42 protein-coding genes are annotated in these 57,671 nt (G+C 56.6%); 19 read left to right on the top strand and 23 right to left on the bottom strand.

The genetic code is table 11. From position 1 onward, the window contains the following. Positions 1-560 precede the first annotated feature (560 nt). Complete coding sequence (locus HY788_16175; GenBank protein ID MBI4775680.1) at positions 561-2,006, top strand: CoA-binding protein; 1,446 nt, start codon at positions 561-563, stop codon at positions 2,004-2,006. Between the two features lie 256 nt (positions 2,007-2,262). After that, positions 2,263-2,478, top strand: a complete 216-nt coding sequence (locus tag HY788_16180) for a DUF4405 domain-containing protein (GenBank protein ID MBI4775681.1) — start codon at positions 2,263-2,265, stop codon at positions 2,476-2,478. A gap of 295 nt (positions 2,479-2,773) precedes the next feature. Here HY788_16180 and HY788_16185 read toward each other — a convergent pair whose 3' ends face one another. From HY788_16185 to HY788_16215, 7 genes are read right to left on the bottom strand one after another with little or no spacing between them, the layout of a single operon-like run. After that, positions 2,774-3,538, bottom strand: coding sequence for a 4Fe-4S dicluster domain-containing protein (locus HY788_16185; protein ID MBI4775682.1), 765 nt, complete (start codon positions 3,536-3,538; stop codon positions 2,774-2,776). Positions 3,539-3,562: 24 nt separating this feature from the next. Continuing rightward, a complete protein-coding gene (locus HY788_16190) occupies positions 3,563-5,053 on the bottom strand; it encodes an NADH-quinone oxidoreductase subunit C (GenBank protein MBI4775683.1) in 1,491 nt (496 codons plus the stop codon). A gap of 23 nt (positions 5,054-5,076) precedes the next feature. After that, a complete protein-coding gene (locus HY788_16195) occupies positions 5,077-6,552 on the bottom strand; it encodes an NADH dehydrogenase FAD-containing subunit (GenBank protein MBI4775684.1) in 1,476 nt (491 codons plus the stop codon). Positions 6,553-6,556: 4 nt separating this feature from the next. Continuing rightward, entirely contained in the window at positions 6,557-7,201 is a 645-nt protein-coding gene (locus HY788_16200; GenBank protein MBI4775685.1) for a hydrogenase, read from the bottom strand. A 2-nt stretch (positions 7,202-7,203) separates the two neighbouring features. Beyond that, positions 7,204-8,112, bottom strand: coding sequence for an NADH-quinone oxidoreductase subunit H (locus HY788_16205; GenBank protein MBI4775686.1), 909 nt, complete (start codon positions 8,110-8,112; stop codon positions 7,204-7,206). A gap of 12 nt (positions 8,113-8,124) precedes the next feature. Further along, positions 8,125-10,113: a hydrogenase gene (locus HY788_16210; GenBank protein MBI4775687.1), complete on the bottom strand. Its 1,989-nt coding sequence runs from the start codon at positions 10,111-10,113 to the stop codon at positions 8,125-8,127. Continuing rightward, positions 10,110-10,811 (bottom strand): PTS sugar transporter subunit IIA, encoded by a 702-nt coding sequence (locus tag HY788_16215; GenBank protein MBI4775688.1) that lies wholly within the window; start codon positions 10,809-10,811, stop codon positions 10,110-10,112. Before HY788_16215 ends, HY788_16210 begins: the two co-directional genes overlap by 4 nt. A gap of 484 nt (positions 10,812-11,295) precedes the next feature. On the opposite strand from HY788_16215, the gene HY788_16220 reads away from it, so the two are divergent. The 4 genes from HY788_16220 to HY788_16235 all read left to right on the top strand — a co-directional run bounded on the left by HY788_16220 (position 11,296) and on the right by HY788_16235 (position 18,378). Then, positions 11,296-12,531, top strand: coding sequence for a thiolase family protein (locus HY788_16220; protein ID MBI4775689.1), 1,236 nt, complete (start codon positions 11,296-11,298; stop codon positions 12,529-12,531). A 269-nt stretch (positions 12,532-12,800) separates the two neighbouring features. Next, entirely contained in the window at positions 12,801-15,155 is a 2,355-nt protein-coding gene (locus HY788_16225; GenBank protein MBI4775690.1) for a TonB family protein, read from the top strand. Between the two features lie 558 nt (positions 15,156-15,713). Further along, positions 15,714-17,009 (top strand): hypothetical protein, encoded by a 1,296-nt coding sequence (locus HY788_16230; GenBank protein MBI4775691.1) that lies wholly within the window; start codon positions 15,714-15,716, stop codon positions 17,007-17,009. Between the two features lie 82 nt (positions 17,010-17,091). After that, the gene (locus HY788_16235) at positions 17,092-18,378 is read left to right on the top strand and encodes a hypothetical protein (GenBank protein ID MBI4775692.1); all 1,287 of its coding nucleotides are present in this window, start codon (positions 17,092-17,094) and stop codon (positions 18,376-18,378) included. A gap of 79 nt (positions 18,379-18,457) precedes the next feature. Here the strand turns inward: HY788_16235 and HY788_16240 are convergent, their stop codons facing one another. The 13 genes from HY788_16240 to HY788_16300 all read right to left on the bottom strand — a co-directional run bounded on the left by HY788_16240 (position 18,458) and on the right by HY788_16300 (position 33,152). Next, positions 18,458-18,940 carry a hypothetical protein gene (locus tag HY788_16240; protein ID MBI4775693.1) on the bottom strand — a complete coding sequence of 161 codons (483 nt, stop codon included), beginning with the start codon at positions 18,938-18,940 and terminating at the stop codon, positions 18,458-18,460. Positions 18,941-19,233: 293 nt separating this feature from the next. Beyond that, positions 19,234-21,291, bottom strand: coding sequence for an acetate--CoA ligase family protein (locus tag HY788_16245; GenBank protein ID MBI4775694.1), 2,058 nt, complete (start codon positions 21,289-21,291; stop codon positions 19,234-19,236). Between the two features lie 70 nt (positions 21,292-21,361). After that, on the bottom strand, positions 21,362-22,834 hold the full coding sequence (locus HY788_16250; protein MBI4775695.1) for an L-lactate permease: 1,473 nt from the start codon (positions 22,832-22,834) through the stop codon (positions 21,362-21,364). 333 nt (positions 22,835-23,167) lie between these two features. Beyond that, complete coding sequence (gene lgt, locus HY788_16255; protein ID MBI4775696.1) at positions 23,168-23,947, bottom strand: prolipoprotein diacylglyceryl transferase; 780 nt, start codon at positions 23,945-23,947, stop codon at positions 23,168-23,170. 195 nt (positions 23,948-24,142) lie between these two features. Then, positions 24,143-25,612, bottom strand: coding sequence for a menaquinone biosynthesis decarboxylase (locus tag HY788_16260; protein MBI4775697.1), 1,470 nt, complete (start codon positions 25,610-25,612; stop codon positions 24,143-24,145). 163 nt (positions 25,613-25,775) lie between these two features. Next, positions 25,776-26,423 (bottom strand): threonylcarbamoyl-AMP synthase, encoded by a 648-nt coding sequence (locus HY788_16265; protein MBI4775698.1) that lies wholly within the window; start codon positions 26,421-26,423, stop codon positions 25,776-25,778. Then, positions 26,420-26,908: a 5-(carboxyamino)imidazole ribonucleotide mutase gene (gene purE, locus HY788_16270; GenBank protein MBI4775699.1), complete on the bottom strand. Its 489-nt coding sequence runs from the start codon at positions 26,906-26,908 to the stop codon at positions 26,420-26,422. The genes HY788_16265 and purE overlap by 4 nt, the downstream gene beginning before the upstream one ends. Positions 26,909-26,916: 8 nt before the next feature. Then, positions 26,917-28,191: a phosphoribosylamine--glycine ligase gene (purD, locus tag HY788_16275; GenBank protein ID MBI4775700.1), complete on the bottom strand. Its 1,275-nt coding sequence runs from the start codon at positions 28,189-28,191 to the stop codon at positions 26,917-26,919. Further along, positions 28,188-28,799, bottom strand: coding sequence for an IMP cyclohydrolase (locus HY788_16280; protein MBI4775701.1), 612 nt, complete (start codon positions 28,797-28,799; stop codon positions 28,188-28,190). Before HY788_16280 ends, purD begins: the two co-directional genes overlap by 4 nt. Before the next feature lie 57 nt (positions 28,800-28,856). Next, entirely contained in the window at positions 28,857-29,276 is a 420-nt protein-coding gene (ybeY, locus tag HY788_16285) for an rRNA maturation RNase YbeY (protein ID MBI4775702.1), read from the bottom strand. Then, positions 29,218-31,614: an HDIG domain-containing protein gene (locus HY788_16290; GenBank protein ID MBI4775703.1), complete on the bottom strand. Its 2,397-nt coding sequence runs from the start codon at positions 31,612-31,614 to the stop codon at positions 29,218-29,220. The genes ybeY and HY788_16290 overlap by 59 nt, the downstream gene beginning before the upstream one ends. After that, positions 31,577-32,578, bottom strand: a complete 1,002-nt coding sequence (locus HY788_16295) for a PhoH family protein (GenBank protein MBI4775704.1) — start codon at positions 32,576-32,578, stop codon at positions 31,577-31,579. The genes HY788_16290 and HY788_16295 overlap by 38 nt, the downstream gene beginning before the upstream one ends. Before the next feature lie 127 nt (positions 32,579-32,705). Beyond that, positions 32,706-33,152 (bottom strand): YjbQ family protein, encoded by a 447-nt coding sequence (locus HY788_16300; GenBank protein MBI4775705.1) that lies wholly within the window; start codon positions 33,150-33,152, stop codon positions 32,706-32,708. Between the two features lie 157 nt (positions 33,153-33,309). Between HY788_16300 and HY788_16305 the strand changes: the two genes are divergently transcribed. The 4 genes from HY788_16305 (at position 33,310) to era (ending at position 37,504) form a co-directional block, all read left to right on the top strand. After that, positions 33,310-33,870 carry a CvpA family protein gene (locus tag HY788_16305; protein ID MBI4775706.1) on the top strand — a complete coding sequence of 187 codons (561 nt, stop codon included), beginning with the start codon at positions 33,310-33,312 and terminating at the stop codon, positions 33,868-33,870. 226 nt (positions 33,871-34,096) lie between these two features. Next, a complete protein-coding gene (gene mazG, locus HY788_16310) occupies positions 34,097-35,611 on the top strand; it encodes a nucleoside triphosphate pyrophosphohydrolase (protein ID MBI4775707.1) in 1,515 nt (504 codons plus the stop codon). Continuing rightward, complete coding sequence (locus HY788_16315; GenBank protein ID MBI4775708.1) at positions 35,599-36,618, top strand: radical SAM protein; 1,020 nt, start codon at positions 35,599-35,601, stop codon at positions 36,616-36,618. The genes mazG and HY788_16315 overlap by 13 nt, the downstream gene beginning before the upstream one ends. Beyond that, positions 36,605-37,504 (top strand): GTPase Era, encoded by a 900-nt coding sequence (gene era / locus HY788_16320; GenBank protein MBI4775709.1) that lies wholly within the window; start codon positions 36,605-36,607, stop codon positions 37,502-37,504. The genes HY788_16315 and era overlap by 14 nt, the downstream gene beginning before the upstream one ends. A gap of 34 nt (positions 37,505-37,538) precedes the next feature. On the opposite strand, the gene HY788_16325 is transcribed toward era, so the two are convergent. After that, entirely contained in the window at positions 37,539-38,255 is a 717-nt protein-coding gene (locus tag HY788_16325; protein ID MBI4775710.1) for an alpha/beta fold hydrolase, read from the bottom strand. Positions 38,256-39,231: 976 nt separating this feature from the next. Here HY788_16325 and HY788_16330 point away from each other — a divergent pair. From HY788_16330 to HY788_16340, 3 genes are read left to right on the top strand one after another with little or no spacing between them, the layout of a single operon-like run. Beyond that, positions 39,232-40,509 carry a 4Fe-4S dicluster domain-containing protein gene (locus HY788_16330; GenBank protein MBI4775711.1) on the top strand — a complete coding sequence of 426 codons (1,278 nt, stop codon included), beginning with the start codon at positions 39,232-39,234 and terminating at the stop codon, positions 40,507-40,509. A gap of 56 nt (positions 40,510-40,565) precedes the next feature. Further along, a complete protein-coding gene (locus HY788_16335; GenBank protein MBI4775712.1) occupies positions 40,566-41,471 on the top strand; it encodes a CoB--CoM heterodisulfide reductase iron-sulfur subunit B family protein in 906 nt (301 codons plus the stop codon). Between the two features lie 56 nt (positions 41,472-41,527). After that, positions 41,528-45,979, top strand: coding sequence for an FAD-dependent oxidoreductase (locus HY788_16340; GenBank protein ID MBI4775713.1), 4,452 nt, complete (start codon positions 41,528-41,530; stop codon positions 45,977-45,979). 112 nt (positions 45,980-46,091) lie between these two features. Here the strand turns inward: HY788_16340 and HY788_16345 are convergent, their stop codons facing one another. Further along, positions 46,092-47,876, bottom strand: a complete 1,785-nt coding sequence (locus HY788_16345) for a M3 family oligoendopeptidase (GenBank protein MBI4775714.1) — start codon at positions 47,874-47,876, stop codon at positions 46,092-46,094. A 311-nt stretch (positions 47,877-48,187) separates the two neighbouring features. On the opposite strand from HY788_16345, the gene HY788_16350 reads away from it, so the two are divergent. After that, positions 48,188-48,745, top strand: a complete 558-nt coding sequence (locus HY788_16350) for a cob(I)yrinic acid a,c-diamide adenosyltransferase (GenBank protein ID MBI4775715.1) — start codon at positions 48,188-48,190, stop codon at positions 48,743-48,745. Between the two features lie 73 nt (positions 48,746-48,818). Here the strand turns inward: HY788_16350 and HY788_16355 are convergent, their stop codons facing one another. Continuing rightward, positions 48,819-51,200, bottom strand: a complete 2,382-nt coding sequence (locus HY788_16355; GenBank protein MBI4775716.1) for a hypothetical protein — start codon at positions 51,198-51,200, stop codon at positions 48,819-48,821. A gap of 463 nt (positions 51,201-51,663) precedes the next feature. On the opposite strand from HY788_16355, the gene HY788_16360 reads away from it, so the two are divergent. The 5 genes from HY788_16360 (at position 51,664) to HY788_16380 (ending at position 57,489) form a co-directional block, all read left to right on the top strand. Next, entirely contained in the window at positions 51,664-52,038 is a 375-nt protein-coding gene (locus tag HY788_16360) for a VPLPA-CTERM sorting domain-containing protein (GenBank protein MBI4775717.1), read from the top strand. Between the two features lie 365 nt (positions 52,039-52,403). Beyond that, a complete protein-coding gene (locus HY788_16365; GenBank protein ID MBI4775718.1) occupies positions 52,404-54,500 on the top strand; it encodes an MCP four helix bundle domain-containing protein in 2,097 nt (698 codons plus the stop codon). A gap of 9 nt (positions 54,501-54,509) precedes the next feature. After that, entirely contained in the window at positions 54,510-56,057 is a 1,548-nt protein-coding gene (locus HY788_16370; protein MBI4775719.1) for a response regulator, read from the top strand. A 189-nt stretch (positions 56,058-56,246) separates the two neighbouring features. Beyond that, entirely contained in the window at positions 56,247-57,071 is an 825-nt protein-coding gene (locus HY788_16375) for a protein-glutamate O-methyltransferase CheR (GenBank protein ID MBI4775720.1), read from the top strand. After that, entirely contained in the window at positions 57,037-57,489 is a 453-nt protein-coding gene (locus HY788_16380) for a hypothetical protein (protein ID MBI4775721.1), read from the top strand. Before HY788_16375 ends, HY788_16380 begins: the two co-directional genes overlap by 35 nt. Positions 57,490-57,671: the final 182 nt, after the last annotated feature.

The raw sequence follows: 57,671 nt of genomic DNA on the forward strand, positions 1-57,671 counted from the left end.
TTGATGATTCAAGGGGAAGGCTCCCTCAGGAGTTTCTCCGGGCCGACGGCAACCGCCAATCGGGGCCGTGAAGCGCCCGAACGGGGCCTCCTCCGATCATTTCTTTTTTAGACCGCACCCCCCCGGCACGAGGTTGGGCAAGAAATTCACGACCCGGCCCCCATCCAAGGCAAGAGCAGATCCTATTCACGGAGAGATACCAGGGATGCGAACGTATTTTTGATGTTTCCCCGATCTCGCATCATAACCATACGTACGTTCCTCTATACCGGGCTTTCCAGGTTTCGACGTAATGAGCGATTGTTTACTTGTGTACCTACACGCCCATGGTGTACAAACTTTGCGTCGTGACCCACCTTGCGAGAATTCCAAATCGCATCAACAGGCCGACTTGGCCGGCATGGCAGCGGAGGTTTCGCACGGGCGCTTCCTATGATTTCCGATGCTCCTGGCGGCATCCCCGGCCGGAATGGTGGGAACGCTCGGAACACTTCCGAAATGCTGTGGAAGAGCCGAAACATGAGTTCGAATTCAGTCAGCAACCTGAAAAGAGGAACCGTATGAATTGGGAAAAGCTTTTCAAGCCCCGCTCCATTGCTGTGGTAGGAGCTTCCACGAAAACGGGGCTGAACATCAATATGTTCTTTTCTTCTCTGGTAACAGCCAAGTTTCCAGGCCGGCTCTACCCGGTAAATCGTAATGCCACGGAGGTCCTCGGCTATACGGCTTACCGCTCGGTACGGGATATTCCCGACGCGGTGGATTATGTGATCATCGCCGTGCCCCGAGCCGGCATTATCCAGGTGATCGAGGACTGCATCGCCAAACAGGTTCCCGTGGCCCACATATTCACCGCGGGGTTCGGGGAAACCACCACCCCCGAGGGAGAAAAGCTGAACAGGGAACTGAAAGATCTGATTTCAGGCCGTATCCGGCTGATCGGGCCGAATTGCGTGGGTATTTATTGTCCGGCATCGCACATGGCGTACCTGCCGAATCAGCCTATCGTTCCAGGAGATATCGGCTTCGTTTCCCAGTCCGGAGGACATAATTCCCTATTCGTGGCCACGGCTACGTCCCAGGGGCTTTACTTCTCGAAGGCCGTCAGTGTGGGCAACGCCATGGACTTGGGAGTCAACGACTTCCTCGAGTACCTCGAGGGGGACCCGGACTCCCGCATCATCGGAGTGTACGTGGAAGGCATGCGAAACGACCAGGGCCGTCGGTTTCTCGAGCTGGTGCGCAGGATCTCCCCGAAAAAACCGGTCATGATCATGAAGGCGGGCCGGGGTGAAGCGGGAGCCCGCGCCGCCGCCAGCCACACGGGTTCCATGGCGGGGACCTACTCGATATGGGAGGATATGGCGGCTCAGGCCAATGCCGTGCTCGTGGACGATTACACGGAGATGGCGGATTTCGTCTGGGCCTACAAGTGCATCGAGCGCCTTTCCGGCCTCAGGGCAGGCGTGGTGGCCGGAGGTGGAGGAAACTCGGTCTGGACCGGAGACACACTTTCCACTCTGGGACTCACATTGCCCCCCCTGAGCACGGATACGCAAAAGAAGATCTTGTCGCTCACCGACGCAGTGGGAACGATCGCCCGAAACCCCGTGGACCCCAACTTCTCCATGTTCGATCCGGAAGCGCAGTACGGGGTTTTCACCACATTGGACGCTCAACCGGATATCGATTTCCTGGTCAACGTGGGCGTATTCGACTTCCTGTACCATCAAACCGTGGCTTCCGGCCTCGTTACCGCCGGAGAGCTCATACAGGACTATGTGCTGCGCCTCGACACCATTCGCGCGCGGGTGGAAAAACCTTTTGTGAGTGTGGCCTTTCATGTGTCCGAGAACGCGGACATGACCGCCATTCTGAACCGGGTCAAGCACGAAGCCCGCGCCAAAGGGATCCCCTGCTATTCCAGTCTCGAGCGCATGGCCGCGGCCATGTGGCGGCTCCATGGGTATCTGGTGCGCCGCAACGGCGCCGGTGGGAACGCCTGATTATTCTTGACGAAGAACACGCCGGCGGAGAGTTTAGAGAAGAAGGGAATCTCAAGGGCCCGCAACTTCGGAGCCGGTGTGCTTGTTGGCAAGGGTTTATTCCTTTTCGCATGTTCAGCCCCCAACGTGGCCGACCCACGATCCGGCAAGGGGCGCGCGATTTCGGACATTAGGGATGTATTATCCACCCGGCAGGCTTATCGGAAGGGCGTAAATCCGCAGCAGCGACTTCAAAAACCATTGGGGGAGAGGCGTCATGGACAAACAGAGCATCTTGAGAAAAGTCAATGCGATTATGGCCGTTGTTTTGTTGCTCCAACCCCTTTCCGGATTCCTCCTTGCCGGCACGGATTGGGAGTTCTTCGAGGGCATGCACGTCATTGGAGGAATCACGTTGCTGGCGTTTGCGGCGATCCACCTTTGGTTGAACTGGGGCTGGGTCCGTATGAATTTTCTGAAGAAGGCAAAGTAGGTGAAGCCCTGAACCGCTGGGCATGGAGGCATAAGCTTATAGGATTCATTGCAGAACGAGGAACAGATTCGCAACTCCACCGGATCTTTCTCCTCCAGACTGCTCTGTTCACTCCTGGTTTGGTCGGCTTCCGGCGATTTCACCGTCCGATTGAAAACTATGATTCTATGTCTCCCATGCCCGCACTGAGTTCAGAAACGGCGACTATCGCAGTGTATATCCAGTAACCTTAAATCACTACGAACAGTTGCCGACCCGCCGTTGAAGTTCGTTTTGATGCAAAGAATTTCATCGATCAAATCCTCTCCAACAATTTCAAGATCCCATCAAGAATGGACAGTGGATGCGGCGGGCAGCCGGGAATAAAGAGGTCCACCGGGACGACGGACACAGCACCGTTGTGCTGTTCGGCATGACCAATGAAGGGCCCACCGGACACGGCGCAGGCTCCCACAGCAATGACGATCTTGGGATCAGGGACGGCCGCGTACGTTTTTTCCAGAGCAAGACGCATGTTGACGGTCACCGGACCGGTGATCAGCAGTCCGTCGGCGTGCCGTGGCGAGGCGACGAATTGAATCCCAAAACGGCCCATATCCCAGGCCGGCGTACCGAGCACGTTGCAATCGGCCTCGCAGGCGTTGCAGCCGCCGGCTGAGACTTGCCGAAGTTTGAGGGAGCGGACAAAGAATTTGGCGGCCGGTTCGTTGCGAGCTTGTATCGTATGATCGACCCCGCCTCCGATGACCAATCCCTCTCGTGTGGGGGATGCCGAAGAGTAATCCCGGGTGAACCGGATCAAGCCCTGGGGGCAGGCCTTTTCACAGGCCCGGCAGAAAAGGCACCGGCCGGTATCCAGTGTCACGGAGCTTCTTTCGCGCGCAAGGGCTATGGCGTTCGTAGGACACACGGTCATGCATGCGCCGCAATCGGCGTTGCAGGCATCGTCTCGAAGCACGGGTCTTCCCGCGAACCGGGCAGGCAGCTCCGGAGCCGGGCCGCCCGGATAGGTCATGGTGCGATATTTCTGTTGAAATCGTGTTTTGAGTGTTCTCAGCATGAGATCTTCTCGGTACAGTGACGGCTATAGATCGTGACCACAATAAGACAGGTTGAAGCTTTTGTTACACAATGGAAAATCGGAAATCTGCTGCCGGCGCAAGGCCAGGGCCAGACCAAACCAATTGTGAAACGACGGGTCGACCACTTTGTAAAAAGCAAAACGGCCTTCCTTGTCCGTACCGGCCACGTGGCAGATCTCACCTCGCCATCCTTCCACCAGACTGACCGCTAGGGCATCGGATTTCAATGCCGGTAAGTCCCGGCTAAGGGGCCCCTTCGGAAGCTCCTGCAAGCGTTGGCGGATGAAGTCGATCGATGCTTGAACCTCCAACCAGCGAACCTGGGCGCGGCCGAAGCAATCACCGCTGTGCCAGGTATTCACCGGCAGATGCGCCAGCCGGTATAATCCGTACGGAAATTCGAAGCGTACGTCCCGAGCCAGTCCACACGCCCGGGCGGCTACTCCTACCAGCCCGATTCGCCGGGCGGTATCGACGGATACAACACCGGTCGACTCGAAACGCGCCATCACCGAAGGAGTATCGAGCATGAGCGTCACCGCTGCAATCACATCCTTTTGAACGGCTTCCAGGCGTGCCGACAGATCATCGATCAGCTCGGAATCCAGATCCCATTCCACACCAGCCGGCCGGATCAGTCCGCGGCCAAAGCGGTTTCCGCACAAGGCGGCTGTCATATTCAGCACATCGCCGCGAATTCGACCGCAATAATTCATGGTCGGCAAGAACCCCACATCACCGGCCATCGCGCCCAAGTCACCGATGTGGTTGGCCATTCGCTCCAACTCGGCGGCAATCACCCGGATTACCTCGGCTCGGGGCGGAACCTGAATGCCCGCCAGCGCTTCCACGGCGTGACTATAGGCCATGACATGTCCGATGGTGGTGTCCCCGGCGAGGGTCTCCATGTAATGAACCGTGCGGGGGCCCGGACCTCCGATCATGGCCCGCTCGATGCCCCGATGCTGGTAGCCCAGAGAAATCTCAAGGTGATACACGGTTTCGCCGTGGCACAGGAAACGGAAATGGCCGGGCTCGATGACACCGGCGTGCACCGGACCGACCGCCACTTCGTGGCTTTCCTCGCCTTCCATCGAAAAGAAGTCTGTCACTCCCACGGGAGCGGTTTCCGGACAACCGGCCGCATGACCGCGCGGAGGTTCGAAACGGATTGGCTTGAGCCAGGGATGGCCTTCAGGAGTTATTCCCCATTGCTCGGCGATTTCCCGTTCGAACCAATGCGCCGCCGCGCAATCAGGCGTCAGCGAGGGCCATCGATCGAAGAGGGCGCCGGTCAGGAGCCCAATCTCGGAATTTTCCGGAAAGCTCAATACGGCGATTATTGTCAATTCGCCGTTGTCGGCGGAGGGCCGGACCGGCATGGCCGAAAGACGCGCGCCGTATGCAACAGCCGCGATAACCGCCTGACGGAACCGTTCGAAGGGGACCGCGGGGATGGCCTCCAGACTTATGGTTTCGTTGTTTCCGATCATGCAGAAATCGTTGATGATCGACATCAGCGCCCTCCTGCCAATTGGGCGGCCCGAGACAGAAAGTCCCAGATGGCCGGGGGCATGTACAGACCCAAGAAAACGACTCCGATGCCCAGACTCGCCGCCGGGATAACGAACCAGCGAGGTTCGCGGGCATAAGATGCGTCGCCGGTCGTTGCCGCCGGCTCCCGGGTCGAACCGAAGACCATCGGCAAAACGACCCGCGCCATGGCAATGAAAATGATTCCCAGGGCCGCCAGGTATCCGGCCGCAACGGCCCAGCGCCCGCTTTCCAATGCCCCTTTGAGAATGGTCAGTTCGCTGATGAACAGACCGAACGGCGGCGAACCCGTGATTGCGAGAAACCCGGCCATCCACAGGAAAGCGGTTATAGGGAGGGAATGCAGTGCATGGCGAACGTCGGCCGCGGTTTTGGCGCCATAGACGTGCAGCAGCTGTCCGGCGCACAGGAACAGCATCCCTTTCGTCAACGAATGGCAGGCCGCGTGGAGCATGGCGCCGACGCCGGACAGACCTCCAAGGCCCACGCCGAGGGAGAGGATTCCCATGTGCTCGATACTCGAGTAAGCCAACATCCGCTTGTAGTCGACCTGCCCGACAATAAACACGGCGGCGATCGACATGGAAAGCAGCCCGAAAAAGACCAGCAGCTCGCCGCTGAACGTCCCCAATCCAGCGGCATTCAGCACGCTGTTTCCTCGCAAGATGCCCAGAAAGGCGCAGTTGAGCAAGGTCCCCGAGAGCAGCGTCGAGACCATGGACGGGGCCTCGCTATGGGCATCGGGCAACCAGGTATGCATGGGGGCAAGCCCCATCTTTGTGCCGTAGCCGACGAGCAACATGAGGAATGCGGCTTTAAGCCACAAGGGGTCCAGGCCGGCGGCTTTGGACAAAAGATCGTCCAGGTTGAGATGCACCTGACCATGGCCGGCGTATGCCAGGAAGAAATTGCCCAAAAGGGCCATGGCTATTCCCACCGAGCAGATCATCAGGTACTTCCAGGTCGCTTCCAGACTGCGGTGATGCCGGTGAAAGCCGATGAGCGGCGCACTGACCAACGTGGTCGCTTCGACCGCCACCCACAGCAAGCCCAGATCCCGACTGATGCAGACCAGGCTCATGGTGGCGAGAAATAGCAGCAGGCAGCCGATGAATTTCGCTTCCGGCCAATTGTAAAAAGCGAAACCTTCTTCCGCGTCATTGACAATACGACCCGATTCGCGTCCGAGATAGCCGGCGGTATAAACGGCAACAGCGGCGAATAGGATGCTGGTGACCGCCAAGAACAGCAGGCCCGTGGCGTCGAGGCCGACCCACGCTCCGGGTTCGACGGCCGCTGGGCGCACGGCGTTTACGGCGACCGCAGCGACGTGCCCGCCGCTGCCGAGCAGCAGCATGGCCCGGCGCAGACGCCGGGAGGAAATGAAGAAAGCCGCGGCTCCGAGAACCGCGGGAATCGCAACAATACTCAACAGCATGATCTCAATCCTTCAGTTCTGACAAGCGGTCGGTATCGATATGGTCGAATTCTCGGTTGATCTGGTAGATGGTAATCCCCATAACGAAGACCGCCACGAACACGTCAAGCAGTACGCCCATTTCCACCAGCAAAGGTTCCTTGACCGCGAGCGCCGCGCCGAAGGCATAGATCCCGTTTTCCATGACCAGGTACCCAACCACCTGGGTCAGCGCTTTGCGGCGCGAGACGATGATCAACAGACCGGTCAGAATGCTGAACAGGGCACCGGGGAGCAATGATGCCAGACCAGGCCCCGTGGCTGCTTTCAACGGCTGGGCAATCAGAAACGCCAGACCGAGCAAGGCGATGCCGGTGAGAATGGACACGGTATAGCCAATAAAGGGTTCAATCTCCCGTTGTACGTCCGCTGCACGCATGCTTCGGCGCAGGAGCCAGGGCAACAGCACCCCCTTGACCGTCAGGGTTACCAGCGAAAGCGTCATAAGCCGAAGAGGCCAAGGGTGGTCGGCCAAGGTCAGGGGAATCACGGTCAGGGCAATTGCCTGCAGCACCATGGTCTCAATCATGGCTGCCAGTCGGCTCGAGGACAGCAGCCGGAAATTGGTCAACACCAAGCCCAAAACAAACACATCGGTCCAGATCGCCATGCTCACCTCAGTATCCAGAAGAATGCCGCCAGTGTAAGGGCCAGGGCCACCACCAGCATCTGCGGCACACGCAAGAGGCGGAGGCGGGCCATGGTCGATTCGATAATTCCGACGATCACCGCCGCAATAAAAACCCCACCAATATGGACGGCCAGATCCAACATCGGTCGTCCCGTGCGTAGAGGTATTGCCAGGCCCGCCAGCAGTGCGGCGAACAGCCACAATTTCAGGGCGGCGCCGTATTGAATGAACGCCAGATCCACTCCGCCGTGGTCCAGCACCATGAGTTCATGAATCATGGTCAACTCCAGATGGGTCGTGGGGTCGTCCACCGGGATGCGGGCATTTTCGGCCAGCAGCACCATCAACAACGCCATGGCCACCAGCAGGACCGAAGCACTGGCGGGGAGCGTGCCTTCAGACCAGAGGCGGCCGTAAATGCCGGAGAGGTTGAACTGGCCGGTGCCGGCAGCCAACACCGCCAGCCCGGAAAAGAGAACCGGCTCGGCCAGAAGCGCAAACTGCATCTCCCGGGCGGCCCCCATTCCTTCGAAGGCCGATCCCGTATCCAGAGCGGCCAGGACCGTGAAGAAACGCATCAGACCCAAGGAATAGGCCAGAAAAACAAAGTCCCCCTGAAAGGCAAATGTCGCCCTGAGTCCTCCTGCCGGGACAGTGGCCATGACCGCCAGAAGAACGGCCAGCCCGATCAGCGGCCCTGCTCGGAATATCCAGGTGGCGGTCCGGCTGTAGACCGCGCCTTTTCTCATCAATTTGAATAGATCATAGTAGGCCTGCAGAAGCGGCTGGCCTTTGCGTCCGCCGAAAAAAGCTTTGGTCCGGTTGATGACGCCCAGCAGCAGCGGCGCCAGCACTACCGCCAAAACCCAGTAGAGAATGGATGCCGTCAATGTCATGATTGATCACCTCAGCTTCAGCACCAATAGAACGAGAGCGGTAACCGCAATGTAAAGCACATAGAGCTGGTTGCGGCCCTGCTGCAGCCAGCGCAGGCTGCGGGACAGGCTTGCGACGGCTCGGAACAGCGGCGCGAAAAGATGCTGTCGGAAAGGGTCGGCGGTGTGCGAGGCCAGGTACGCCTGCTGCGGAAAATCACCGACATCCATGCGCTCCACCATTCGGGGTCGAACTATCCAGCGGAACATGTTGATGATCGGCCAGGCAAAAGAGGATGCGGTATATTGCATGCGGGCCGTCGGGGCGGCGTAGCCGCAGTCCCAAGTCGGCCCTTCGGAGATCGATCGGCCGTTAAACAGTCGGCGTCGGAAACCCGCCAAAACGATCGTTATCGTGACAATGATGCCACCCCCCAAACTGACGGAGACTAGCCAAGGTCGAACGGAGACGGACGCGGCCGCTGCGGCTGATTCCCCCAGCAGCTGCGCGGCCGCCGGGTAAACCAGCCCCACGCCCAGTGGAGCCCCCAGACCAAGAAGGACGCACAACCCGGCCAGCACCACCATGGGGCGCCGCATGGTATAGGGGCGCTCTTGGGCATGCAGAGCGCCCTCGGATCGCGGGGATCCCAAAAAGGCAACACCGTACACCTTCGCGAAACAAGCCGCCGCCAAGCCGCCGATCATGCTGAGGGCGAGCAGTGTAGTCATGCCTGCGACCACGAGACCACGATCGACGGCTGCCGACGTAACGGCGTTGAAGGCCCCCATGTAGATGAGCAGCTCGCTGACAAATCCATTTAACGGAGGAAGCCCGCAGATGGCCACCGCGCCGATCAGGAAGGACACAGCGGTGTTCGGCATGAGTTTCTGCAACCCGCCGAGACGATCGATTTCGAGCGTATGGGCACCTTGTTTCACTGCGCCTGCCCCGAGAAAAAGCAGGCTTTTGAAGATGGCATGATTACAGACGTGCAGCAACCCGCCCAATATCCCCAAAGCGGCCAACTCCGGACTTCGGAAGGCGCTGCCCAGCAGCCACAATCCGAGCCCCAGGCAGATGATGCCGATATTCTCGACGCTGTGGTAAGCCAGCAGGCGCTTGAGGTCATGCTGGGCCAGAGCGTACAGCACGCCAAGAACGCCCGAGATCGCGCCGATGATCAGCAGGGTCCAGCCCCACCAGCTCGGCGGCGGCCCCATCAGCGACAGAATGCGAACCAGACCGTAAATGCCGGTCTTGATCATCACTCCGCTCATCACTGCCGAGACATGCGACGGCGCCGCCGGGTGGGCTTCCGGCAGCCAGATATGCAGTGGGAAGAAACCAGCCTTGGCGCCAAAACCCAAGACCGCCAGCACAAACAGCACACCCGCCATGAGCGCGCCGGAAGGAGCGGCGAGCCGGTCGAAGTCAAGATTCGCATGTGCTCCGCCAAGCAGCACAAACAACGCCAGCAGGCAGGCTGCTCCCAGATGCGCGGCGGTCAGATAAATCCAGCCCGCTTCGCGCACTGAAGCTTTTTCGTGTTCGAACATCACCAGGAAGAACGACGACAGGGACATGCCTTCCCAGGCCATGATAAATAAGATGCCGTTCCGCGCCATCACCACCAGCAACATTCCTGCAATCAGCAGGTTGAAAAATGTCCACGCCGTCCCAATATCTCTGCGTTCCTCGTAGGCTTTGAGATAACCCACTCCGTAGATCGCCGCCAGGGCGCTGACAACGGAAATCAGAACGATAAAAAGGGCTGTAAGGGGGTCGACGGCGACATAGAAGCTTCCAAAGGGCGCCTGCCATGCTAGCCGCAGGGTCAACGTTCGACCGGTGAACAACACCTCGGCCGCCGGCCATAGAGACAGAACCGCCCCGGTCACACTGACGGCAGCGCCCAAGCGGGATGCAGCTCTCGATGAACCCCGGAGAAAAGAACAGGCGATACCGCCTGCGGTCAGCACCAGCAGCGAGAGTAGACTTAATCCCATGCTCATGACGGTTGTTTCACCTCGAACTTGATCTTCTCCGCTAGATGAGCATCCAACAGGCTCGCGGCCTGCAGGATGGTGTCCCGTGAGTCGATTCGCGCAACGGCATCGGCAAATTCCGAAGCGCGCAGTCCAAAGGAAAGCTTGGAAAGCAGATTGAGGTGAGCTTTGATGGTCGGACTGACAATAGTGAAAAGCGTATGCACCGGACGTCCGTCGATGGCCTGGAAGTCAATGGCGTGCTCCAAGAAACACAGAGCCACCAACGGCCGGGGTACGTGCAAGGCGATGGGATTTCTCACATGAGGGATGGCGATTCCGCCGCCGATGGCCGTGGAACCCAGTGATTCACGAGCCAGCAGAACCTGATACAGAAATTCGCGATCCACCTCCTGGGGTAGCGCCAGGATGTTCACCACACTGTTCAGTACCGCCGCTTTATCGCGGCCCTCCACACGGTAATGAATACCGCCGGTTTGCAGGGCTTCGGCCAACGAAGGGACCACGGCGCCCTCCGGCTCCTCCAGGATTCGGGGCGAGATCGGCACTCGGTTGGATGTCGCCCACTCCAGTAATTCCGCTCGATTGAAGCGGTATTGATTGCTGATTCGATGAAACGGCAGCTTGGCCTGCGCGACCCAACGATAGATGGTCTTCTCCGACACGTGAAGTAAGGCGGCCGCGTCTTTGATTCGAAGCTTCATACGTCTCAAACTCTCCTTCCGTTCTCAAAACCACTACCTCTTAGACAAAGGTGGACACATTTATTCCTTTGCATGGCGCCTGTCAATCGCTATTTGGACTTTATGCGATTTCACCGGCGGCGAAGCCGGTATGGAATATCCCTGATCGAAAGGGCATCCATGGGAAGGATTGCGGCGCGACGGAGATTATCGAACTCTCCCTCAGCGGACAAAAGAGCAAAGGGTTTCAAATCTGCCGTACGCACCCCGCAGCGTTCGAATCGACGTGCGGTGGCCCTCCTGCGACGAGCGACCGGACGATGCATGATGTCGATGACACGGATGGTTTGGCAACGCGAAAAGGTTCATGTATACTAAATAACTTTTAGCGTTCCAGCTTACCGGGAAGTGGGCTCCGGGCGTTTGTCCGCTTAAGCCGCTTAACCCCAACTCGTGTTTCACGGGTTTCAATTATGCATAAGGAGCAACTATGGGTCAGAAGAAGATGAACAAATCGGCAACGGATGTGGTGCTGGTCAGTGGAGTTCGAACCCCCTACGGGAAATTCGGGGGCGTGCTGCGCGACGTGGAAAGCGTCGAACTGGGCGGGCATGCCATCCGTGAGGTGCTTAACCGTGTAAACGTTCCCGGCAGCGAGGTGGACGAACTGTTCTACGGATTATCCATCATTTCGGAACCGGTACAGGACGGAAAGGGAGACGTGCCGGATCGGCGGGCGTTGCTGAAAGCGGGCCTTCCACCGGAAACCGTGTCAATGGCCATCAACAAAGCCTGCTGTTCTTCGCTGGTGGCGGCCCACATGGGGGCCAGAGCCCTGAAGACAGGGGAAGCGGAAGTGGTCATCGCAGCGGGCGCAGACAATATGGGCCGCTCGCCGCTCATCATTTCAGCGGGAGTCCGCTCAGGCACTCGCATCGGGCACGTTGTGGCGCATGATACCTTGTTCGAACTGGGGTATAAGGATTTCAACCCCGTGTCCGTGGACGCGGGCCAAGTGGCCCTCGAATACGGCGTTTCCCGGGAAGAACAGGACCAATGGGCCCTTCGAAGCCAGATGCGGTACGCCGCGGCGGCAGCCGCCGGCAAAATCAAAGCCGAACTCATGTCCATCGAGATCCCGCAGGCGAAGGGTCCGGCCCTGATCTTCGACAAGGATGAATGCCCCAGGCCGGACACCACCTTGGAAAAACTGGCCAAGCTTCGTACCGTGTACGGCAGCCCAACGATCACACCGGGTAACGCTCCGGGCCTGGACGCCGGCGCAACGGCGCTTCTTCTCATGACCCGCAAGAAAGCGGAATCCATGGGCCTGCCTGTTATGGCCACCATCCGCTCCGCGGCCATGTTGACCATGAAGCCCAATTATATCGCCGTGGTTCCGGCGCCGACTATCGAAAAGGCCCTGAAGCTGACCGGCCTGACCCTGGACGACATCGACCTCATCGAGATCAACGAGGCGTTCGCCGCCATGCCGCTGGTTTCCAGCAAAGTGCTGGCTCAGACCTACTACAACGGCGATCCGAAAAAGCTCGAAGAGATCAGGGAAAAGATCAACATAAACGGCGGATGCATCGCGTGCGGTCATCCCGTGGGCGCCAGCGGTGCGCGCATCCTCATGACCTTGGCTAATGAGCTGAAACGACGCGGAGGCGGACTGGGCGTCTGCGCGATCTGCGGAGGCCTGGCCCAAGGCGCCGCTGCCGTGATCGAGGTGGAGTAGAGATTATTCTTTAGGAATTGAGGGAAACTTTAGAAAGTTTCCCTCAAACTCCCTTCAAATACCTTGAGCAGTCTTGAATGGTTAGCAAGCTCCTTCGGTCTCGGGGTATTACGGACCCGAAATTCGTCTTTCCTCCAGCCTCTCCGCCTAATTATAGGCGGTGAGGCCTGCGTAAAGAGCTTTGAAAGAGGGCGCGGGGGAAAACTTTCTCGAAAGTTTCCCCCCGTGCATGATTACTTTCCTTTTCCCTGACAGCAAAGGGGCGCAGAATGAAACAGGCTTTGAAAGGCATGCAGGTGGTCCTTCTTCCGTTGCTGATTCTATCATGGTGCGCCGCGAGTGCGGCCGAACCGTACGAGGATGCCGACAAGACGCTTTCACCCTATTTTTTCGTTAAAAGCGAGGATCCCACCCTGGATCAGCTTCCACTGAAATCAACGTCCGTCAAAGTCGAGGTTGCGGGCGTCATTGCGGACGTTCGGGTTACCCAGGTCTACAAGAACGAAGGGAAGCGCCCCCTCGAGGCGATCTATACCTTTCCGGCCTCTACAAGAGCGGCCGTTTACGGCATGCAGATGACCATCGGCGAACGTACGATCGTGGCCCGGATCCAGGAACGGGAGGACGCGAGGCAAGCCTACGAAAAAGCGAAAAGTGAGGGGAAGAGCGCTTCCCTGCTCGAGCAGCAGCGTCCCAACGTATTCCAGATGAATGTGGCCAACATCCTTCCGGAGGACGTGATCAAGGTAGAACTGAGTTACACGGAACTCCTGGCGCCCACCGACGGCCTGTACGAGTTCGTCTACCCCACGGTGGTGGGTCCCCGCTATTCCAATCTCCCGGCTTCGGCGGCCCCTCCGTCCGAGAAATGGGTGGAAAATCCCTATCTTCGAGAGGGTGAACCCCCTACGTATACGTTCGATATTCAGGTGGATGTGGCTGCGGGCATACCAATCCGAGACATCGGTTGCAACTCCCATGAGATCCTCACCAAGTTTCATGGTCCGAGCCGGGCCACGGTTCGACTCATGGAAAACGAAGGGCATGGCGGAAATCGCGATTATATTCTCAAATACCGTCTCGCCGGTGACCAGATCGAATCCGGGCTGCTGTTGTATCGGGGGGAAAAGGAAAACTTCTTCCTGCTCATGGCGCAGCCTCCCAACCGAGTCACCGAACAAGAGATCCCGGCCCGGGAGTATATTTTCGTCGTGGACGTTTCGGGCTCCATGCGCGGGTTTCCTCTGGATACCTCCAAGGCCCTGCTGATGGATCTCATCGGACGCCTCCGGACCGTGGATCATTTCAACGTGCTGTTGTTTGCGGGCGAATCCAGCCTGATGGCCGAAAAGTCCGTTCCGGCCACAGCCGAGAACATTCAACGAGCCATGCATCTCATCGATACGCAACGGGGTGGAGGCGGGACCGAACTGCTTTCGGCCCTTCGGCGGGCCCTGGCCCTTCCGAGAGAAGATAAGTGCTCCCGAAGTGTTATCATCGCAACGGACGGGTATGTACACGTGGAGAAAGAGGCCTTCGATCTGATCCGGAACGAGCTGGGAGGCGCCAACTTTTTTTCCTTCGGGATCGGGACGAGCGTCAACCGCTTCCTCATCGAGGGCATGTCCCGGGCGGGGATGGGCGAATCGTTCATAGTGACCAAGCCCGGGGAGGCGGAAGCCAAGGCGAAACAGTTCGTCCAGTACATCCAGGCTCCGGTCCTTACCGACATTTCCATAGATTACGACGGATTTGAAGTAGGGGACGTGGAACCTCCCGCCATTCCGGACGTTCTGGCCAAGCGACCAGTCATCGTTTTCGGAAAATGGAAGGGAGAACCTTCGGGCGTTATCCGCCTGAGAGGAATGGCGGCCGGCGGACCCTTCGAGGCCGCGTTTGACGTCGCCGAGATCGAGCCTTTGGACATCAATGCTCCCCTGCGTTACTTGTGGGCCAGACACCGGATCGCCGTGCTCGGAGACTACAACATTGTGGCGCCCGATGACGAGCGTGCAAAGGAAATCACCCGATTGGGCCTCGAGTACAACCTGCTCACGGCCTACACCTCCTTTGTTGCCATCGACACCCTGGCTCGCCGGGAAGACGGCCAGGTGACCACGGTAAAACAGCCGCTTCCCTTGCCTCAGGGAGTCTCCGATTACGCAATCGGTAGCGGGGCTTTCGGAGCGGCCCAGATGAGGATGACGAGTCCTTCTCCCGCGGCCCCAACGGCGTCTCCGACCGGGTATCCCTCCTATCAGAACGCGAAAGCCGAGGAATCTGCGCCCGCTGTGCGCGTTCAGGAGGCGCCGACCGGGATCGAGGTGAAGGGGGATCTGACCGTGGAAGCGGTGCGACGGGTAGTGCAAGACCGGTTCACGGACATGGAGCGATGTTACCTGGAAGGGTCAAAAAGGCGTTCCGGCCTCAGAGGAACGGTGAAGGTCGCCTTCATCATAGGTCCCGACGGCCGCATCGAAAAGGCGTGGATTGCTTCGGGTCTCGAGGATGCGGATTTCGACAAGTGTATCAAGGATCTCGTTTCCCGGCTGCTGTTTCCCAAACCCAAGGATGGAAAGAACGTATCCGTGGTCTATCCGGTGACCTTCGAAACGCTCCGTTAACAGCGGACCTCGATTTTCGCCGAACATCCGGTCATTATTGACGGGGGGAGGCCGTTTGATACCCGCCTTTGGCGGCTTCCCCCGATACTTCCTGCTTAAGAGCTTTTTGGCGAACGCCGCCCTCGAGCGGACGCTCGACTTTTGTTAAGCGGGAGTCGGCTCACGAGGACACAATTAGGTCACGGATTCAGCCCCAAGAGCTCCCATCTTCCAGACCCGCGTCCTTTTCCACAGACAGTTTTGCTCTCCTTGCTCCAATCCTCCCAAAAGTCCGAAAAAAAAAGTCGAAATGCATTGTCACGACTAGAAAAAGCCCATAAGATATAATGAATGGAGGTTTCACCCCCACTGGATATGAGAAATCCATTGCGGTTTCCGGAGGTCTCGCACATTTCATAATCTTTCCGGCGCAGGTGCGACTTTCGACATCACAGGCAGGCCTCAACCATGCTTGAAAGGCCCGAAACTTGCCTATCATGAAACCGACCGGCGGAATCAATAAGAGTTGAAACAAGAGTACGTCCATACCGGACGAACGGATGATAGAAAGGAGGGGTTATGAATCGTGCCAAAGGACTCTTTCTGTGCATTCTGTGGTCTTGGCTCGTGTGCGGTCCCGCAGTAGCCTGGGAGACGACCGGAAGCCTTAGGGAATGGGACACCTCGCCTTTTCGGCCCTACGATATTGCGGTGACGTCGGACGGGAAGGCATGGATGACCTATCGCAACGTGAGCGGGGCTGGCTGGCCCGAGGGAATTATCATGAGGCTTGACCCGACCAGTGGATCACAGGCTCTATTTGGTACCCCGCCGGCGTGGGGGGACGTCGGCTTCCAGACCATCGAACGGGCTTCGGACGACACCCTTTGGGTCACCGACGATATAGGCGACCGCCTCGTGCGCGTAGTAGGCACATCGGGCGCCGTCGGCTTTCAGGAATTCCCGATCCCCAGCCCTCCTTTCGGTTCGCCGGCGGAACCATTCGGTGTTCGAATCGCCCGGGACGGTTCCATATGGTTCACCTGCTGGGGCGATCCCTCTCTTGGACGCTACGTTCCAGCAACGGGAACCTGGCAGCGCTTCGCGCCTCCCGGGGGTTTTAACGGCGGCCTCCCGGTGGATATCGCTTTTGCTGAGAATGGAACGGTCTGGTTCACGATCAAGGAGGTGCCTTCCGCCGATCCCCAACCCGGATTGGGCCGTTTGATTCCCGGAACCGGCGCGTTCACCCTGTGGACCGGAGATCCTTACATCGGCATACGAAATCCTTTCGGCATCCTGATGGTGGACGGCCTCATCTGGTTTCTCGATCACACCGCCAGCCTCCTGATCCGGTTCGACCCGGCCACCTCGACCTTTAGCAGGTTCCCCATGCAGTTGAACTCCGATGCGCACTTTCTGGTAGCGGACCCGGACGGCAAACTCTGGATGACCGCCTTCGGAAATTCACGTATTTACACCTTCGACACCGATATGTACAGCTTCGAGAGCTTCGGGTTACTGGACGTGACGAACGTAGGTCCCATGGGCATAGCGCTCGGCTTCAACGGAGACGTATGGTGGGCGGAGTCGTATTCCGCCGATTTGGGCGGCGCGGGCCGCTTCATCCCCAAACAAGTATTCGGTCTTTTCCTCGGCCGCTCTTCCTCCTGCGACCTCAGCAGAGCCATCTCCGACTTACAATGTCTGGGCATTACCATCCAGGACGGAGCAACCTTGGACATGGGCAGCGGAGTCATCGAGAATATAGGCAGGCTGAAGATGGAGGAGGGCGGAATCCTGATACGTGGCAGCGCCATGACCACGAACCCGTGTTTCGGATTCATCCCGGTGATCCTGATGATGATGGAGTGACGCCGGGTTCGGGCGAAACGCCGGGTCGAAAAGGTTTTAGGATAGTGGATTTCCTTAAACAGGCGGATTGGAGGGGGATATCATGCGAATAAGAATAAAGAAAGTGGTCACGACTATGTTCGGAGCAGCCCTTCTGCTGGGAAGTCTGACGGCTTGGGTCGGGACGGCTTTGGCGGGCAACGTCGAGATCCAGCTGCCGAGCACGAACGGCGGTGATTCATTCCAGGTGGAGGATGCGCTGAGCAGCGAGATCTTCCAAGTGCTGAGCAATGGAAGGGTCGCGATCGGAACCACCAACCCTCACGACCGGAAACTACACATATCCACGGCAGGGAATCTGGTCAAGTTCGAATATACGGGCACCGCCGGTCACGCCGCGTTGGATCTGGACAGCCCCAACATCCTGGTCGGAAACCTGTGCAGGCTGGACTGGCGGTCCAACGACAGCAACGGCAACAATGATCAGTTCGCCGCCATCGATGTGGTCTACCGCGACAAAACCAGCGGTTCGGAAGACGCGGATATGGTGTTCAGAACGATGAAGAGTGGATCCAACGACGAGCACATGGTCATCAGCCACGAAGGCTTTGTGGGTATCGGATACTCGACTCCGAGCCGAAAGCTCCATGTCAAAGACAGCCAAAGCACCATCACGGTCGTCAATTTCGAGAACACGTACAACGGTTCCAACGCCGATGTCATGAATCTGAAAATCAACCGCAGTGATCCGGGCGTCAGTAATCGCTTCATCACGTTTTATGACGACGTGGGAGTGGTCGGCCGCATCGAGGGAAACGGGGCAGGCGGTATTACCTGGGTGAGCGGGGGCCTTGATTTTGCCGAATGGCTGCCCCGGCTCGATCCGGACGAGATCATCGATGCCGGTGAGATCGTGGGCGTGTTTGGCGGCGAAATAACAAAAGCCACAACCGGCGCCGACCAAATAATGGCCGTAGCCGCAGCGCCTCTGGTTCTGGGGAATGCCCCGGATGAAGAAAGCGAATCGTCTTATGAAAAAGTAGCATTTATCGGTCAGATCCCGATCAAGGTTCGGGGACCCGTCCGATCGGGTGATTATATTGTGCCTTCAGGATTGGACGATGGAACGGGCATGGCCGTTTCTCCCGAGGCCATGACACCCGATCTGGCGCTCCTGGTGGTGGGAAAAGCCTGGGAAACGGCAACGGGCGAAGACGTAAAGCCGGTCAACGTGGCCGTCGGCCTGCATACGGCGGCCCCATCCCTCTATGCCTTAAACCTAAGAATGGACGTCGAGATCAAGAACTTGAAGCAAGCCAATGACGATTTGCTGGCGCGCCTGGAAGCCCTCGAACGTCAGGTACGGTCCCTGCAGCAAGGACTTAGATAGGAGCTAAACGCAGCAGAAATCGTGTCCACGAGGCCGGCACACCGGCCTCGTTCTGTTTCCGGTTCGCGATTTGACACGGCTATTCCACCACAAAGACAAACGGATTGGGCGACATGACGGTCACGCCCTCTCCAATAATCACCAGATGCAGCAAGTACGTTCCCGCTCCGAGCGATACATTCGTGCTCCTCGCATTCACACCGCCCGTGTTGGTGGAATTGAATGAATTAAAGAATACAATCTGCCCTCCCCCGTTTACCACGATCCAATAGCCGGTGTAGGTTTTCTCGGATTCGAAGGCATACCTTGCATAAAGGTTAACCGTCTCCCCGGATTTGAAAACTCGTGTTGCAAAGTCATTGAGGAAGGCTTCGGGATCGGACGGGGCAACGGCTGTGTACACCTCTCTCACGATCGACCCGTCGCTGATGGCCTGGTTCGAAAGAGCGCCAGGAGAATAGGACCAGGATTCATCCTGCATGACCTCTGTCCCCGAGTAGGCCAAACTTCCCATGTTCAGAACCAGCAGACACGTTAAAAGCAGGTAACTCATTCTTCTCATAAGATCACCTCCTGTCGCCACCCGATCAGCCGGGCAGCGCCTTTGTGTTTAACGTAAGCATCAACCGTCCAAAATCCAGACTGAGTCCACGTTAACCTACTCCCTCCGCCTTTCAGCATCCGCGAATCCAATCCGAGCGACAACAAAAGGCACGCCTTCATAGCACCGGTCCTTTGATCCATTCTACCGTAGGACGGACATGACGAAGTGCCCCGCTTCAATGAATGTCACGATAGTCCGATTCGGAGTTCGGAACGGCTCGTCATCGCATTTCGATGGATACATCTTATGGATCAAGGCTGCATAATGATGCGGACATCGACGGCCAAAAGCGCCGCTCCCTCGCCCTTAAGCGGATTGATGTCCATCTCTTGAATGCGTGGGGTGTCACGCGCAAGCAGAGACACCCTTACCAGCAGATCCGCCAGGACCTCTACATCCATCCCCGCTTGACCGCGTACTCCCTCGATCACACGCAGGGCCCGCATAGAAGTGATCAAGCGGCGGGCCTCTTCCTTTGATAGAGGCGCCAGGGCGAAATGAACGTCGCCCAGGGCCTCGGCATATATGCCGCCCAAGCCGAAGGCCACCAAATGACCAAAGGCGTCCTGCCGGCTCAGGCCCAATAACACTTCATTGCCGGAAACCGTCTGTTGAACCATAACCCCGGTAGCCTGGGCGATATTCATCAGCCGGTCCCAGGCGGCGTGGGCCGCGGTCAGATCCCGAATACCGGTCATAATCCCACCCAGGTCACTCTTGTGCAGGGGACCGATGACCTTCATGACCCAAGGGAAAGGAATCTCTCTCGCCAACTCGTCCAACTCCTTGCGCTCGATGAGTTCGCGCTGCGCCGGGACCGGGATACCCGCGGCGGCCAAGACCTGCCGTGTCCGGCTCCCGGATACCGTACCCCGAATGCCGTCCAGGAGATTCCTGATTGCGTCCGGATCGTAGCCGGACGGGCAGGATTCCGGTTCCATGGGCTTGGGCCGGTTTACCATCCTGCCCAGGGCTCGCGCCAGGGACACCTCGTCCTCGAAGTAGCATTTCCCGGCCGTCCGGAATCTCTCCAAGCCCGCGGCGGAGGAAACGGCCGTGACAAAGGAAGGGAAAATCGGGATGTCCATGGTGTCCATGGCTTTGATGATAACCTCATATATGTCCCAGTTGTGGGAGCCCCACGGATTCGCGGCAAGAAGTACAATAGAGTCCAATGCATCCGACTCTTCCCTGCCCAGTATCTCGAGAACGCTCGAGAGCTGAGCCGGGGTGCGCGATGGGAGACAGTCCACAGGGTTGCCCAACCCGGCGCCGGGGGGCAATACCTCACCCAGAAGTTCGCGGGTTCGAGATTTGAGCTGAGGCACCACAAACCCCTGACGATTCAACTCATCAGCGGCCATGACTCCGGGACCGCCTGCGTCGGTGATGACGCACACTCTGCGACCGTTGTAGGATCCTTTGGCCAGGACCAGGGCTATGGCCAGGTCCACCAATTCCAATCGCGACTGGACGCGAATGATCCCGGCTTTGTCGAGCAAGGCTTGCACTGTTTTGTCGCTTGTGGCCATGGCCCCGGTGTGACTGGCCGCCGCCCGGGAGCCGGCTTCGGTGACTCCGGACTTGATACCCGTGAGGATGCAGCCTTTGGCCGCCAGGCTGCGGGCATGTTTCAGCAGGATCTCGGGATCGCCCACCTTCTCCAAATAGAGCATGATAAACTTCGAACTCATCGGCCCGTGATCCGCGTCATAGAGGGCCAGCGCATCGGTGACGCCGATCTGGGCCGAGTTGCCCACTGTAACGAACGTGTGGAACTCGAGTCCGCGCCTCACCGCCTGCTCGATCAGACAGTCCACCGTAGCTCCGGAACCGCTGATGAAGTCGATCCCTCCGGGACGCATGTCCGGCAGAAGGCCCGCAAATTTGCCCGCGTGGACCGGAGACATGACGCCCAGGCAATTGGGACCCAGGAGCAGTATTCCGTTTTCTCCGGCGATTTGCGCCAGGCGCATCTCCTCTTGTCGGCCGCGCTCGTCCACTTCGCCAAAACCCGCGCTGAGAACGATGACATGCTTCGTGCCCAGTTCCGCCAATTCAGTTAGGGCGGATACCACCGACCTCGCGGGGATTGCGATAAAGGCCAGATCCGGTTTCTGGGGAAGGTCCTGCAACGTGGGAAACGCCGGCCTCCCCTGAACTGTTGAAGCTTTGGGGTTGATCAAGAAAAGCCGCCCGGTATAGCCCTTGCTCAGAATGTTCTGGACGATTTTCCCTCCGGGCTTTTGCGTGTCGTCACTGGCTCCGATCACCGCGATGCTGTTCGGAGCGATGAAATTATGCAACATAGTCGTCTCCAACATTGTATTCCTTTTTCAGCAGAACGATGCTGTCTTGAATCTACCTCGCGCAGTCGAGTCAAACGGTCAGCCAAACCACTACGCCTATCAGTAATGAGGCAAGCGCTCCCAAGGGTATGGTCCACCGCAGGATGTCGCCCTCCCTTCCAACCGCCCCGCACATGGGTGTAGCCAGTGCGACTTTGATCGGGGAGGAGATCGATCCCACCGAACTTCCCACGGCCAACGCCGCGGAAAGCCATACGGCGGACACTCCCAGCAGCGACGCGGCTTGCACCTGAAGCTGACCGAAGAGCATTAGCGACGCCACGCCGTACCCGGTGAGAAATGTTCCCACCCACCCCAACAAAGGAACGAACACCGGATAGAATTCCCCCGTATACTGCGCCAGTCCATGAGAAATGATCCAAGGGATGTTGTGGGCGGAATCGAGCTCGGAAAAGCCGGGCGCGTAGCCGGTATAGGAAATCACCTGACCCATGGCGCCGAACAGCCCCATGGCTACAAACGCGCGCCAACCCTTCCTCGCACCATTTCCAATCACGGCCTTCATCTGCTCTTTCGGAACCCGCTGCAGTCGAACGGCAAGCAAAAACGCCAGAAAAATGTACAGATAGGCCGAAAACAGGGGCCGGAAGGCGATGGCGTGAACGCTGATGAGCTTCACCTTGACCACGAGATGCTCGAAGGTCAGTTGGCGCAGGTACGGAATCGAACTCACCGAAAGCAGGCACACCAACAGAAAAAGAAAAGGCGCCAGGTCCACGAAAATACCCTGGTTCACCCGAAGCCTGCCGGATCCGAAAAGGATGAAGCCAAAGATCACCGCCATTCCCGCCAACGTCCCGGAAACCGAAACGTCCACGAAGACCGCGGCGGCAAGCGCTACCACTCCCGAGAATAGTCCGGTGAACATGATCACGGTGAGCCTGCCAAGGCCCCAGGCCCGCTGGGGAAGATACACCGGTAAGAGCAGCGCCATGAGTAACGATGCCGGAATGGAAAGCCATGCAGCGGCAATCCCGAGGTCTCGGACCGGCAATCCGGTGACCAGAGCAAGCACGGTCACAATAATGCCGCCCAATTCCAGTGTCATCAACCCCGCATAGCCGATGATCGAAAGGGCCGCGGATCCGGTGGGCGACACACCGGCCGCGTTCAGCATGGGCGCTACCACGGGTTCCGCGATCACGCCCGAACCTTCCATAAAGTTGCCGACGCCAAAGGTGATCAGCACGTTCCGACCGAAGGCGTCCCCTGCCCCGCCCTTGAACCATTCCACGATGCGCTTGAGGGAACCCGTGGTCATCAAGAGGCTGGACAAAAAAATCCCGCCCAGGACCACGAGCAACAAGGGCAACGTGGTCAATATCCCGTCCAAGGCGGCCATGACCGCCACGACCGGCGACGTGTTAAAGAAGCCCACGGCCAAAATCAAGGAGAAGAGAAGACCGTACACGGAAAGTTCGAGGGCGGACCGTCGCAGAAAAACGGTGAGCACCGTCAGAAGCACAACCGGTGACCAACTCAATAAAAATAATCCCGTATTCAGCACATCTACTTAGACCAACATGATCTATCGGGACGCGCAACAAGCCGATTCAGTCCGGACAGGTGCAAGTCGCCGGCCGGCAGTTGATCCATACCTTTCGGATGAGACGTTTGGGTAGAAAAAGGGCGTACTCGTGAATCTTCGCGCACACTAAGATGATCCCGTTCCGCTGTCAAAATCTTTTTGGATAGGCGTTCAAAGAACCCTCAAGGAGGCAAACGTATATGAACGTCGGATTCCAGACAGGTGAAACGAACCATCCGGCGACGATCCGCGCATGCCTCGCCGGATATCCGGCAGGCATCTACATCGTCAAGGTAGGTCGTCCCTCGCCTGAGCTCTGCGCCGAAACCGGACCCAGACCAGTACTCCCGCCGCCATCAGACCAAGGGTCACCAGCCTGGTGGTGGTCATCAGGCCGTAGAACATTTCTCCCCGGAAGTCGTCACGAAAGCTTTCCAGCACCATGCGCACGGCGCCGTGCAGGATCAAAAAAAGACAGATCACCTGAGCGTCCCATTTCTTCTGTTTGCTGAAAACCCACAGTACGACGAACGTAATAAACGACGTAACGGACGTATAGATCTGGGTAGGGTGAAGCGGTATTCCCTGGGGCGCCATGGAACCGGGGTGATCGAACACGATGGCCCACGGAAGCTCCGTGGGTTTCCCGTAACAGCATCCCGCGCACAAACAACCGATGCGGCCGATCGCGTCCCCCAGTGCAATACCAGGGGCAACGATGTCAGCCACCATCCACTCATTCAATCTTACCCGTCGCATATAAATGAATCCCACCGCCAGGGCTGCCGCCAACCCTCCTGAAAATACCATACCGCCTTTCCAGATCCGGAGAACCTCAAAAGGGTGACTCGCAAAAAAATCGGGGTACAAAAACACGAAAAGCCCACGTGATCCCACAATGGCCGCCACCATACTCCAGGCATAGAGATTCCGAATGAGCCTGACGTCCAGTCCGTTTCTCCGGGCTTCTCGCACGGACAACTCGAATCCCACGAGAAATCCCAAAGCCACAAACACGCCCCAGGAATGAAGAACAAATCCTTTGAATTCAGCGATCTCGGGAAACATGGTGTTTTCCGGTGGGGCTCCTTGATGGGGAATCTGCCGCTGCATCGCGGCTACCCACAATCGCCTTGTCATTTCAGCATAGGCGAGCGCCTGAACGACGTCAAACGAAGAAACGCGCCCGCCTGGAATGCGTCTCTATCCGAGGAAATGATCGAGCGGGCGGCTCCAAAGGTTTACCTGACGGGTGAGCCTGGTCTACGAAGGTCCGGATTTTCGTCCAAATCCGGGAATTCCCAGTCTGTCCCATATCTGATCGATCTTTCGTTTCACCGTTTCCTCCATCTCGATCACTTTAGGCCAGGGACGCAAGTGACCTTCCTCGGGCCAGGGGCGGGTAGCGTCGATGCCCATCTTGCTCCCCAGAAGGGGCAACGGGGCCGCATGGTCCAGAGCATCCACGGGCCCTTTAACAAAACACACATCCCTTTCCGGATCCACACAGTTGCACATGACCCACAGGGCCTGGGAAAGATTCTGCACATCCACCCATCCATCGAATACCACGATGATTTTGGCGAACATCATCTGTCCCAAACCCCAAAAGGCGTGCATGATCTTCTGGGCATGCCCGGGATATCGCTTGTCGATACTCACAAATACGAGATTGTGGAATACTCCTTCCATGGGTAGATTGAGGTCCACGATTTCGGGCAGCGTTTTCTTGAGAATGGGCAGAAAGATGCGTTCCGTGGCTTTGGCCATGTAGCAGTCTTCCATGGGTGGCCGGCCTACGATGGTCGTGGAATAGATGGGACTTCTCTTGTGCGTGACGCAGGACACATGAAAAATAGGATAGTCATCCGCCAGCGAGTAGTATCCCGTATGATCCCCGAAGGGACCTTCCCTTCTGCGTTCCTTGGGATTGACGTAGCCTTCAAGTATAAACTCGGCGTGCGCCGGCACCAACAGGTCCACGGTCTTGCACGGCGCCACCTCCACCGGACGCTTACGGATCAGGCCTGCCAACAGCAATTCGTCCATATCTTCCGGCAAGGGCGCGGTGGCCACGTACGTGGTAACCGGATCGGTTCCGATGGCCACCGCCACCGGCAGGGGTTCACCCATAGCTTCCGCCACCCGATAGTGTTGAGCCCCTCCTTTGTGCGTATGCCAGTGCATGCCGGTGGTTTGACGGTCATAGACCTGCAGGCGGTACATACCCATGTTGGTTTGGCCGGTCCGGGGATGCTTGGTAAAAACGAGAGGCAGAGTGACAAAGGGACCCCCGTCTTCCGGCCAGCAGGTCAGCACGGGCAGCCTGTCAAGGTTCACCTCCTCCTCGACCACCTCCTGGCAAGGCGCCTTCAGGATCTTTTTCGGAAACACGTCTCCCATACGTTTCAGTTTGGGCAGCATGCGAAGTTTATCTAAAAGCGTTTCCGGCTTTTCCAAGTCGATAAACGACTCCAACTCCTCCGCGAGGGCATCCAGACTCTGTCGCTCGAAGGCGAGGTTCATGCGGCGCGTGGACCCCATGGCATTGATCAGAACGGGATAGTCGCTATCCACCACATTCTCGAAAAGCAGGGCAGGTCCACCTTTTTTGGAAACGCGATCCGTAACTTCCGTAATCTCGAGAACCCTGCTGATCGGTTCCTTGATGCGAACCAGTTCCCCCTGACTTTCCAACACCCCTATGAATTCTCTCAGATCCTTGTATGCCATGGCAGGTCTTTCCGAAGGCGGCACTAAAGCGCCGACATGAAGTCAACGATCTCCCTTGTCGCAAACATAAATGGTAACGATGCCGCGTGTGAGCGGCCGAGTGCTCACGTTCATGAAGCCGGTTCGCTCAAGCATGATTGCGAACTCTTCCCGATCCCGGAGTTCATATAGCGATTTTCCCGTTCCGGACGACCGACTCGATCATTTCCAGGGTAACCGGGCCCCGGCGTATCACAACAATCGTTTCCGAGACCGCGTCCACCACGGTGGAAGCAGGGGCTCCGGGGGTGGTCCCGCCGTCAAGAACAAGATCGACACCCTCCAAGAGATCGGCTCGGATGTCCGATCCTGTTGTTATTGCCGGCTCTCCGGAACGGTTGGCGCTGGTGGCGGTGATGGGAGATCCGAGGCGTTTCACCAGCGTGAGGGCCACAGGATGACCGGGAAAGCGCAGACCTACGCACCCTGTTTCAGACAAGACGTGTTTCGGAACTTCAGGTTTGGCTTTAACCACAATGGTCAGGCCGCCCGGCCAGAACGCACGCGCCAGACGGCGCGCGGCGTCTGAGACCGACTGCCCCCAACGGTCTAGGTAGTCGGAGCGAGGGACAAGGACAGGTAAGGGATCTTTCGGATTCCTGCTTTTGATTTCGTAGATTCGTTCGCATGCAGCCTTGATTCGGACGTCCGCACCCAGACCGTAAGAACTCTCCGTGGGATAGGCGACAATGCCGCCCGACCTCAACACTTCCACCGCGGCATGAAGCGAATCGGGTCCAAGGTCATCGGGATCTATGGAGAGTCGAATCACGGCGAAACCCTGGCAAACGCCTCCTCGGATTGTTTCCGACGATAGGAGCCGAGCCTTTCCCGAATTCCCGGATACTTGACGGCCAGGATCTGAGCGGAAAAAAGAGCGGCATTCTTGGCCCCATTCACCGCCATCACGGCCACCGGCACTCCGGGGGGCATCATCACAGAAGACAGGAGGGCGTCCAGCCCCTGAAAAGGCGAGCTGCCGATAGGAACCGCGATTACGGGCACATCCGTCCAGCCCGCCAGAACTCCCGCCAGATGGGCTGCCCAGCCCGCCCCGGCCACGATGACCTCAATCCCCCGATCGCGGGCAGTCAAAGCGTATTCCCGGACCTTTTCAGGCGACCTGTGCGCGGATGCGATCAGCACTTCGCTCGATATTCCCATTTCCTCGAGGACCTTTTGCGCCATAGACATAACATCAAGATCCGATGCGCTCCCCATAAGGATACCGACCATTGGCGTTCCCGATCCATTCATGGCTGCAATCACCTGTCGAGGGCTTTCCGGCCGATATCCCTTCGGAAGTACGCGTCTTCCCACGAGATCTTGTTGACGGCCTCGTAGCATGTATCGATCGCCTCGGCAATGGTGTCGCCTATACTGGTTACCCCCAGGACACGACCGCAGCTGGTGATATATCGACCATGGACGTCGAAATCCGTCCCGGCGTGGAATACGAGCACATCGCTCATGGAGGAAACGGCTTCCAGGCCCGAAATCACGTTTCCCTTCCGGTATTTTCCGGGATATCCTCCCGAGGTCATGACCACACACACTGCGGGCCGGTGGCTCCATTTGACTTCCATTTCTCCGAGACGACCCTCGTTGACCGCTTGCAAAATACCTATCAGGTCGCTCTCAAGCCGCATGAGCAAAGGTTGAGCCTCCGGATCGCCGAAGCGAGCATTGAATTCCAGCACCTGGGGGAGGCCGTCTTTGATCATAAGCCCCGCGTACAAAACCCCCTTATAAGGGCGCCCTTCCTTGGCCATGCCTTCGATGGTCGGTATCATGATCTCCTTCATGATCCTGGTTTCAAGGGCCGGGCTGACGACCGGCGCGGGAGAATAAGCGCCCATGCCCCCGGTATTAGGGCCCCGGTCGCCTTCGTAAATAGGCTTATGATCCTGGGAAGTGGGCATGGGGAGCACCGTTACGCCATCCGTAAAGACCAGGAAGCTCGCTTCTTCACCCTCGAGCTTGTCTTCCACGATCACGCGCTTGCCGGCGTCACCGAACAGCCTCTGAGTCATGATCCTGTCCAGGGCCTCCAGGGCCTCGGCTTCCTTATCGCAGAGGATAACCCCTTTACCCGCAGCCAGCCCATCGGCCTTCACCACTAAAGGAGTTCCCCTTTTCTTGATGTACTTCTCAGCTTCGGCCTGATCTTCAAATACTTCGAATTCCGCCGTTGGAATGCCATATTTTTTCATCAAGTTCTTCGAAAAGACCTTGCTTCCTTCGATTTCCGCCGCCGCCTTCGTGGGCCCGAATATGGGCAAACCCTTTTCCTGGAACGTATCCACAATGCCTTTGGTCAGAGGCACTTCCGGACCCACAACCGTGAGGTCCACCTGCGTCGTCTCCGCGTATTTGGTAAGGGTTTCGACGTCTTCCGCGACGATATCCAGGCACCATCCGATGCCGCTGATGCCGGCGTTGCCCGGCGCACACGCAACCGTTTCCACATCCGGGTTCTGCTTCAACTTCCAGACCAAGGCGTGCTCCCGGCCTCCTCCCCCAACCACCAGAATTTTCATACTTCTGTCCCCTCCACGGTCTGCCCTTCCAGATATCGGGAAATGGCGGCGTCGTACCGGTTCGTCAACTTGAACACCTTTCGAGCCAGATAGAAGCGTGTGGCCAACGTGGTCGAACCACTCCGCTCTCCCAACTCCTTCAGGACTCGCCCGTAGTCCGCGGGATCCACCACGACCGTGACGTATTTGAAGTTCTTGGCGGACGATCGCAGTAGCGTCGGCCCCCCTATGTCGATGTTTTCTATGGCCTCGTCCAGAGTGCAGCCTTCCCTCGCCACCGTCTTTTCGAAAGCATAAAGGTTCACCACAAGCAGGTCGATGGGGGCTATGCCGTACTCCTTCACTTGCCTCAAATGCTCTCGGTTTTCGCGTATGTAGAGAATGCCTCCATGGATTTTGGGGTGGAGCGTTTTCACCCGACCATCGAGCATCTCGGGAAATCCGGTGTATTCGGAAACCTCTTTGACGGTCACACCCCCCTCTTTCAAAGCCCGAGCCGTGCCACCGGTGGATAATATCTCCACTCCGAGTTCTCCCAGTTTCCGGGCGAACTCGACAATTCCCGTCTTATCCGTCACGCTGATCAAAGCGCGCTCAACTTTAGACACTGCGTTCTCCTCACAAACGATAATGGTAGCAAACAGGGCAGCAACTATACATATTTTTCAGCTGGATGGCAACGGCGCTTCGGACCGGAGGAGCGTCATCAGTTCCTCGGTTTTCTCCTCCATAATTCTCGCCTCGGACTCGTCTTCCTCATGATCGTATCCAAATAAATGGAGGATTCCGTGGATCAGCAGAAAGTCGAGCCTCTCCCCGACCGTGATCCCAGAGTCTTCAGCCTCGCGGCTCGCCGTCTCGACGGAAATCACCACGTCTCCCAGAATCTCGGGCTGATCTTCCGAAAAGGGACCTTCACGCATTGGAAAGGAAAGCACATTGGTAGGGCGCCGGCGATTCAGATATTGCGAGTTGAGTTCGGCAATCGTCCGATCGTCTACCAGCAGAACACTCAGTTCCACCGGATCAGAGACCAAGGCGCTTAAGATTTTCTTGATCCTGGACTTGAGGCTCGGCTTGTCGATCCCTAGCAGACGTTGCCGGTTGTCTAGAGATACTACCGTCTTTGTTTTTTGTTTGCGCTGCACCCTTTTCCACAGATTCCGGGTATTCGATTCGTTGATGAAAGATACCGTTTAGGATCTGATTAAAACTCTTAGCCACCTCGTGGAGATCTTTCAGGGTCAATTCGCACTGATCCAGCTGGCCGTCCGAAAACGCCTTGTTGATGATTTTTTGCACCATGCCCTGAACGCGGGCCGGATTCGGGTTTTGAAGCGTGTGGGATGCAGCTTCCACCACGTCGGCCAGCAGGACGAGCCCCGCCTCTTTGGTCTGCGGCTTTGGGCCTGGGTACCTGAAATCCGCTTCACTCAGACTTCCCTGATCCTGGGGTCCTTTCAACTCTTTGGCTTTCTGGTAGAAATAGGAAATGATGTTCGTGCCGTGGTGCTGTTGGATGATGTCTATAATTGCATTGCCCAATCGATTCTTCCTGGCCAACTCCACGCCTTCCTTCACATGGGAAATCAAAATAAGCGCGCTCATCGAAGGGGCCAACTTTTCGTGTCTGTTCTTGCCGGTTTGGTTCTCTATAAAATAGTCCGGTTTCTTGATCTTGCCCAGATCGTGGTAGTAGGCAGCTACCTTACATAGGAGCGAATTGGCGCCGATAGCCCTGCCCGCCGCTTCCACCAGCGTGCCGGCGATCAAGCTGTGATGGTAGGTACCCGGCGCCACGATCATGAGCCGTTTCAAAATGGGCGAGTCGAGATTGGCCAATTCCAGAAGTTTGATGTTCGTGGTGTATCCGAACGCCATTTCCCCGAGGGGAGTTAAACCCGTCACAATAATTCCCGCCACGACGCCCCCGAGCAAGGCGAACGAGACATCGTAAATCGCCGCCTGAGTGAACAGGCTGTCCGTGACCATGTTGAGAGCCACAACCAGGAAGATATTGGACATCCCCACCAGCAGTCCGGCTTTGAGGAGCACGCTCCGATCGCGGCAATCCTGAACGGATATGGCGGCTACGAAGCCGCCGACCAGAAAATAGACGAAAAAGTGAAGGCTGTTTTGAATAACGAGCGCAGCGATAAAAGCAATGACCACTGAGACCATGATGGCCACGGGAACGCCAAGGAAAACGCTCGACAACATGGAACCGAGAGTGAGTGGAGTACTGTAAAGAGTCGAAGTCAAAGGGAAAATGAACAGGTCGGGGTCAAAACTACCTACGTAACCGGCAGGAAGCACGACAAGAAAACCCACGAAAGTCACAATGCCAAGAAAAAGCAGATCCTTGCTGTTCAATCGAATCCTCGGCATCATCTGTCCGACGGACTCACTGGCCACATACACAAGCATGCCCAGCAACAGGGACAGGCCGAAGAACCGTATCCAGGCCTGACCTTCCTTTTGCTTCGAGGCCAACGCGGCAAGTTCATCAATTCGTCTTTGGTTGAGCTTCTCTCCTTCACGGACGATCATCTCATGCTTCTTGATCTTGTAGTATACGGGCTTGAAATCTCCGGCGGCATTGTCTTTTCTGCGGTCCCATTCCACCTTGTTCAGTATCAGGTTCGGGGCTAACAGGTCCTGAGCGATGCGAACAGCAAGCATCAAAGAAGGATACTTGTACTGACGCAAAAAATCGGCGGCGCGACTCTCGATGGTCTGTCGCGCCTGGCGTAACGATAGAAAACCTTCCAGATCAGGTACATGTTCTTCTTCCTTCGTCACAATGTTGCGGACGACGACGCCGCGTCCTCTGTCCACGTAGATGTCTCGCTTGGTGGCGATCAGGCCCTGGCGGAACACGGGTTCGATCAGGAAAAGGATGAGGTTCTCAACGTCTTCTGAAAACTTTCCCCGTTTGAGGATGTCGAACGCTTCGGCGTCCAAGTCCAGCCCTAAATCCTGGTTCCATTTAGCGAGACTCTGATCGAGAACCTCTTGCGGAATCTCTCCCGTCGGGTCGTCGGTATCGCTCTCCTGGGATAGCGTTCTTCGGGTAGTTTCGAACGTGGAGTGCAGCTTGGTGCTGATCTTTTTGAACATCACGGGATCGTAGTCGAACACAGCCGGCACGTCGTCTCTGGCCTGCTGTCGCCGTTCGTCCGTGGACGCCGTGTCTACAACCAGAAAGGTCACGTCCGCCTTGATATTGCTTTCCGCGACGTCTCCCACTTCGTACAGCTTTACTTTGGACAGCGTCTTGTGCGAGACCAAAAACGCAATGGAAAGGCAGAGCAAGATCAGAACGGCCCACCTGGGGGTGGAAGCGTGAACAAGCGTTTCCCGAAGAAACAGAATCTTCTTCATCCTAGAGGATATCTTGTCTCTTTTCTTCCGCTTTTCCATTCCGTTTGCGCTCCGATCGCCTCTGATCCAGTTTTTCATATGCTTCGATGATTTCCTGTACCAAAGGGTGGCGGATCACGTCCTCCCTGGTGAAGTACACAACTTCAATGCCTTTGATATTTGAAAGAATATCTCTGGCCTCGACCAATCCTGATGTGACGCCTGAAGGCAAATCAATTTGCGTTATATCACCCGTGACCACGGCTTTCGACCCAAAACCGAGGCGGGTGAGAAACATCTTCATCTGTTCAGTCGTGCTGTTTTGCGCTTCGTCCAACACTACAAAAGAGTCATTCAAAGTTCGACCTCGCATGTACGCTAGAGGGGCCACTTCGATGGTGCCTTTCTGAATCGATCTCGAGGCCCGATCAAAATCCATCATATCGTGGAGTGCGTCATACAGAGGTCTCAGATAAGGGTCCACTTTTTCATATAAATCGCCGGGAAGGAATCCCAATTTTTCGCCTGCTTCCACGGCAGGCCGGGCCAGCACGATGCGGTTTACGTCCCCTCTGGAAAGTGCTGAAACCGCCATGGCCATGGCCAGATAGGTCTTCCCCGTCCCCGCGGGACCGATTCCGAATACGAGATCGGCCCTTCGAACTGCATCGATGTACTGTTTTTGATTCCAGGTCTTCGGAATTATGACCCGCTTCTTGGAAGGAACAGGGATCCGCTCTTGAAAGATTTCTTTCAAGCTGGTCTTTTTGTCGCTTCGTAAAACCCGAACGGCGAGTTCAACGTCGTTCGGGTGCAGAGAGTATCCATCCTCGATCAGGTGGTACATCTCGATGAGGGATGCGTTGGCAACGGCGACATCATCGGCGCCGCCGGTTATGATCAGTTCATTCCCCCTGGCGTCTATCTTGACCCCTAGCTTGCGCTCCAATAGCTTGAGATTGGCGTTGTATTCGCCGAACAGAACCCGGGCGTAATTGTTATCCTTGAGTAAAAGCCTTTCCATAAGCTCCCGATTATGTTTCCACTTCGCGAATGCCCAGTTTGTTTCTCGTCGTGTGAGGCTTCCTCTTCGCAGGACGATTCCCGTGTCGTCTCCATAGTGCGAGCATCCGGAGACGACGGCTCCCGAATCAGGGTTCCTTTGGGATCTGCCCTGCTCCCATGATTTGTAGGATGACTTCTCTCTGGCGGGGTCGATTATCGAAATCGAGCAACACAATCTGCTGCCACGTGCCAAGGGTCAGCTTACCGGATAGAAGCGGAATGGACAACGACGGTCCCACCATGGCTGCCCGAACGTGAGAATACCCGTTGCCGTCGGACCATCGTCGATCATGCTCGTATTCCAGATCCCGAGACGCCATTCGCTCGATCGCGCGCCTCAAGTCGTCGATTACCCCTCTTTCATACTCGATGGTGGTCAACGCACCGGTAGACCCCGGCACAAACAGGGTAACCACGCCGTCTCGACAACCCGATTCACCGACCCTGTCCAGCACCTCCCCCGTTATGTCTAGGATATCGGTGCCGGAGGAGGTCTCGAAGGTCAGAATATAATGTGTAGATTTTGGTACCATTTCGTGGGCCGACTGCAATCACCCTTAACACAACTATCTCCGCGAGGCAAGTAGATTCCTGTTTGTCGGCGAACGAAGTTTTTGAAATAACATGAAATAAAACGTTGCCTTACGAAGTAATACCTGTTATGAAAACCAAACAAGGAGCTTAAAATCGATGTCGTTCAATCTCCTCGACCTAATCATAGTTCTCGTTTTGCTTATTCTGACCGCCCGCGGTTTTCAACAGGGAGTCATGCGTAACATGTTTTCAACCGTGGGCTTGATTGGGGGCTTTATCGCGGCATCACACTTCTTTTCCGATTTAGAGGCGATGTTGAGGGATTTCGTTTCTCTGAGTTTCCTCGACTTTCTCTCGTTCGGACTGATTTTCCTGGTCGTCTATATGGGGGTGGCCCTGATTGGTCTCTCGTTCAGAAAGGCATTGTCCTCGGCGTCTCTTGGGATCGGGGACCGATTGTTGGGAGCTTCTCTGGGGCTGGCGAAAGGCGCCCTCGTGGTTTCGTTTGGCTTGATCGTGCTGACGTCGTTCCCAACGGATTCCGCTTTCGTCAACGAATCCGTTCTTGCTCGAAGAGGTCAGCCTTTTTATCAGCAAGTTGCCAGACTGGTGCCGGAGAAGCTTCAGAACGAATTGAATCGTAAATGGACAGAGACCAAGGATTCCTACGAACGCAAGTTGGAGGAGTTGCGGGCTCCGAAAAAGAGCAGCGAGTAGGACGGGCATTCCTGGACGCATAGCGAACGGCATCTATCGAGGAGGCGTGACTAGCTTTTATCATGCAGGAGACGTGCACTACGGTTGATCACCGTACATTCTCGTTTGGCTCCGGACACCCGATCGTGGATCCGGAAGACCTGCATGCCGTGATTCCACCCCTGTTCCGTATCATCTCTACGCCCTCCGCCTAAACATTTCCACGACTTTTCCCTACTGACGAATTATGGAAACAACGACTACAGAAAAGGCCTTCTCTCGTCTGATCGAATTGATACGCACGCTTCGTGGCGAAGACGGTTGTCCATGGGACCGCGTACAGACTCCCGCGTCCGTGGTCCCATATCTTCTGGAAGAGGCATTCGAGGTGGCCGATGCCTTCGAACGAGGTGACTCGGAGCAGTCCGCCTCTGAGTTGGGCGATCTTTTCTTCCAACTTATCTTCCTAATCGAAATGGAAAAGGAAAAGGGACATTTCGATTACACCACGGTCCTCGAATCCATTACAGAAAAGATGATCCGGAGACATCCTCACGTTTTCGGGGACGAGAAGATCTCGAGCGTTTCGGAAGTGGCGCAAAATTGGCATCGCATCAAACAGGAGGAACATAAAGGTAGAGAGTCCGACCAGCTGGACTCCATTCCCGGAAACATGCCGGCCCTCATGTACGCTCAACGCGTGGGAGAGCGTGCTTCCAAAGCAGGGTTTGACTGGAATGATGCGCAAGGCGTCCTGGACAAAGCCGAAGAGGAATGGCGCGAGCTCAGGGAATCCATCGGGTCCAATGGCATGGACCACCCTTCGGTTCGAGAGGAATTAGGCGATCTGCTGTTCACGCTTGTGAATGTCTGCCGGTTCATGAAAGCCCCGGCGGAGCTTCTGCTCCGGTATGCGGTGATCAAGTTCCTCCGTCGGTTTAAAGCAGTCCTGCAAGATATCGAGTCTTCCGGCAAGGCCGCAAGGGATGTGTCGCCGGCCGAACTCGATCAAGTATGGAATGCAATCAAGGGCGCCGAAAAGCCCGGGGAAGAAAGGCTCCAGGAGTTGCAGGCGCAGGTCGAGCGGTCGGTGGGATATCGCTTCGGACGCCCGGAATTGTTGAGACAGGCCCTCTGTCATGACTCGTACGCCAACGAGCACCCGCAAGAATTCGATCAGAGTAACGAACGACTTGAATTCTTGGGGGATTCCGTATTGTCGCTTCTGATTTCAACCAAACTCTTCCACAGGTTCCCGGACGCGCAAGAGGGTGACTTGTCGAAAATGCGCGCCTTTTTGGTCAACTCCCAGTCATTGGCTACCGCAAGCAGGTCCCTTGGATTGGACCATTTCTTGTTGCTCGGAAAAGGTGAAGAAAGCACGGGAGGACGTCAAAAGGATTCGATTCTCGCCGACACCATGGAAGCCGTATTGGGTGCAATCTATTTGGACGGCGGACTGGCGGCGACCGAAGGGATCGTGGAAAGGACCATAGGAGAACAGATTCGCTCAGGGGAACTGGTTACCAAGACGTCCGACCACAAAAGTCGGCTTCAGGAAATCTCCTATGCTCTCTTTAAGATCCACCCTCAGTATGAGCTCATTGGTGAAGAAGGTCCTGATCACGACAAAACCTTCTCGGTCCAGGCACTACTCGACGGCAAAAAACTGGCGGAAGGAAAAGGCCGTACAAAAAAGGACGCGGCTCAACAGGCCGCTCAAACAGCCTTGAAAAGGATTGAAGCGGGGTGGCGTCCCTAACTCCTTTCATTATACCCATTTTTACACCCCATTTAGGGTGCCCGCACAGATGCGTATTCTGCAACCAGCACGCCATTACGGGAACACGGTTGGAGATCCATCGAATTCCCGGAATCATCGAGACGGCTCTCTCTTCCCCTAAACGGAAGAACCGACCGGTTGAGATCGCGTTCTACGGAGGCAATTTCGCTTCCTTGCCCGACGACGTCCAGGCGGATCTCCTCTCGCCCTGCATGAAGTACATAGAGTCCAAAGTGGTCCGGACCATCCGCATTTCCTCTAGACCGGACTCGTTCGACAGGCGCGTCGTGCAGCGCCTCAAAGACCTGGGGGTCGGCGCCATAGAGATCGGAGCCCAAAGCCTCGACGACAGTGTGTTGAAACTCAGTAAAAGAGGACATACATCTCGTCAGATTCAAGAAGCGGCTGGATTATTGCACTCGGCCGGCCTGCACGTCGGTATTCAAATCATGCTCGGGCTTCCGGGTGACACCCGACAGAAAGCCTTGGACACGGCGCAGAAGGTGGTGGAACTCGGTCCGCAGATAGCCCGTATCTACCCGACGGTAGTTCTGCGAGACAGCGAATTGGCTCATCAATACCTCATGGGCAGATACCATCCTTTGTCTCTGGAGGAAGCAGTTGGACTCTGTAGCGAAATATTGAATATACTGGAACGAGGTGGCGTCCGGGTTATCCGAATGGGACTTCAGGACAGCGAGTCTCTCACCGGAAGTAACGGCCTTTTTGCTGGGCCCCACCACCCGGCTTTCGGACAACTGGTCCGGGCCGCTTCATGGCTGCACCGGGCCCAATCTGCGATTCAGGCCTGCTCCTGTCCGGGCGACGGGGGATGTTTCCGCGTACACCCTTCCCAGGTGAGCAACCTGAAGGGACAGAGAAGTAGTAACTTGCGAGCACTAGAAAAGAACTGGGGCCTCCGAAAACTTAGTGTTGTCGGAGATCCCTCACTGGACATAACGGAATGCTGTTTTGAACCGGACTGAGATCTACAAATCGGGATTTGTCGCTTTGATCGGAACGCCCAACGCGGGCAAGTCGACCTTACTGAACCGGATTTTGGGGCAGAAGATATCCATTACTTCCTCGAAACCTCAGACCACGAGAAATCGCATACTGGGTGTAAGGCATTACGATGGAGGTCAAATGGTCTTCTTGGATACTCCCGGTATCCACCGCGCCCAATCGAAACTGAACCAGCGGATGGTATCGACGGCGACGTCCACCCTCTCCGAAGTCGACGCCATACTCTGGGTGCTCGACGCCTCCACGTCTGCCTACAGGGATTCGGAGGAGCTGATTGCAAGCCTTTTACTCGACTCATCGGCGCCGGTAGTCCTGTGCGCAAACAAGGCGGACCTCGTATCGGAAGAGACTCTCCAGGAGGCCATCGAGCGAGTGAAATCCGGACAGCGCTTTCAACGAATCCTGACGGTTTCCGCCCTTCGTGGAACAGGCATAGATGAATTGCTGGGCGAAATCGAGCGCCTGCTTCCCGAAGGCCCTCCCTATTTCCCACCGGACATGGTGACCGACCTTCCGGAACGTTTTCTGGCGGCCGAAATTATTCGGGAGAAAGTCATCAGGCTGTGCTCTCAGGAAATACCCCACGCCGTGGCGGTCACCGTAGATTCATTCAAGGAAAACGAAGCCAAAAAGATGGTTGTGATCCAGGCCACCATTCATGTGGAACGCGACTCTCAAAAGGGAATTCTGATAGGCAAGGAAGGCAAAATGCTCAAACGCATCGGTTCGTCTTCCAGGCAGGATCTCGAAGTTTTGCTGGGAGTGCACGTCTATTTGGAGCTGTGGGTTCGCGTTCAGCGTGACTGGAGAAAGAAGGACCGGGCAATTGAGGATTTCGGCTATTAGCCCGGCGTCTTCATGAAATCGTCTACCGTGGTTTTCAGTCCAAAAGATGATCCTGAAACCACTTTTCCGTCAATTCGTATGCCTGACGGCGGAGGGTCGGATCGGACAGACGATGATCCCCACCGGCGATAATCTCCAGGCGCCTGGGCTCTGAAAGTGCTTCGTAGAGCGATCGAGCGTGAGCCTTCGGCACCAGTTCGTCACGTTCACCATGCACGATCATGACACGCTCCAATCCCGAGATCTCGGACAACAGGTCATACTGTTTCAAATCCTCGAAAAACGCCGGCGAGAGCATCGAGACCTCATCGACCGGAGGTTTCTTGCGTCGATCGACGATGGTAAAAGGAGCGGCCCAGGAAACCACTGCACAAATGTCCGAATGGCGCGCCGCCGCCAAAAGGGACAGGAAACCGCCCAGACTGCTGCCCATGAGTCCGATCCTAGGCTTCCCCGAAAGCCGGCGGGTTCGCACCCAATCCAGAGCGCATTCCAGGTCCTTCAATCGACCGCTGATCGTAGTATCACTCAGATCACCGGCGCTTTCGCCGCATCCCGAATAATCGAAACGCAACGAAGCGATGTCCAAAGCTGTGAGTCTCCATCCCAACTCCACAAATTTCTCGCTGTCTTTCGAGCTGAGTAAACCGTGGGACACGATCACAATGGCTGATTCCCGTTTTTCAGGAACGTGTAAGACCGCTGAAAGCATACCCACACTACCGGGAAACGAGATTGAAATCTCTTTCACAAATGGTTATCCTTACTTATAAGCGAAAAATGATGTTCGGCGATTCGGGCCCACATGCTTCCGCATGAGGAACGGCCTCTCCTGTATGGTTCTGCAGGATGGAAATCAGAAGATCCGACGCTCCGGATGAAGGCAAAGCATTACTATTGACAGACGTCCTTGCCTAGGCTATGTACAGACTGCGGTTGTGAAGATCGGCACGATGTAGGACGTAAACCCAACGAGCTTGAAGGAGCAACCAAGGTCGAATTGAACCCTGTGGCGAAGCCACAGACGAAAGCCGGGTTCTCTGTTCCGTCCTCTCACCGCTATTAAAACGGTCGTGCATGGGCCCTGCGGGGGATGGCTTCCGCCTTCGCACCGAGAAAAGCTGAACGAGCGGTCGTTCCTTTCTTTGATTTCCGTGCGGACGGCATATCCCGGGTCCTTGAAGGCTGCCATCTCTCTCCGAACCGCCAGGTTTGTACGGTTCCTTGGCGCGACCGCTCCTGCGCAATCACTTAGGTTGCGCATTCTATTAGAAACCGCTTTGGTTTACAATAAACTATTTTTATTGATTTGGAGCTGGATGGACAAAGTATCATTTTTCGGAAGTTTCAAGGGGAACATTTCATGCTTTTCTCTGTATGTTTGTATGTCGCTTTAGTTATCTTTGGAATCGGTATTTGCGTCCGGCTGGCATCGTGGTTTCGGTACCGAATAGGGAATGAAGCTCAGGCAATTACGGCTTGGGAGAGGATCTCTTCCGCTGTTTCAGGTCTGTTTCAAGTTGTTTTCAGCGCTAAGATAGGTACGCTTATTAAGGTATTCTTCCTGGACGTTCTGCTCCAGCGAAAGGTGCTGAAAGAAGATGTCGTTCGATGGATCATGCACATGTGCATTTACGGCGGTTTTACCTTGCTGTTATTGATGCTTCACGGGGTACTCGGCCACCGTAAACCCTTACCTGTTCCTGAGGAATCTATTTGGCGCGCTGGTGATCCTGGGTCTGGCGATCGCCGTCGTCCGGCGTATAGTTGTGCCCGGCATGAGGCGGACGACCCGGCCCATGGATGTCTACGTCATGACCTTGGTGGGAATCATCCTGGTCTCCGGCGTTTTTCTGGAAGCGACCAAGATCGTGTCCTATACCAGCTTTCAAGAGATGGTAGAGGAGTGGGCCTCCCTGGATGAGGACGAACTGGAACATCTGAAAGCGTATTGGGCCGAAGACTTCGGCGTGGTGTTTCCCGAACCCGTGGCCGCCACGGATCCGGACGCCCTTGAGATGGGAAAAGAGGTGCATGAGGTCAGCTGCGCCTCGTGCCATTCGAAACCGACCTGGGCGTTCCTGTCGTACGGCGTGTCCAAGGCCATCGGCCCCATAGCCGTGACCCTGACGGACGCCCGTACGCAGGTGGGACTCTGGTATCTCCATTTCCTGGTCTGTTTCGTGGGCCTGGCCTACCTTCCCTTCAGCAAGCTCTTTCACATGTTGTCCAGCCCGGTAAGCCTTCTGGCCAACGCCGTCATGGATACCGGCGCGTCGGCGAGGGCCAACGTAGTGACCCGGCGGGCGATGGAGCTGGATGCGTGCACGCATTGCGCTACGTGCAGTATACACTGCTCCGTGGGGGTGGTGTTCCGGCAGATTGCCAATGAGACCATCCTGCCTTCGGAAAAGTTGATTTCATTGAAGGCCATGGCATCGGGGAAACCGCTGGATGGGAAGGAACTCCGAAGGATCCAGGAGGGGAGTTACATCTGCACCAGCTGTTATCGGTGCACGTCGGTGTGTCCCGTGGGCATCAATCTGCAGGACTTGTGGCTGAGCATGCGGGAGGATCTGTTGCGTCAAGGATATCCTGAAAACGCGGCCTGGGCCCGCCACGTGCTTGCGGACCGGTTCGGCGGCGCGTTGAGGGACAAGAACGCATCCGTGACGCCCGCCGCCGGGGATCTGCAGAAGGACATGACGGTATCCCTGCAGGCCGAGACGTTTTCATCCTGTTTCGAGTGCCAGACCTGCACCAATGTCTGCCCGGTGGTCGGCAACTATGAAAATCCCCGGGAAACCTTGGGCCTGCTCCCGCACCAGATCATGCATTCGCTGGGCCTGGGCCTGGAAAACGAAGCGTTGGGTAATCAGATGATTTGGGATTGTCTGACCTGCTACATGTGTCAGGAACACTGTCCTCAGGGAGTTCAGGTGACCGACGTCCTGTACGAGTTGAAAAACAGGGCTTACGCCCGCCTGACCGACGAGGAAGCGTAGTCGAGGGGTTCCGCTGGACGACGCTGGTTACCGTTTATGATATCGAGGTTTTTATGATTAAATTCGCATTGTTCCCGGGATGTAAGATTCCCTATTTCGTTCCCCAGTACGAAACGTCGATGAGGATGGTTTTGAAGGAATTGGATGTGGAGTTGGAGGACATTGAATTCAACTGCTGCGGATATCCCGTGAGGAATCTCCACGAGCGTTCGTATGTGCTTTCCTCCGCCCGGATCCTGGCCCTGTCCGAGGGACGTAATCTCGGCATTCTGACTCCGTGCAAATGCTGTTACGGGAGTCTGAAAAAGGCGCAATATCTGCTCGAAAACCACCCGAACCTGCGCGATGAAATCAACGAGCTCCTGGCGGAGGAAGACCTCAAATACGAAGGCCGGATCGAGGTGAAACATCTTCTTTCCGTGCTTTTCCACGACGTGGGTCTTGAAGCCATCAAAGAGAAGATCACGAATCCGTACGAAGGGCTCAAAATCGCCACCCATTACGGGTGCCTCAAAATCGCCACCCATTACGGGTGCCATGCTCTGCGGCCGAGCAAGGTGGTTCAGTTCGACGATCCGTTGGCGCCGACCTTGTTCGATCGTCTGGTGGAAATCACCGGGGCGGTGAGCGTCGATTGGCCGCTGAAGCTTCAGTGCTGCGGCAACCCCTTGTGGGGCAAGAATGACGCTTTATCCCTGGATCTGAGCGTGAAGAAGATCGAGGACGCCGCGAAATCGGAGGCGCACGCACTCTGTGTGGCCTGTACATACTGTCAGATCCAGTTCGACACGGTCCAGAAAGAGCATATCGCCGGCAGAGCCTCGAAGGTGACCATTCCCTCGATACTGTATCCCCAGCTTCTGGGGCTGGCCATGGGCATGGAGCCGGGGGCTTTGGGGATGGATAGGAATAAGATCAAGTCGGACAACGTACTCGAGTTCGTCTCGTCGTCCGCTGAATAAGTTACACGCAATCTCGGTTTCCCCGTCCGGAAGTCAAGATTAGAAAGGATAAACACATGTCTGGAGAGAAGATCGGTTCCGTCATGGTGGTCGGCGGTGGGATCTCCGGGATGCAGGCCGCTTTGGACCTGGCCGAGTCCGGATTCTATGTCTACCTGGTGGAGAAGTCCCCTTCCATCGGTGGTATCATGTCCCAATTGGACAAGACGTTCCCCACCGAGGACTGCACCACGTGAATTATCTCCCCGAAACTGGTCGAGGTCGGCCGGCATATCAACATCGAGTTGTTGTCCCTGTCTGAGATTGAAGCGGTTGAAGGAGAAGCGGGCAATTTCAAAGTGAAGGTTCGCCGCAAGGCCCGTTACGTCAAAGAAGGCGTATGCACGGGCTGTGGGGAATGCGCCATTGCGTGTCCCGTCGAGAGGCCCAACGAGTTCGACAAAGGGCTTTCCAAACGAAAGGCCATCTACAGAGCTTTCCCCCAGGGGATTCCCATCACCTACGCCATCGAGAAGTTGGATCGGGCCCCCTGCGTTATCGCCTGTCCGGCGGGAGTCAATGTTCAGGGCTATGTCCAGCTTGTCGGGCAGGGCAAATACGAACAAGCCGTCCGGCTGATCATGGAACGCCTGCCGTTGCCCGGCGTGCTCGGGCGGGTCTGTCCTCATCCTTGTGAGTCTCAATGCCGAAGGCTCGAGGTAGACCAGGCTATCGCCATAAGGGACTTAAAACGCCACGCCGCCGACCACGTCGATCTCGAAACCCTGCCCGTTCCGGAGATTGTGGATCGAGAGGAAAAGGTGGCCGTCGTCGGATCCGGTCCGGCAGGACTGACCGTGGCCTACTACCTGAGACTAAAGCGCTATCGAGTCACCATTTTTGAAGCGCTCGATTGTTTGGGCGGAATGCTTCGCGTGGGTATTCCGGATTATCGATTGCCCCCCGATATATTGGACAAGGAGATCAACTACCTTCTGAAAACAGGCATAGAGGTGAAATCAGGAGTTCGTCTGGGCGTCGATTTCACGCTCGACAGCTTGAGAGAGCAGGGGTTCAATGCCATTTTTCTCGGAACGGGCGCCCACGATACGATGAAACTCAAAATTCCCGGTGAGGACGAGTTCGAAGGAGTTATCGACGCGGTGGAATTTCTGAGACACGTCAACCTGGGACTCCGCAAGCGCCCGGGTAATCGTGTGACCATTATAGGGGGAGGTAATGTAGCCATTGACGCCGCCAGAGCTGCAAAGCGGCTTGGCAGCACGGAAGTCACAATTGTGTACCGCCGCACCAAGGACGAAATGCCGGCCTATGCCGAGGAGATCGAAGGCGCTTTGGCCGAGGGCGTCCGGATGCACTTCCTCACGGTCCCGATTCGTATTCTGGGTTCCGACGGTAAAACCACGGGACTGGAATGCCTCAGGACCGAGTTGAGTACGCCTGACGACAGCGGCCGTCGTCGCCCGGTACCGGTGGAGGGTTCCGAATTCGTGATCGAATGCGACGTGGTCATTCCGGCCATCGGCCAGATGCCCGACGTAAAATGGGCCGAAGGCTTGAGCGACCTGGCGCTCACCGCCCGGAGTATGTACGCGGTCAACCCGCATACCATGCAATCCACCGTGCCCGACGTGTTTGCGGCAGGGGATTCGGTATCGGGCCCGGCTACGGTGGTAAAAGCCATAGCCGACGGTCACAAGGCCGTGGAAGCCATTCATGGCTATCTGAACGGCGAGGATCTGGGAGCCCTGGCGAAAAAGTTAGAGGCACAGGAACCTCCCGGTCACAACTGGAACGATATTCCCGAGGATACTCCCGTGGAAAAGCGGGCAGCCGCGCGCCATAGGGACGTCCGGGAAAGCGTCGCCGGTTTTGATGAAGTCGATCTAGGGTTCCAGGAACAAGCGGCGAGGAGCGAGGCGTCCCGGTGCCTCAACTGCGGGATCTGCAGCGAGTGCATGGAGTGTGTTCGCGTGTGCGAAGCCAAGGCTGTGGATCACCGCATGGAGGAAGAGGTAAGAGAAGTTGAAGTGGGCGGCATCATCCTCGCCCCCGGCACCCAGCCCACGGATCCTGCGGTTTACGATACGTATGGGTACACCCGGTTCCCGAATGTCATGACGAGCCTGGAATTCGAACGTATGCTCAGCCCCTCCGGCCCGTACGAAGGCCACGTCGTACGGCCGTCCGACCACAAAGAACCCAAGAAAATAGCGTGGTTGCAGTGCGTCGGCTCCAGAGACGTGCACGAGGGCGCAAGACCGTACTGCTCCACGGTATGCTGCACCTATGCGATCAAGGAAGCGTCGGTAGCGAAGGAGCATGTAAAAGGCCTCGATACCGCCATTTTCTACATCGACATCCGGACGCACGGCAAAGGGTACGAACAGTACTACAACCGGGCCCGGGACCAGAAAGGGGTCCGCTTTATCAAATCCAGGATTGCCTCGCTACGACAGGTGAGTAACTCAGGCGACCTGCAGATCTGGTATACCGACGAAACGGGTCGAAGACTCGAAGAGACGTTCGACATGGTCATCTTGTCCGTAGGTCTCTGCGTCTCGGAAGAAAGCGTAGAACTCGCCAAAAAACTGGGCGTGGATCTGGACGCAAACGGCTATCCCGTGGCGAACGGCTTCGATCCCCTGAAAACGACCCGACCGGGCGTGTTCGCAAGCGGCACCTTTCGTAGTCCCAAAGCCATCCCTTCTTCGGTCATTGACGCCAGCGGTTCGGCCGGCGTCGCAGCGGCGCTTCTGGCCGATTCGCGAAACACACGGACGCGCTCTCGGGACATCCCCCGGCAAAAGGACGTGAGGGGCGAACCACCCAAGATCGGCGTCTTTATTTGTGATTGCGGAAAAAACATCGCGGGTATCGTAGACGTGCCCTCGGTGGTGGAATATGCGAGGAACTTACCATACGTCGCCCACGTTCAAGAAACGTTGTTCACTTGCGCCCAGAACGTTCAGGAAGACATGGCCGAGATGATCCGGGATAAGGGGCTGAACCGCATTGTGGTGGCCGCCTGCACGCCAAGAACACATGCCCCTTTGTTTCAGGAAACTCTGGTAAAAGCGGGACTCAACCGGTACTTGTTCGAAATGGCCAATATTCGAAACCAGTGCTCATGGGTACACGCCGCCGAGCCGGATCTGGCCACGGAAAAATCCAAGGATCTGGTCCGAATGGCTGCCGCCAGGGCCGCTCAACTCGAGCCGCTTTTGGAACACGAGCTTGAGATCAACCATGAGGCGTTGGTGATCGGAGGAGGTATTGCCGGTATGACCGCGGCGTTGAATCTGGCGGCGCAAGGGTACCACACCCATCTCATCGAAAGAAGTCCTGTTCTGGGAGGCCAGGCCCGCAATCTCAGACAAGGGTGGAGGGGAGAAGACGTCCAGGAACACCTGAACCGGATGATCGCCGACGTCGAGTCCCAGGATGCCGTGGATGTTCATCTCAACGCGGAAGTCAGGAATGTTGAGGGGTTTGTCGGTAACTTCAAGACCACGATCAAAGTAGGTACGGAAGAGCGGGCTATCGAGCACGGAGTGATCATTGTCGCCACCGGCGCGTCGGAACTTAAGCCCAAGAACTATTTGTATGGCGAGGACCCCCGAGTCCTTACCAATCTGGATCTGGACCGGAAACTGATGGACAACGAGAGCGCTCTCCGCGACACGCGCTGCGCCGTCTTCCTGCAGTGCGTGGGATCGCGCATTCCGGAACGCCCTTACTGCTCTAAAATCTGTTGCACGCATTCCGTTGTAAGCGCGCTTAAGTTGAAGGAAGTGAAACCGGAAATGGATGTGTACGTGATCTACCGGGATCTCCGTACCTATGGACTGAAGGAGGAGCTGTACCGGCGCGCCCGTCAGGCTGGAATTCATTTCATCCGATACGTGTTCGAAAACGGCTTCTCGGTAGCCGCAAACCCTGCGGGCCTTCAGATCGGTTTCACGGATTACGTACTTCAGAGAAGGGTGGAGCTTCGGGCGGATCTGTTGGCATTGGCGGCCGCCATGGCGCCGTACTCCGAGGATCCTCTGGGTCGTATGTTAAAGGTGCCTTTGAACGACGAGGGCTTTTTTTCCGAAGCTCACATCAAGCTGCGTCCGGTGGACTTCGCTACGGATGGTGTGTTCGTCTGCGGGCTGGCGCACAATCCCAAGCCCATCGACGAATCCGTCGTTCAGGCTATGGCGGCGGCCGCTCGGGCGGGCACCATCCTGGCCAAAGAGCGGATGGTGCTGAAATCCGTGGTTTCTAAAATCAACGAGGACCTCTGCCGCGGTTGCGGCAAGTGCGTGGATGTCTGTCCGTATAACGCCGCCGCACTGGTAACACTCGATTCCGGCAAAGAAGTCTCGAGCGTTATCGAAGCCGTGTGCAAGGGATGCGGGCAATGCGCTTCCGTCTGTCCGACGGGCGCGGCCACCCTGCAACATTTTACGGACAATCTGATTCTAACCATGGTGGAATCCGCCCTCCAAAAAGCCGGGTAGCGCCGAGACCATGGTGACCTACAACCTCGACTCCTTTCCGGTCTTCCTTTAGGTAGAGAGAGTTCAGGTCAGGTTTAGGGACGGTTCATCAGCCGTGAATGGCGGCCTTTGTCTAGTTGAGGGCGAGCGGTTGGGCCAGACGCTCGGCCTCCCGGAGCAATTCCTCCAGGAAGTCCAGACCCTGAGTCCAGAAACCGGCGTCCGCCAAATCAATTCCCAGGGGCCGCAAAAGATCCTCGGGGGACGCTTTACCTCCCGATTCCAGCAATTCCAGATACAAGGGAACAAGAGCGCACCGGCCTTCCCGATACCGTCGAATCAGCGCGAACACCAGCAGTTCACCGAAGGCATAGGCATACACGTACCCCGGAGATTGAACGAAGTGGGGTATGTATGACCACCAAAGGCCATAATGGTCCAGTAACCGAACCGAATCGCCGAACATGGCGCGCTGAGTTTCCATCCAGACCTCGGAAATTCGCTCTCGCGAACGTTCTCCCTGCTCCCTTCTTTCTATATGGAGCGATTCTTCAAACCGGTGCATGGCGGCCTGTCGGAATATGGTGGCGATCACGTCTTCCAGTTTGGTGCACAGAGCGGCCAAACGCGCTTCCCCCGAAGGCAGAGCTTCGAGTAGATGTTCGAAAATGAGCATTTCTCCGAACACGGAAGCGGTTTCCGCCGTGGTCAGGGGAACCTCGCTGTTGAAAAGACCCTGACGGCGGCTGAGATACTGATGGATGCCGTGTCCCAGCTCGTGAGCCAGAGTCATGATATCCCGGTGTTTGCCCGTAAAATTCAACAATATGTATGGATGAACGGACGGAATCGCCGGATGAGAAAAAGCGCCGCTCCGTTTTCCGGCCATGACCGGGGCATGGATCCAGCGGTCGTCAAAAAACCGGCGCGCGATCTGTTCCATCCTTGGGGAAAAACCTCTGAAGGCGGACAAGACCAGATCCCTGGCCTGATCCCACGAGAATTGCGTTTGCGCCTGTCCCGGCAGGGGTGCGTATCGATCATAGTCCAGGAGTTCCTCATAGCCCAGGATATCTCTTTTGAGACGGTAGTATCGCGCCACGAAGTCATAACGGGAGGTTACGGACTGCACCAGGAGCCGGACTACTTCGTCGGCGATTTCATTATCGAGGTTTCTTGCGCTCAGCCAATGAGGGTGCTTCCTCAGCCGATCTTCAATGGATTTATCCAAGAGAATCGTGTTGAAAATGTGCGTCAGAACGTGGGAGATTTCGTCGAGGCCGGCCGTGAAATCCTCGGCGGCGCGGCGGCGCACCTCCTGTTCCCTGTGGTAAAGATCGCTCAATACTTCGGATTCCGCGCGCCGACGTTCCCCGAAGCGCTGCCGGCCCATCACCTTGTCGAACAGCGAACGCCACGAGCCGTTCCCACTGGGTTGCTTCTCCGCCAGAATGCGTTCCTCCGGCTCCGTGAGGAGGTAGGGCCTGTATCGCCGCAACGATTTCAGGAAGTGGCCGTAGGCCGCCAACACGGGACTGTCGATCTGCCTGCGCGCCGACTCGTCGTCCATCTGCGCCCATTCCAAGGTGAAGAAGATGGTATCGCGTTGAAGCCGGCTGTTAAACTCCATGGCCTCCTGCCACAATCGACTGCTAACGGGATTTCCGGTTTGGGTGGCAAAATGGAGATGGGCGAAGGTCACGATCTTGCGGGACCGCTCCCGGAGATTCTCGAGGTCCCGAAGAAACTCGAGGAGTTCGTCCGGGCTCAGTTCCCCGATTCGGCCCTTGAAGGTGCTCGAAAGACGTTGCGCTTCCCCGATGCAATGGAGTTTATCCTGTTCCAGGTTGCCGTCGTCGGGTCCATCGTATAAGTCCTCAAGCCGCCATACCACCTCTTCCGCTGAAATCGGATCCATGGATACTCCTTTTTGATGCGATGTGAACCCGCTCCCTCTACGTCGGATTCTTACAAGACAACGATCACGCGGGTGGCCGTCTGGAATGGAGGAAATCCGGTGCAGGCAAAAACGGTTCGTTTGCGACCGGAATTTCAATAGGTGGAGTGTAGCACAGACGTGTCCGATTTTCCTCTTTTCGAACCCGACCATCCATTGGAGCAACGCCGGACGTATGTGGGCATCCGATGGGGATTTCTCATCGTTGCAATCAACCGATCACTCCTTACTTTATACAAATAGAGGAGAGCATTGGAAGGAGTTGATGGAGCATGTCTATTACCACGCGAATGGGAGACACCGGAACAACCAGTCTGGTGGATGAAACCCAACGGGTAAAAAAAACTCATATCCGGAAACAGGTCGTGGGCACGCTGGACGAACTGAATTCGTTTCTCGGGTTGGCTCGGGCGTCGGGCCTGCCCGGAAGGATTGGAGAATCGATTTTCAGATTTCAGGAAGAGCTGTTTGTCATCGGCTCGGAGGTGTCCTCGTCACCGGCCGACCTAGCCGAGCTTGACGTGCGCATCGGCTACAAGCACGTTCGGCGGTTGGACGACATCCTGAGACGCATCGAAAAAAGGATGCCGATGCCGGAGAATTTTATCGTTCCAGGGACCACACGGAGCGGCGCCCTGCTGGACGTTGCCCGGACCGTTACACGCCGACTCGAACGGAAGGCAGTCGAGGCCTTCGAGGAGGGGAAGATAGGGAACCGGTTTATCTTGAAATACCTGAATCGGCTTTCGGACGTCCTCTTTACGCTGGCGCGCTATGCTGAATTCCTCGAGACCGGTAAGGCCGAATGGGCTCCACCCCGCCGGAGGTGAGAAGCCCACTCCGATTCGGAGTCGGAGAAACGCCTTTTCCGGAAGGTTACCGGCCCGAGGAGCCGTCGCGTGGTCAGCTGTTTTCCGGGTACTTGAACGAAACCCAGTAGACTCCCGATATTCCCGGAAGGTTGACGGTCATCATTCCGCTTGTGCTTCCGGTGAGCATGAGGCTGAGGGAATACGCACGGCCCAGGACATCGTGGCTGCAGTCAATGCCGTCTTCATAGTCCTCGTCCAGAAATACGGTGAACTTGCCCTCGGCCAGCATCACGATGACGCAGGAGCCGGCCTCATATTTCTGGAGGTAAAACTTTAACTTTCCGTCCGAACTGTGCCATATTGCATTCGTGGGGATAAAAGGCGACGTGCTCCCGTCGTCGGGAAAAGCAAGAGAAACGGGATACGTGCCGGTCTTGCCCGGGAGTTTGAGGGTCAATGTTCCGGAGGTGCTGTTGTTGAGACTCAGCGACAGTTGCCCGCCCTGCGCCATTACATCGTCTTTGCAGTCGATCCCGTCCCTGTAAGCCGGATCGAGGAAGGCGGTCAGTGTGTTGTTTGCCATGATTGCGATAACGGCGGAGCCGGTCTGATATTTTTGAAGATAGAAGCTGATGCCTTCATTCGAGTTCTTCCAGATGCCGTTGTCGGCGAATGAAGTGTCCGTGCCGATGAGCAACTCCACTTCGTCGATAAAAAAGTTGGTGACCACGTTCTCATCGGTTTGTGCATCAAAGTAGAGGTATATATCCTTTCCGATGAATTCGGATACGTCGAAGGATTGGCTTTGAACCCAGTCCGACGTCGCGTCCACGTTACTCAGGGATAAGATATTCTTGTAGAAGTCATTGTCGTTCCTGCCGATACCCACTTCGAAGATATCGTACGGCTCGTTATCCTCCTCGTTGGTTCCAATGGCGTACCGGAACCTCAGGGTAGCGTTCTTGGCGAAAGAAGGTATGGTGAAATCCTGATACATAAAGTCGTATTCCTCATAGTCGTATCCGCCGAACCAGGCGGCCCAATCGCCTTGATAGGCGCAGTCGTAACCGGCCTGGGTGAAGCAGGGGATCTTCCAAAGAATCCATCCGCTGCTGACCCAGCTTCCGTCTTCCCCATTTTCAAAACCCGGATTATTGAGGATGTTGGTGGACAGCTGCGAGCCGGCCTGTGTGATGGTGACCGTCTTGCCCGCTACCGTGAGTGTGCCCGTCCTCTCGTTTCCCGAATTCGCCGGGATTCGATATTGGACGGAGCCGTTGCCCGTTCCGGAATTCGCCGACTCGAGAACGATCCACGAAGCGTTGGATGCGGCCGTCCACGCGCAACCGGGAGATGAACTGGTCACTTCTATGGCGCCGCCTCCGCCGCTCGAGTTGAAATCCACCGTTGCAGGGTAGACGGAATAGGTGCATTGTGGGGAGTTCTGGGAAAACTGAACATCGATGGTCTGCCAGAATACCGCATTGAAGTTCTGGTTTTCATAGGAGTACAGGCAGTCATAGTCCATGTTCATTTTCATTCGATACAAGCCGTTGGGACGATTCCCGGAGGAAGTGCCCCAACTGTTGAGCAGGACCCAGTAGTGGTTTTCGGGGTTGGGGTCCTGATCGTTGTACCCGACCAGGAGCACGGCATGGCCTCCCCCGTCGTTGCCATAGGCCTGACCGCACTCGAGATCATGATCCCAGATCGTGTTTTCCGGGCCGTTCCAGAAGGAGAAAAACCGATCCCAGGCGGCTTGAGTGGGCAAATAGAAAGCGAAGTACGCCGCCTTGTTCTGATTGAGCACGTTCTTGAGATTGGCTATGGCCGTTGCCTTTCCCACGTCCGCAGTGGGGATCGTGGCATAGGAAATGGAAGTGATGGGGTAGTTGGGCGAAGTGGAAACACTTCCGCAATAGGTAACGCTGGAGCCGTAATCGCACGTGGTGTCTCCGTCGGCGAAGTGCGCGCTGTTGTTGGACCAGGGGAAAAACATGCCCACCTGCTCGTACCAGTTGACGAACTTAACCAGAGTCCCTCCGCAACAGGCGAAGTTGTCGGTTTTACAGGAGTTCAGATACTGGGTGGACAGTCGATCGCTAATTCCCTCCTGGACGTTGAGCGCCACCTCCACGACCCCCGTGCAGGCCCAGTTCCAGCAGTTGCCGCAACTGCCTTGCTGGCGCTCTTCGGGCACGTATGAGACGTAGCCGAGCAGGTTGACGGAGGACCCCTGACCTTCGTAGGCCCGCCTTAAGAGCTGTTTGTTGATGTCGTCGCTGATATAGGCTTTTCGGGCCTTTTTCACCTGGTCGTCCCACTCCATGATTTCGGAAATGGACGGGCGCATGATGGACGCATTGAGTTCTTCAAATTCATACACATCGGACTGCTGTGCTCCGACGCCGGCCGCGACAAGGACTAACGAAACGACGAACAAGGTTCGCAGGAGGGCTTTAACGCTATTCATTTCGATCTCCCCGAATAAAGGAACACCAAATAAATAACCAAATAAATAACCGACTAGAGATCAACCTCTGTAAACACATACGCCCCGATGAAATCATCCACGTCCGGGCGTGGCGTTAACGGCAGCGTCTCGCGGTTCGTGAACGGTGTTTTTGAGGTAACGCCCATCTCCGATTCGGAAACCGTTCGGTCGTCGGATCGGTATCATGGACGGCGCTCCACCGGTTGGCGTTGGAGCTTACATGGCCACACCGGGTTGGCTAACACGGATGTCGGAAGAGAGTGGACAATGCGCCGTATGCCGCTGCTAGTTCAAAAAATGAAGACTATGAGAACAATACCTAATTTAGTATATCACAGCGGACGGGAAATAGGAATAGGCCATGGATGCGGGGTCTAAGGACGAGGTCGCAGGATGGTCGTAGGTTCCGGTAAATGAAGTCCGATGGGGGGTTGGCCTGTTTTTGCAATCAAGGGCTGAATCCGCGTTTGACGCCGCATCCAGTCTGTTCCTCTTCAGTGTTGTGGACGTGGAGCAGGGCGAAGCGGCGGGCTATTCGGTGACGTTCTATGACGACGATCTGTTTCAAACGTTCAGTTTTACGGATCTGCGGGCCAGGGACGGCTCCATCGTGTGGGGCGGCGACAATACGGCCAACTATGTTTCAGCCTTTACAGCCGCTGAGCTTGGCTTCACTGAAATTGACCAGGTGAAGTTCGTTTATGGAGGATCCGGCGGCATCGCTCTGGGCGCGCCGGTTCCCGTCCCGGCCGTGGTGTGGCTGCTCGGCACGGCATTGCTGGGACTATCAGGGTTTCGGAGAAGACGGCTGAGTTAACAGCGGCAAACAGGGTGCAAGGGTAGAGGGAGCCCGAACCGGGGATTCATCTACCCTTTTTTGTGTTTGGAGGGCAGGGAAACTCATGTTCGAGGCCGGCTCACAAAAGGTTTCCGATTCCAAGCATTCGGCGGCACGCGAGTGTAAAATGCGATGCATTTGACCCTGGACGACTTTCTGCCCGAAAGCTATAATGTGTGCCGTCTTTCCTGCAGGGTCGAAGGGCCGTGTATCGTCCGGTGCAGCCATCCGGTCCGGGAGTGCAAAGAGCCTTTCGCCCAGGGAGAGGGAGACCCGCGCGCCGCTCCGGTCGGTTCGCCGTTCATTGCCCATCATTCACCCTGAGTGCTCGAAGGGGGTAGGTCATGAAGTTCTTCAAGAATCTCTCGATCGGCCGAAAGATCGTCGCGATCCTGATGTTGATCGTCGCCATCGAGGTCCTTATCGCCTTGTGCGGCCTGCACTTTCTCCGGCAAATGCAAGGGGACCTGCATCGAATCGTGGACAGGGATGCGGAGAGCGTCCGGTTGGCCGGAGAAATGCAGGCCAACATGCTCCAGATCGTCCGGGCGGAGAAGAACATGATCCTCTCTGCCACGGAAGAGGAACGAACCAGACTTGCGGAGAGCATAGCCGGCTTGCAGGCCGATCTCCGGGAGGCCCAGATCCGCTTGAAGGAGCTGTCCGATCCGGATGAGAAGGTCCTTCTGGATGAGTTCGATGGGATGTGGAGCCGTTTTATGGAGGCGGACGAAGAGATACGCCGGCTCTCAGCGCTCGAGCGGAAGGATGAAGCCGCCGGCCTGAGCATGGGAAACGCCCGTGAGCTTAGAAGTGCGGCTGGAGATTTGATGCAGGCAATTGTTAAGAAGAACGTCAAGGCGTTCGAGGAAGGCAGAGCCCAGGCGGATAGGAATACCCAGAGGGCCGTCACCCTGATGATCGTCTTGATCCTGGCGTCGCTTGCAGTGGCGCTGACCCTGGGGCTGTTGGTGTCCCGTTCCATATCCGCGAGTCTGAACGACATGGTCATTGTGGCCGACGCCATAGCCCAAGGCAACCTGGACGTCCCGGTCGAGGCCAAGGGAAAGGACGAGACAGGCAGGCTCGGCGCGTCCATCCGCCAGATGCAGAGTTCGTTGCGGAAATCGCGGGATGACGCAGCGGCCCGAGACTGGCTCAAGACCGGCATAGCGCGTCTCAACGACCTCATGAGGGGGGAGCAGGAACTGACGGATTTGAGCGCCGGAATTATTTCTGAAATAGTCACTTACTTAGGAGCCCAGGTCGGCGCTTTCTATCTGATGGACAACACCCATGGTAAACCTCTCCTGAGGCTTACCGGCAGCTATGCCTACTCGAAGCGGAAGAACCTCTCCAACGAGTTCGGCTTGGGGGAAGGGCTGGTAGGACAAGCGGCCCTCGAGAAGAAGCCCATCGTGGTAAGAAACGTGCCGGAAGATTACATCAAAGTCACCTCGGGCCTGGGCGAAGCTGTTCCCCGGTTCGTCTCCGTGTTTCCGTTTCTCTTCGACGGTCGCGTGAAGGGATTGGTTGAAATAGGAGCCCTCGACGAGGTGTCCGACCTTCACTTCGAGTATCTGAAACAGGCGATGCCGGCCGTGGCCATCAGCATCGAGACCGCCCAGAAGAGGGAACAGCTTTCAGAGTCCCTGGCCCGTGCCCAGGCCCTCACTGAAGAACTCGAGGCCCAGCAGGAGGAGCTCAAAGCGGCCAACGAAGAGCTCGAGGAGCAGACTCGGGCGCTGCGGGAGTCGGAAGAGAAGCTCAAAGCCCAGCAGGAAGAGCTGGAGGCCACCAACGAAGAGCTCGAAGAGAAGACCGAGGCGTTGGAGCGGCAGAAGCGGGACGTGGAGCGGACCAATCGTGAACTCGAGCGGGCAAGGGGCGAAATCGAGGAGAGGGCCGAGGAACTTGCCATTGCGAGTAAGTACAAATCGGAATTCCTTGCCAACATGTCTCACGAGCTTCGCACCCCCCTGAACAGCTTGCTTCTGCTATCGAAGTCCCTGGCGGACAACAAGGAAGGCACCCTTACCGGGGAGCAGATCGAATCGGCTCGGGTGATTTACGACAGCGGGAATCAACTCCTTTCCCTCATCAACGAGATCCTGGACCTCTCCAAGATCGAGGCCGGCAGGATGGAATTGCACCTCGAGAAGGTCGGCCTGGACGCCCTGGCAAACAGTATTCAGGACCATTTTGCCCATATGGCGAAGGAGAAAGGGCTCGGGCTCCACATCTCACTCAGTGAGACCGCTCCCAAGGAGATCGAGACGGATCGGAAAAGGGCCGAACAGATCATCCGAAACCTCATGTCCAACGCCATCAAGTTCACGGAAGCCGGAGATATCCGAGTCCTTTTCGGCGGACCGAGGCAGGGCGTGAGCCTTTCTCGAAGCGGACTCGACACAAGCAATGCCGTGGCGGTTTCCATCTAAGACACAGGGATCGGCATCCCTGCGGACAAGCAGAAGATCATCTTCGAGGCGTTTCAGCAAGCGGACGGCACCACCGCCCGGAGATTCGGCGGAACCGGTCTCGGGCTTTCGATCTCGAGGGAACTGGCTCATCTCTTGGCAGGTGAGATTCAGCTTGAGAGCGAAACGGGGAAGGGTAGTACGTTCACGCTGTACTTGCCCATTGAAAGGGGACGATTGTCCCAGCGCAGCACGGGGCCCGCCTTGAAGGAAGGAAGCTCGAAGAGTGCCGGATGGAGATCGGAGTCTGCTCGCATCGAGGCCGAGCCAACGGATAGCTCTCGGGTTTTGAGTCCCCTTTTACCGTTGTCCATTCCGGACGACAGGGAGACGCTAAAAGACGCGGACAAGACCATCCTCGTTATCGAGGATGACGCCAGGTTTGTCAAATTGCTCTTGAGACAGTGCCATGACAGAGGGTTCAAGTGCCTGGCGGCGGCAACGGGAGAGGAGGGACTCGACCTGGCGATCCGGCATGTGCCTCAGGCCATCATCCTGGATATCCGCCTCCCCGGCATGGACGGCTGGGCCGTTCTCGAGAGCCTAAAGGGAAATCCGAATTTGCGACACATCCCCGTTCATATCATGTCCGTCGAGGACCCGAGTATCGAGGCTTTCAGGAAGGGCGCCATCGGCTTCCTGAACAAGCCGGCAAGTCAGGAAGATCTCGAGGAAGCCTTCTCGACCCTTGAAAGCATGCTCAGCAGGAAAATGAAGAACCTGCTTGTGGTCGAGGACGACGAGCATCTTCGAAAGAGTGTCGTCAACCTCATCGGAAACGGGGACGTTCAGGTGGATGAGGCCGCAACGGGTATTCAAGCCTTGGGGGCCATGAAGTCCACCAGATACGATTGCATCATCCTGGACCTGGGACTTCCGGACATGACCGGGTTCGAACTTCTCGAGGCTCTGGAGAAGGACGAAGCCCTATCGATTCCCCCGGTCATCGTTCACACAGCCAGAGATCTGACTCGGGAAGAGGAGGTAAAGCTGCGACAGTATGCCGATTCCATTATCATCAAGGGGGTCAGGTCGGACGAGCGTCTGCTGGACGAAACTTCCCTTTTCCTGCATCGCATGGTTGGGAGGTTGCCCGAAAAGCAGCGGAAAATGATCATCGATCTCCATGATACGGACGCCTTGTTCCGTGCCAGGAAAGTCCTGATCGTAGACGATGACATGCGCAATGTATTTGCCATTTCGAAGCTCCTGGAAGAAAAAGGAATGAAGGTCGTCAAGGCGGAAGACGGCAAGAGAGCCCTGGATGCCCTCGAGCAGCACCCGGACGTGGATCTTGTGCTCATGGACATCATGATGCCTGTTATGGACGGGTACGAAGCCATGCAGCGGATCCGGTCCCAGGCGCGGTTCCATCGGCTGCCCATCATCGCCCTCACGGCCAAGGCCATGGCCGGGGACAGGGATCGCTGTATCGAGGCCGGGGCCAACGATTACCTGGCAAAGCCCGTGGACGTCAAACGACTGCTTTCCATGTTGCGCGTCTGGCTGTATCCGTAATAGGTGTGTAAACCGGATAAATCGATGCCTTCGTAAGAAGTCCTCCGGGTCGTCATGCCGGACTTGATCCGGCATCCGGACCATTTGAAATTGCTGGATTCCGGTTTTCGCCGGAACGAAGGAAAACGGCCGCTTTCGACTCTTTACGAGCTTATCAGAACTGAGCAGGTTCGGGTTGACATTAACGTGATGAAACCGGCGGAAGTAGAATCCATCGAAATCGACTTGCTGTTGGAAGCCGTTTTCCGGCGATACGGCCACGACTTCAGGCAGTATGCCAGGGCCTCGGTGGAGCGCAGGGTGAGACAGTTCCTTCCCAAGGCGGGTTGCGAAACCGTAGCCGAGATGATTCCGAAGCTGCTCCATGATGAGGCTTTTTTCGAGCAGTTCCTCGGGCAATTTTCCATCACTGTGACCGAGATGTTCCGCGATCCTTTCGTGTATCGATTCCTCCGGAGCGAGATCATGCCGGTATTGAAGACCTACCCGTCGATCCGGATCTGGCACGCCGGCTGCGCCAGCGGGGAAGAGGCATATTCGCTGGCAATCGTGCTGAAGGAAGAAGGTCTTTACGACAGGGCAACCATATATGCCACGGATTTCAATGACGCGATTATCGAGAAGGCGAGGGAAGGGATCTACGGTATCGAAAACATGAAGCAGTTTACTCAGAACTATCAACTTTCATGCGGCGCCCGCTCCTTTTCAGACTACTACCACGCAAAATACGGCGCCATTATTATAGACCAGGCCCTCAGACGGAACATCACCTTTGCGAATCACAACCTGGCTACGGACGGCGTGTTCACCGAGGCCCATCTTATTTTGTGCAGAAACGTGCTCATCTATTTTGATAAATACCTTCAGAACCGGGTTCTTACCCTTTTCAGAGACTCCCTGGTGCGGGGAGGGTTCCTCTGCCTTGGAACAAAGGAGAGTATTCAGTTTTCCGAGGTCAGGGACGATTTCAGGACGGTCGATGAAAGATCGAGGATCTACCGCAGGCGGTTATAGGGCCGTTGTTATCGGTGCGTCCGCGGGCGGCCTGGCGGCCCTGGGGAAGCTCCTGTCGTTCTTGCCCGAAACGTTCCCTCCGACCGTGATTATAGTGCAACACATGCACCCTGCGGAGGGAGGCTACCTCGTGGAATTTCTGGACGGGAGGTGCGCCGTGCCGGTGCACGAGGCGGAAGACAAAATGCCGGCTCTGCCTGCCAACGTGTATGTCGCCCCTGCGAACTACCATCTCCTCGTTGAAAAGGAGGAAACTCTGTCTCTTTCCATCGACGCGAGGACCAACTACGTTCTTGAATGCTCTGGAGAGCCACAGAGACGTGGATGCCGGCGGCTGAAACGGATCGTCCTCCGTCTTGTAGCTTCACCGGCAGGATCGAGGGCCGTCCATCCTTGGGTCTTCCGTGCGACGCATTGACGCGAAGAACCTTGTACGTTGCTCAATTTCATTACACCGGCTATGGGAATTTGCGCAATTTTTGAGCAGATCCTTCACCGTGGAAATTGGCGGTTTCAGAAAATGCTAAGCATACAAAGAGGTTATATTTGTGGTATATTTCTTGCTTCAATCTCGGATTAAAAAACGGGTTAATTCGTGTC

The organism is Deltaproteobacteria bacterium (assembly GCA_016208165.1).
Lineage (GTDB): Bacteria > Desulfobacterota > Desulfarculia > JACQYL01 > JACQYL01 > JACQYL01.

Bases quoted from the DNA above. Each gene is read 5' to 3' on its own strand.
- HY788_16175 (MBI4775680.1), top strand. From the start codon at position 561: ATGAATTGGGAAAAGCTTTTCAAGCCCCGCTCCATTGCTGTGGTAGGA.
- HY788_16180 (MBI4775681.1), top strand. From the start codon at position 2,263: ATGGACAAACAGAGCATCTTGAGAAAAGTCAATGCGATTATGGCCGTT.
- HY788_16185 (MBI4775682.1), bottom strand. From the start codon at position 3,538: ATGCTGAGAACACTCAAAACACGATTTCAACAGAAATATCGCACCATG.
- HY788_16190 (MBI4775683.1), bottom strand. From the start codon at position 5,053: ATGATCGGAAACAACGAAACCATAAGTCTGGAGGCCATCCCCGCGGTC.
- HY788_16195 (MBI4775684.1), bottom strand. From the start codon at position 6,552: ATGCTGTTGAGTATTGTTGCGATTCCCGCGGTTCTCGGAGCCGCGGCT.
- HY788_16200 (MBI4775685.1), bottom strand. From the start codon at position 7,201: ATGGCGATCTGGACCGATGTGTTTGTTTTGGGCTTGGTGTTGACCAAT.
- HY788_16210 (MBI4775687.1), bottom strand. From the start codon at position 10,113: ATGAGCATGGGATTAAGTCTACTCTCGCTGCTGGTGCTGACCGCAGGC.
- HY788_16215 (MBI4775688.1), bottom strand. From the start codon at position 10,811: ATGAAGCTTCGAATCAAAGACGCGGCCGCCTTACTTCACGTGTCGGAG.
- HY788_16220 (MBI4775689.1), top strand. From the start codon at position 11,296: ATGAACAAATCGGCAACGGATGTGGTGCTGGTCAGTGGAGTTCGAACC.
- HY788_16225 (MBI4775690.1), top strand. From the start codon at position 12,801: ATGAAACAGGCTTTGAAAGGCATGCAGGTGGTCCTTCTTCCGTTGCTG.
- HY788_16230 (MBI4775691.1), top strand. From the start codon at position 15,714: ATGAATCGTGCCAAAGGACTCTTTCTGTGCATTCTGTGGTCTTGGCTC.
- HY788_16235 (MBI4775692.1), top strand. From the start codon at position 17,092: ATGCGAATAAGAATAAAGAAAGTGGTCACGACTATGTTCGGAGCAGCC.
- HY788_16240 (MBI4775693.1), bottom strand. From the start codon at position 18,940: ATGAGAAGAATGAGTTACCTGCTTTTAACGTGTCTGCTGGTTCTGAAC.
- HY788_16245 (MBI4775694.1), bottom strand. From the start codon at position 21,291: ATGTTGCATAATTTCATCGCTCCGAACAGCATCGCGGTGATCGGAGCC.
- lgt (MBI4775696.1), bottom strand. From the start codon at position 23,947: ATGTTTCCCGAGATCGCTGAATTCAAAGGATTTGTTCTTCATTCCTGG.
- HY788_16260 (MBI4775697.1), bottom strand. From the start codon at position 25,612: ATGGCATACAAGGATCTGAGAGAATTCATAGGGGTGTTGGAAAGTCAG.
- purE (MBI4775699.1), bottom strand. From the start codon at position 26,908: ATGAATGGATCGGGAACGCCAATGGTCGGTATCCTTATGGGGAGCGCA.
- purD (MBI4775700.1), bottom strand. From the start codon at position 28,191: ATGAAAATTCTGGTGGTTGGGGGAGGAGGCCGGGAGCACGCCTTGGTC.
- HY788_16290 (MBI4775703.1), bottom strand. From the start codon at position 31,614: ATGGAAAAGCGGAAGAAAAGAGACAAGATATCCTCTAGGATGAAGAAG.
- HY788_16295 (MBI4775704.1), bottom strand. From the start codon at position 32,578: ATGGAAAGGCTTTTACTCAAGGATAACAATTACGCCCGGGTTCTGTTC.
- HY788_16300 (MBI4775705.1), bottom strand. From the start codon at position 33,152: ATGGTACCAAAATCTACACATTATATTCTGACCTTCGAGACCTCCTCC.
- HY788_16305 (MBI4775706.1), top strand. From the start codon at position 33,310: ATGTCGTTCAATCTCCTCGACCTAATCATAGTTCTCGTTTTGCTTATT.
- mazG (MBI4775707.1), top strand. From the start codon at position 34,097: ATGGAAACAACGACTACAGAAAAGGCCTTCTCTCGTCTGATCGAATTG.
- HY788_16345 (MBI4775714.1), bottom strand. From the start codon at position 47,876: ATGGATCCGATTTCAGCGGAAGAGGTGGTATGGCGGCTTGAGGACTTA.
- HY788_16350 (MBI4775715.1), top strand. From the start codon at position 48,188: ATGTCTATTACCACGCGAATGGGAGACACCGGAACAACCAGTCTGGTG.
- HY788_16355 (MBI4775716.1), bottom strand. From the start codon at position 51,200: ATGAATAGCGTTAAAGCCCTCCTGCGAACCTTGTTCGTCGTTTCGTTA.
- HY788_16365 (MBI4775718.1), top strand. From the start codon at position 52,404: ATGAAGTTCTTCAAGAATCTCTCGATCGGCCGAAAGATCGTCGCGATC.
- HY788_16375 (MBI4775720.1), top strand. From the start codon at position 56,247: ATGAAACCGGCGGAAGTAGAATCCATCGAAATCGACTTGCTGTTGGAA.
- HY788_16380 (MBI4775721.1), top strand. From the start codon at position 57,037: ATGAAAGATCGAGGATCTACCGCAGGCGGTTATAGGGCCGTTGTTATC.